The sequence below is a fragment of the Primorskyibacter sp. S87 genome, from assembly GCF_049801055.1.
GTDB lineage: Bacteria > Pseudomonadota > Alphaproteobacteria > Rhodobacterales > Rhodobacteraceae > JBNAGF01.
In genome coordinates, this window is the sequence record NZ_JBNAGF010000013.1 from 55,814 (window position 1) to 112,872 (window position 57,059).

The following is a 57,059-nucleotide window of genomic DNA, read 5'->3' on the forward strand; positions in this document are numbered from 1 at the left end:
CGCATGGCGCTGCAGTATGACAAGAAGGCGAAGGGAGCCTCGAAATGAGCGACCCCATCCTCGTCACTTCCGAGGGCAACACCGGCATCATCGAACTGGCCCGCCCCGAGAAATTCAATTGCCTGTCACTTGAGGTGCATGAGCGTATTTCTGTCGCGCGTGCGGAATTCGAGGCGAACCCCGCTATTCGGGCGATCCTCATCCGGGCGCAGGGCAAGCACTTTTGCACCGGTGCCGATCTGGTGGAAGTGAAAGGTAAATTGAACGATCCCGCCGCGCTGGACCATTTCATCGCCTTTGGCATGAAAAACCTGCGTGCGCTCGAAACCTCCTCCCTCCCTGTCGTAGTCGCAGTGCAGGGGTTGTGTCTGGCCGGCGGGATCGAACTGATGCTGGCCTGCGACGTGTGCTTTGCGGCCGAAAGCGCCCAGTTTGGCGATCAGCATGCGCAATTCGGGCTGATTCCCGGTTGGGGTGGCTCGCAGCGGCTGACGCGGTTGATGGGGCAGCGCCGGGCGCTCGACCTGATGTTCTCGGCCCGCTGGCTCAAGTCGGACGAGGCCAAAGAGGCCGGCCTGGTCAACTACATCGTGCCGGATGCGGACCTGCACAAGATCTCGCTGGAATACTGCCAGAAGATCGCCACCCGCTCGCGTCCCGGCATCGCCGAGATGAAGCGGTTGGCGCGCGAAGGTGCGGACCTTGGTATCGACCAGCAGATGCGGCTTGAGCGCGATGCCGCGGTGCGTGCACTGCCCAGCGATGACGTGGCCGAGGGCCTCGACGCATTCGAGAACCGGCGCGCCCCCGAATTCAAGGCCTGAGGACGAAACATGGATTTCATTTTGAACGACGAACAACGCCAGATTTACGAGTATGGCGGCCAGCTGGCGCAGAAATACGACAATGCGTATTGGCTGGACCACGCGCGCAGGCATGAGTTCCCGCACGAGATGTTCAAGCAGATTGCCGATGACGGTTTCCTGGGCATCATGGTGCCCGAGGAATTCGGCGGCGCGGGCCTTGGTATGACTGAAATGGCCCTGTTCATGGAGGGCACCGCCAATCACGGCATTCCGCTTTTGATGATGGTGGTCGGGCCGACCATGTCGCTGGCCCATATCGCCAGCCACGGGAGCGAGTTCCACAAGAAAGAACTGCTGCCGGCCGCCTGCCGCGGTGATATCCAGTTCTGTTTCGCGATCACCGAACCGGGGGCCGGGTCGAACACGATGAAGGCCACTACGCTGGCCAAGCGTCGAGGCAACCGGTTCAGCCTGTCGGGCGAAAAGACCTTCATCACCGGGGCCGAAGTGGCCGACTACTGCCTCGTGGTGGCGCGGACCAAACCGCATACCGAGGTCAGCCGCAAGACCGACGGCTTTACCCTGTTCGCCGTGGATCTGAAGAAAAAAGGCGTCCACAAGCAGCGGGTGAAGATCTCGATCCCCCTGCCCGAGGAGCAGTGGACACTGTTCTTCGACGATGTGGATCTCGGCCCCGAGGATGTGGTCGGCGAGGTGGACGAAGGGTTCTCGATCCTGTTCGACAGCCTCAACCCCGAGCGTATTATCCTGGCCGCCTTGTGCTGCGGCATCGGCCGGTTCGCCCTGAACAAGGGCGTGGCCTATGCCTCCGAGCGCAATGTGTTCGGCCAACCCATCGGTGCGCACCAGGGCGTGCAGCATCCGATGGCCAAGGCGCATACGGCAGTCGAAATGGCCAGTCTGATGACCCGGCGCGCGGCATGGGAGTTCGACAACAAGCTGCCTGCCGGTGCGTCGTCGAACATGGCGAAATATGCCGCCGCCGAAGCCGGGATCGAAGCGGTCGACGCGGCGCTTCAGGCGCATGGTGGATCGGGCTTTACCGAAGATACGGGACTTTACGAAATGTACCCGCTGGTCCGCCTGCTGCGCACAGCGCCGGTGAACCGCGAACTGTGCCTGAGCTTTATCGGCGAAAAGGTCATGGGCCTGCCACGATCCTATTGATCGCCACGGCTAGGAACGGAGAACGACATGCAATTTGGAATGCGCTTCCGGCGGGAAGATGCCGCCGACAAGGTAAATGATCGCTTCTGGCACGCGATCGAGGGCACGCCGCTCGACGAGGTGCGCCGTATTCAGGAAGAGCGACTGCGCGATCAGATGGCCTATCTCAAGGCAAACTCGACTTTCTATCAGGAGAAGTTCGCGAAAGCCGGTGTGGAATTCGACGATATCCGCACCATCGAAGACCTGCAGAAACTGCCCTATACCTACAAGACCGAGATCCGCGAAAGCCTGGCCGCCGATCCGCCGTTCGGCAAACACCGCGCCGCGCCCATGTACGAGATCATCCAAATGCAGGCATCGTCGGGCACGACCGGCAGCCCCTCATATGTGGCCCTGACCGAATCCGACGCCGAAATGTGGCACGAGATGACGGCACGCTGTTTCTTTGCCAATGGCGTGCGGCCGGGCGACATGGTGCTGCACGCGTTTTCGCTCGCCAAGGGCTTTGTCGGCGGCATCCCCGTGATGCAGGGATTGCAGTACATGGGCACGATCGATGTCCCGGTGGGCGCCGATGGCGGTGCGGAACGGCTGCTGCGCGCCTGCGCCGACACCCGCACGCGTTGCGTGGTCGGCGCCCCGAACTTTGTGCTGCACCTGGCCGAAAAGGCTCCCGAGGTACTTGGCTGCAAGGCCAGCGAACTGGGTATCGAGCGCGTGATCGTCGGCGGCGAACCCGGCGGCGGCATTCCCGCAATTCGGGCAAAGATCGAAAAGGCCTGGGGTGCGAAATGCACCGAGATGCTGGGCGGCACCGATCTGGGCGTGACATACTGGGCCGAGTGCGACGCCCAGTCGGGTATGCACATGGTCAACATGGATTATGTCCTGACCGAGCTGCTCGACCCGGAGAGCGGCAGGATCATTCCCTGGAAAAAAGGCGCAGAAGGCGAGATGGTCTATACCGCGCTCGGCCGCCAGGCGAGCCCGCTCGTGCGGTTCCGGTCAGGCGATTATATCGAAGTGATCGATACCGAATGCTCCTGCGGCCGCACCGGACCGAAGATCCGCTGCACCGGCCGCACCGACGACATGCTGATCGTGCGCGGGGCCAATGTCTTCCCGTCGGCGATCAACAGCATCGTTACCGAAATGGTGCCGGACACCAACGGCGTCATGCGCATCGTGGCCGATTTCGAGGGCCATACCACGCAGGGCGCGCTGACGGTGATTGTCGAACGGGGCCCCGATCGCGATCCGGCCGATGACGTCACCCTCAAAAAGAAAATTGAGCAGCGGCTTCGCGACTCCTTGGTCTTCAAGGCCGACGTTCACCTGGTTGCGGCCGACACTTTCGAAAAACCTGGCGCCGCTAAGGTCGCCTTCGTTCTCAGGAAATATCCAGACCTGCCATGACTAGAATGAAATCCCTTCTCGACAGCGGGTCGGACGACTTCCGCGCCAACGACGTGTCTTACCGCGAAAAGGTCGATGAACTACATGCCCTCCGGCTCTTACAGCGCGTCGGCGGCCCCGAAATGGCGCGCAAACGTCATGTGGACAAAGGCAAAATCCTGCCGCGCGAACGGATCGAACGGCTGATCGACCCGGGCACACCATTTCTGGAACTCGGCGAGTTGGCCGGACTGAATATGCACAAGGGAGTTCCACCCGGCGCCGGCATCATTACCGGTATTGGCGTGATCGAAGGCCGTCAGTGCATGATCATCGCCAATGATGCCACCGTAAAGGGCGGCACCTATTTCGGGATCACCTGCCGCAAACACGTCCGGGCACAGAAAATTGCCTGGAAAAACCGCCTGCCCGTCATCACCCTCGTGGACTCCGGCGGTGCCTTCCTGCCCGACCAGGCCAACCTTTTCCCCGACGAAGGCCAGTTCGGCTCCATCTTTCACCAACAGATCGGCATGTCTGGCGATGGTGTGCCGCAAATCGCCGTGGTCATGGGGCCCTGCACCGCGGGTGGTGCCTATATCCCCGCGCTCTGTGACGAAGTGGTGATCGTGCGCGGTCAGGGCTTTATGTATCTGGGCGGACCGGAATTGACCTTTGCCGCAACCGGCGAAAAGGTCGAAGCCGAAGAACTGGGTGGCGGCAAGATGCATTCGTCCGTTTCCGGTGTGACCGACCATTTGGCCGAAGATGACGCCCACGCTCTGGCCATCACGCGCGAAATTGTCAGCCATCTTGGCGAAAAACCCCAACCCCGCAAGACGCCCGAAACGCCCCGTGCGCCCGCCTACCCGGTCGAAGAGATTTATGGGCTCATCAGCCGCGACCCCAAGGTGCCGACCGACAACCGCGAAATCGTGGCTCGGTTGGTCGATGAGAGCGATTTTCACGAATTCAAGCCGCTTTATGGCGACACGATCATGACCGGCTGGGGGCGCATCCACGGCCACGAGGTCGGGATCATCGCCAATACAGGCGTGCTTTTCGTCGAAGCCGCGCTGAAGGCGACGCATTTCATCAATCTCTGCGTCCAGCGTGATATTCCGCTGCTGTTCCTGGCCGATGTGAACGGCTTCATGGTGGGCCGCGAGGTCGAGCAGATGGGCATTGCCAAGGCTGGCGCCAAGATGATCACGGCCATGTCTTCGGCCCGGGTGCCGAAATTCACAATCATCACCGGTGGCTCTTACGGGGCCGGATACCTGGCGATGCTGGGCCGCCCGTTCCAGCCGGACGCAATGTTCGCCTGGCCGACGGGACGGTCGGCAATCATGGGGCCGGAACAGGCCGCCAGCGTGCTGGCTCAGGTCCGCGCGCAGATCAACGAACGCGAAGGCAAAAGCTGGACCCCCGAGGAGGAGGAAGCCTTCAAGGCACCGATCCGCAAGGAATACGAAGATTTTCAGGGAGCCTATAATTTTGCTTCCAATCTTTGGATCGACAGCGTGATCGAGCCCTGTGAGACCCGTGACGTCATGGCGCTGATGCTGGATGTGACATCGCGCAGACCCAAGGTCGATACCAACTTCGGCGTGTTCAGGATGTGAGGAGCGAACCGTGAAAATCAAAACGCTTCTGATCGCCAACCGCGGCGAAATTGCCTGCCGGATCGCGCGCACCGCGCGGGCCAGCGGTATCACCCCTGTCGGCGTGCATTCGCAGGCCGATGCCAATGCCCTGCATGTCCGCGAGATCGGCAAATCTGTCTGTATCGGTGCCGGGCCTGCATCCGAGAGCTATCTGAAAATCGACGCGGTGATTGCCGCTGCGCAATCAGTGGGCGCGGATGCGATCCATCCCGGTTATGGCTTTCTGGCCGAAAACCCCGATTTTGCTCGTTCGGTCGAAGCCGCCGGCATGATCTTCATGGGGCCGACGCCGGAAACGCTTGAACGTTTCGGCGACAAGGCCAGCGCCAAAGAGGCCGCCGTGGCGGCCAGCGTCCCGGTGATTTCGGGCGCCGAAGGTGCGCGGTCCGATCCCGAGCAGATTGCCGAGGAGGTGCGCCAAATGGGCCTGCCGGTGCTGCTCAAGGCGGTCGGCGGCGGTGGTGGGCGCGGACAACGGCTCGTCACTGACGAGACCACGCTGGTCGAGGACATCGAAGGCGCGCTGCGCGAAGCAAAATCCACCTTCGGCTCCGAAGGGCTGCTGTTGGAGCGTTTCCTGCCCGAGGCGCGCCATGTTGAAGTGCAGATCGCAGGTGACGGCAAGGGCCATGTGGTGCATCTGTTCGAACGCGATTGCACGCTTCAGCGCCGCCACCAGAAGGTCATCGAGGAAGCCCCGGCCTGGGGTCTGCCCCGAACGCTTCTGGACGACATCGCACGCGACGCGGTGCGCTTGGGCGAAACGCTGGACTATCGCGGGCTGGGCACGGTCGAATTTCTGGTCGCGGGTGGCGAGTATTTCTTCCTTGAGGTGAACCCGCGCATTCAGGTGGAACATCCCGTCACCGAAGCGATCACCGGGCTGGACCTTGTCGCGCTTCACCTGCGGATTGCCGAAGGCGCGGGCCTTGGACTGGTGCAGGACGATCTGACGATCAACGGCCACGCGGTCGAGGCGCGGCTTTACGCCGAAGATCCGGCGATGCAATTCGCCCCGTCGACGGGCACGCTCTCCACGCTCAGCCTGCCATCGGGCCTGCGCATCGACAGCGGCGTCGAAGAAGGCGATGCCGTCACGCCCTACTACGACCCGATGATCGCCAAGCTGATCGTGCACGCGCCCGACCGGGAAACCGCATTGGCACGTCTGGCCACGGCGCTTGATCATGTCGCGGTCGAAGGTGTCGAGACCAATCGCGCCTTTCTAACGGCGCTGGCGCGAAACCATGAATTCGAACGGATGCAGGTGCATACCCGCTGGATCGACGGCAGGCTGGATGAGCTGACACAGGCACCCGGCCTGACCCGCCCAGATCTGTGGAAGGCGACCGCTGCCATTCTCTTCGTGACCCAGTCGCGCAGCGACACAGACGCCAATCCCTGGACCAACCGTGATGCCTTTACCGGCTGGCGGCTTGGACTGGGCGGCGATGCGATTGAAGCGGGGCAGCGCGTGACGCTTACCGATTCTGACGAGGTATCCGAAGAACTGCGCGTCAGTCCAGTCAAACCGGGTGCCAAGTACACCATCCATTCGGAGAAAGGCGAGGCGCTGATACTGTCGGCACGTGAACTGACCCCGGGCCGTTGGCGTGTCGGCGAAGGCGACACCGTCCATCTGATCGACGCGCGCCTGCACGCGGGCGTGATCGAACTGGATACGCCCGAAGGCCGCCTGGTCTTTCGGCCCGCCGCGCCCCTTGCCTTTGCCGGCGGCGATGCCGCGGCGGATCGCGCCGTGACCTCTCCGCTGACCGGCATGATTGTCGAAATCAAGGTCTCCGATGGTCAGAGCGTGGCCGAAGGCGACGTGGTCGCGGTCATGGAATCCATGAAACTCGAAATCTCGATCCGGGCGGCCGCGGCCGGGATCGCCAGCAATATATCCGTCTCGAATGGGGACATGGTCGATCGCGGCCAGGTCATCGCCGAGATCCTGCCATCCGAGGAGTGATGAAATGAGCGACTTTCCCAAATTCGTAGAATTTCGTGAAGAAGGCCCGCGTGAGGGTTTTCAGATCGAAAAGAAGATTTACCCGATCGAAGAGCGGATCGAACTGATCGACATGCTCAGCGAAACCGGCTTGAAACGCATTCAGGTCGGCAGCTTTGTCAGCCCGAAATACGTTCCTCAGATGGCGGACACCGGCGAGTTGTTCCAGCGTATCAAGCGCAAACCGGGCGTGAACTACACATCGCTGTGGCTGAACGACAAAGGGTTTCGCAAGGCCCTGACCGCGCATGAGGTCGATATCGACCCGCGTCTGCTGTTCTATCCTTCCGAAGCATTCGCCCAATCGAACAACAATTGTTCCTCGGCCGAGATGCGGGAAAAACAACGTGACTGGGTCCGTCTTTACAAGGAAGAGGGATATACCGTCGACGCGGCCTATGTGATGACCGCTTTCGGCTGCAACCTCGAGGGCCCCATCCCCCAAGAACGCATCTTGGACGATTTCCGCTTTATCCTTCAGCTATGCGAAGAAGAGAACATCCCCGTGCCGATCCTCGTGGTCGCCGACACCATGGGTTGGGGAAACCCCGAGGCGGTCAAACGGATGATCGGCGCCCTGCGCGAATTGGCGCCCGAGGCGCGCATCGGTATGCACATCCATGACACACGTGGGCTGGGGATCGCCAACGTTTATGCGGCCCTGTCGATGGGCGTGGACATGTTCGAAAGCTCCGTCGCCGGTCTTGGCGGCTGTCCTTTCGCGGGCCACGGCCACGCGCGCGCCGCAGGAAATGTCTGCACCGAGGATGCAGTGTTCCTGTGTCACGAGCTCGGCATCGAAACCGGCATTGATCTGGACAAGCTGATCGCAGCGGCGGTCAAAGCAGAAGAGATCATCGGTGTGCCGCTCATGGGCCGGGTCATGCACACCGGCGGGTTGGACAAATACCGCAAGTCACTCTGAGGGAGCAAGAAGATGACAAAAGCACTTGACGGAAAGGTCGTTCTGGTCACCGGGGCCGGCGGTGGGATCGGGCGTGATATCGCCTTGATGGCAGCTACCGAAGGCGCCGCCGTGGTGGTCAATGATCTGGGCGCATCCCTGAAAGGCACCGGTCAGACAGAAACTGCGGCGCAGAAAGTCGTCGAAGAGATCAGGGCCGCTGGGGGCGATGCCATTGCCGATGGCGGCTCTGTCACCGATCCCGATGCCGCGCGCGCGATGATCGAAGCCGGGGTCAAGGAATTCGGTCGCATCGACGCGGTGGTAAACAACGCCGGCATTCTGCGCGACGGTTACTTCCACAAGATGACCTATGAGGATTTCGACGCGGTGGTGAAGGTCCATCTTTATGGTGCCTTCAATACCAGCCGCGCGGCCGCCGACTATTTCCGCGAACAGGAAAGCGGCGCGCTCGTGCACATGACCTCGACCTCGGGGCTGATCGGCAATTTTGCCCAGGCGAACTACTCTGCCGCGAAGCTGGGCATCGCGGCCTTCTCAAAATCTGTTGCGCTTGATCTCAAGCGCTGGAACGTGCGGTCAAACTGCATCGCGCCCTTCGCCTGGAGCCGGATGATCTCGTCGATCAAGACAGACACCCCGGAACAGGTGGCACGGGTCGAAAAGATCAAGGAGATGACACCGGCCAAGGTTGCACCGATGGCCTGTTTCCTGATGAGCGACCGCGCGGCTGACGTGTCAGGACAGATCTTTGCGGTTCGCAAGAACGAGATCTTCCTGTTCAACCAGCCCCGCCCGGTGCGGTCGGTTCATTCCGGTGATGGCTGGACCGCCGATGAAATCGCCGATCGCGCCATTCCCGCGCTCAAATCGCAGTTCACGCCGCTCGAAGTTTCGGCGGATGTCTTTTCATGGGATCCGGTCTAATGGGAAAACGCAAAGAAAAAATCAGCTCCAGCATTGCCTGGAGCACCCCTGACAAGATCAGCGTGCGTGGCCTCGACCTGCCCAACGAGATCCTGGGCCACATGAACCTCGGCGATCTGGCGTTCCTGCAACTGACGGGCCGCAAGGCCACACCCGAGGAAAGCCGGGTGTTCAACGCCATCGTCATTACCCTGGTCGAACATGGTATCACGCCCTCGGCCCTGGCGGCGCGGATGACCTATATGGGGGCGCCGGAATCGCTTCAGGCGGCTGTGGCGGCTGGCTTGTGTGGGCTGGGCACCGTCTTTGTCGGTTCTATGGAAGGTGCCTCGAAAATGCTTTACGAGGCACTGCCACAGGACAAGTTGGGCACCGGTGTCGATCTGGATGCGCTGGCCGTCGAGACGGTAGAAAAATTCCGCGCCCGCAAGATGATCGTGCCGGGGCTCGGACATCCGGTGCACAAACCGGTCGATCCGCGCACCCCGCGCCTGTTCCAGATCGCTGCCGAGAACGGCAAGTCCGGTGAATACATCGAGTTGATCCAGAAAATTCAGGCCGTTGCCGAAGAAAAATCGGGTAAGATGCTGCCGATTAACGCCACTGGTGCGATCGGAGCGATCTGCTGTGAATTCGGCTTTCCCTGGAAGATCGTGCGGGGCTTTGGCGTCATGGCGCGCGCCATCGGCCTGGTCGGTCATATCCTCGAAGAGAGCGAAAACCCGATCTCCTATGAATTGTGGCAGCGCGCCGAAGAGGAAATCCTCGAAACCTCCGGCCCGGGAGCGGCTTGAACGATGCAGACGTCAGCCCCAGACACTCACACCGATCTGCGCGATGCCTTGCGCGCACTTTGCGCGCAGTTTCCGCCAGAGTATCATCGCAAGTTCGGCGAAGACGAAACCTACCCCGAGGAATTCGTCGATGCGCTGACCCGCGAGGGCTGGCTTGCCGCGATGATCCCAGAGGAATACGGTGGCTCGGGTCTGGGGTTGACCGAAGCCTCGATCATCATGGAGGAGGTGAACCGCTGCGGCGGAAACGCGGGCCATTGCCACGGGCAGATGTATAACATGGGCACGCTGCTGCGGCATGGTTCGGATGAGCAAAAGCAGACATACCTGCCCGGTATTGCCAGCGGCGCGTTGCGCCTGCAATCCATGGCCGTGACCGAACCGACAACCGGGACCGACACCACCAAACTGAAGACCATCGCAGTCAAGAAGGGTGACCGGTATGAGATCAATGGCCAGAAGGTCTGGATCAGCCGTATCCAGCATTCTGACCTGATGATCTTGCTGGCCCGCACTACGCCGCTGAGCGAGGTCAAGAAAAAGTCGCAGGGCCTGTCGATCTTTATGGTCGATCTGAAAGAGGCAATCGGCAACGGGATGGAGGTCCGCCCCATCGCCAACATGCCCGGCCACGAAACCAATGAAGTGTTTTTCGACAACCTGGAAATCCCCGCCGAGAACCTGATCGGCACCGAGGGGCGCGGGTTTTACCATATTCTTGACGGGCTGAACGCCGAACGGACCCTGATTGCGGCGGAATGCATCGGTGATGGATACTGGTTCGTTGACAAGGCCCGCGCCTATGCCGGCGACCGCGTGGTCTTTGACCGTCCCATCGGCCAGAACCAAGGTGTGCAATTCCCTATCGCCAGGTCCTATGTGAACATCGAGGCCGCCAATCTGATGCGCTTTGAAGCCTGCAGGCGGTTCGATGCCGGACTGGATTGTGGTGCACAGGCGAACATGGCCAAGCTGCTGGCTTCGGAAGCCAGCTGGGAAGCGGCCAATGCCTGCATCCAGACCCACGGCGGCTTCGGTTTCGCACGGGAGTACGATGTTGAGCGCAAGTTTCGCGAGGCGCGCCTCTATCAGGTCGCCCCGATCTCGACCAACCTGATCCTCTCCTATGTCGGCGAACATATCCTCGGCATGCCCCGATCCTTCTGAGGCCAGAAACATGGGTGAGATCGACCTTGACGCGCTGGCGCCCTGGCTGGGACGCACCGAGACCAAGGAAGATGTTCTGACGCAGGGGCTGATCGACAAATTCCGCGCCACGCTCGGTCCGCATCTTTGGGACGAAGCCGGCGATGTCCCGCTGGGGGTTCATTGGTGCCTTGCCCTTGATACCGTGCCAGCTGCCGCCCTGTCAGAAGACGGCCACGCCGCGAGGGGTGGATTTCTGCCCCCTGTTCTGCTGCCCGCCCGCATGTGGGCTGGCGGCGATGTTACGCATATCGCGCCGCTGAAAATCGGCGAAACCATCACCCGACGCTCTTCGATCAGGAATATTGTGGCCAAGCAGGGCCGTAGTGGACCATTGGTCTTTGTGACCGTCGAACATGAGTATCTGAGTGGCAACCGGCTTTGTATCCGGGAGCAGCAAACGATCGTTTATCGTGAGATTTCCACCCCCCGCACGGGCGAGAGCGCAGCTGACGCGGGTGACCCCAACACGCTTAGATCGACGCTGACACCGGATCCTGTTCTTCTGTTTCGCTATTCGGCGCTGACGTTCAATGCCCATCGCATTCACTATGATTACGTCTACGCCACCGAAACCGAAGCCTATTCCGGACTTGTTGTGCATGGCCCATTGCAGGCCACGCTGCTTCTGAATCTGGCGGCGGGTGCGTTGAAAACATCGCCCCACCGGTTTTCGTTCCGTGGCCTCGCGCCACTCACCCTGCCCTGCGAATTGCAACTGCACAATGAAGGGACCGGCACCTCCGGGACAGTCTGGTGTCAGGATCAAAAAGGTCTTCGAAGCTTTTCCGCAGAGTACGCGGCCGTCTGATCGGTCTTCTTCGGTAGCGAATTCAGTTGTTGACCAATTTTTCTAACATCTGTTAGGCTTCGCGGAGAGACTTGGTAAATAAACCAGGCAAACCTCTGAATTTAGAGGTGGGAGGAGGAACAATGCGAGGAAAACTCGTAACCAACGAAAAACCGTGCGGTCAGGCTATGCGCGCCTCCATGAGGTGTGGGGCAAAAGCACGGGCCGCAACATGACCACGAATAACGGGCACGTATCCTCACCGCTTGCGGTGCGTGGTGCAACTTTGAAATTTGGCGGTGTGACCGCGCTCGACGATGTGAGCATTTCTGTGGCCGACGATGAATTGCTTGCAATTATCGGACCGAACGGAGCCGGAAAAACATCACTTCTAAACGTGACTGCGGGCTTCTACCGTCCGCAGAAGGGCCGTGTCGAATTGTCCGGGCAGGACGTGACCGGCCTGCGTGTTGACCAGATCGCCCGGCGCGGTCTGGCGCGGACGTTTCAGGGCACCCATCTTTTTGCCGGGCAGACGGTGGTGGAAAACATTATGATCGGCCGCCACATGCTGATGAAATCGAATGTAGTCCAGGCTTTTTTCCAGTTCGGTCCCGTGATGCGCGAGGAATCGGAACATCGTGAAGCCGCAGAGGAGATCATCGATTTTCTCGAGATCGAGGCAATCCGCAACCGGCCCGTGGGCACGTTGGGGTATGGGTTGCGCAAGCGTGTCGATCTGGGCCGTGCATTGGCGCAGGAACCGTCGATCCTGCTGATGGATGAACCGATGGCCGGCATGAACTCGGAGGAAAAAGAAGACCTGGCGCGCTTCATTCTCGATGTGCGCGAGGCGCGCAAGATTCCGGTAGTTCTGGTGGAGCACGACATGGGCGTCGTGATGGACCTTGCCGACCGGATCGTGGTGCTGGATTTCGGGCGGGTCATCGCTGAAGGCACCCCGGAAGAAATCCAGAAGGACCCGGCTGTCATAAAGGCATATCTGGGGTAGCGGCATGGTCAAACAACGGACAGCAATGGTCTTTTCGGACCCAGCAGTGACACATAGCGAAACCCTGCCGCAGGTTTTGCTCGCGCGAGCGACATCCACACCGACCAACCTCGCCGAACGGCACAAGCGCCTGGGCATCTGGCGTGAATTCACCTGGGCCGATGTTCTTGACAGGGTTCGCGCCCTGGCTCTCGGGTTGGAGAACCTGGGCTTGTCGGCTGGCGAATCCGTCATGATGATTGGCGAAAACGAACCCGAACATTTCTGGGCTGAATACGCCGTCCAGTCGTTAGGCGGCAAAGTCCTGTCTGTCTATCCGGATCAAAACGCTGAAGAGATTCTGTATCTGGCCGAAGACTCGCAAACGCGGATTTTTCTGGCACAGGATCAGGAGCAGGTCGATAAATGCATCGAGATTGCGGGCAAGTACTCGGGCGCCCTGGCGGTCGTTTACTGGGACGATTCCGGTCTGTGGGGCTATGATCATCCCCTGTTGCATTCGTTTGAAAGTGTGAGCGCGGCCGGGCGTCAGATCCACGCCAAGGAACCCGCCAGATTTGAAGAACACGTAAAACGTGGACGGGCGGACGATACCGCCTTGCTGTCCTATACCTCGGGTACCACGGGAAAACCCAAGGGCGTTGTCATCAGCCATCGCTACCTGTTCGACAATTGCTCGCGGGTGATGGGGGCAATCGAAATCGCGCCGGGCACCGAATACCTGACCTACATTTCGCCGGCCTGGGTCACGGAACAGATTTTCGGCCTGTCGATCGGTTTGATCGCGCCCATGGTCGTCAACTTCCCCGAAGGCCCTGAAGACGTACTGACCAACATTCGCGAACTGGCGGTCGACGCACTGGTGTTCAGCCCGCGCCAGTGGGAAAATCTCGCCTCCATCGTTCAGGCCCGGATGCTGGGGGCGGGTAAAATCCGCAATGCGATGTACAACTGGGGTATGAAGGTCGGCCACGACGTTTATGTGGAGCGGCTGGAGGGGCGTAGCCCCAGCCTTGCCGCACGCCTGCAGCTTCCCTTTGCCGAAGCTCTGGTGCTGCATCACCTGCGCGACAATCTTGGCCTTGGTAAGGCCAAAAACGCAATGAGCGGCGGCGCCCTGATGGCACCTGACGTCTTTCGTATGTTCCACGCGATGGGGGTTAAGCTGCGCAACGTGTATGGCGCGACCGAAATCGGCCTTCTGACCGCGCATGTCGGCGAAAGCTATCAGCTGGAAACCAGCGGCAGCTGGATGCAAAGCAACACGAACTACGGCGAACCGCTGGAATACAGGGTCTCGGACGAAGGGGAGCTTCAGGTGCGTGGCGGATCGGGCTTCGGTGGCTATCACGGCAAGCCCGAAAAGACCGCAGAGGAATTGACCGAAGACGGTTGGTACAAGACCGGTGACGCGGTGTCGATGACCGACGACGGCGAGCTTTTGTTCTTTGACCGTGTCAAGGATATGCGCCGCCTGGCAAATGGGCACAGCTATCCGCCGCAATTCATCGAAACGCGGTTGCGGTATAGCCCCTTCATCAAGGATCTCATGACCTTGGGCGACGAAACCCGGAGCTTCGTCAGCGCGCTTATCAATATCGATATGGAAGTTCTCGGGCGTTGGGCGGAAGAGAACAAGATCAGCTTTTCGACCTACACCGATCTCTCGCAGAAACCCGAAGTTCTGGACCTTATCAAAGGCGAAGTGGCGCGCATCAATGCGCTCCTGCCCGAAGGCTCGCGCGTGGCACGTTTTGCGAATTTTCCCAAGGAACTCGACCCGGATGAAGGCGAGTTGACCCGCAGCCGAAAGCTTCGCCGGGCCTTTCTGGAGGAACGGTATGCCAAGCTCGTCGAGGCGATCTATGCTGGCGATGACGAGACAGATCTCGAAATCGCTGTGACCTATCAGGACGGCCGTCAAGGCGTTCTCAAGACCACGGTTCGCGTGTCGGATGTTGAAAACGCATCGAAGGCTGCCAAGCGGCAGTCCAAATCTTAAAGGAGGTCGGCGACAATGGTCTATTTCATCAATGACATCATTACCGGGGCTTTGATCGGCCTTCTGTATTCGCTGGTGGCCATGGGCTTTGTTGTGATTTACCGCGCCAGCAAGGTGTTCAACTTCGCGCAGGGCGAGCTTGTGATCATCGGCGGGTTCATCGTCTGGTTCACAACGATGCAAGCGGGGCTTAGCCTTTGGTTGTCGATACCCCTTTCGCTGGTTCTGGCCGGGCTGGTCGGGTACGCAATCGAACGGATTTTCCTGACAAAGCTGATCGGTGAATCGGTTTTCTCGATGGTCATGGTCACCGTCGGCCTTTTGATCCTGCTGCGCGGTTTGGTGCTGCTTGTGTTCGGTCCCGCGGTAAGACCCTTCCCGATCATTTTTCCGCTGAAACCCTTGTTCCTCGGCGATATGTTGATCCCGATGAACCTCCTGATAGGTGGGATCATCACCATTGTCGCGGCCGTCGGCCTGTCGTGGTTCTTCAACCGGACCCGGTCCGGCCTCCGTATGACCGCTGTGGCGGAGGACCACGTCGTAGCTTCCTCGATGGGCATTTCGGTGAAAGGCTCGATTGCCGTTGCCTGGGTTCTCGGGGCAATCCTGTCCACAATTGGTGCGATGATCTTTCTCAGCGGCAAATCGCTGACCTTCCTGGCCTCGGATATCGGGTTCGCGGCCCTGCCGGTGGCGCTCTTTGCCGGGCTGGAATCCATCGGCGGGCTTATCCTGGCAGGAATAATCATCGGCATCGCGCAGAGCTTGACCACCAACTACCTTGATCCGTTGATCGGTGGCTCGCTCGGCAGTGTCGTTCCATATATCATAATGCTTGCCATTCTGCTGATCCGGCCGACCGGCCTGTTCGGCTGGCGCACAATCGAACGGGTGTAATCCATGGATCCTTCTGGCGTATTCCCGACAAGCTATCGCAGTGACAGACGTTTGATCCGAACGCGCTGGCAGTTTCTGGCCCTCGTCGTATTCATGGCTCTACTGCTGTTGGCGCCTTACCTGGTGAGCAGCCGTATCATCGCTATCCTGAATATGATGATGATCAGCGCCGTCATCGCCGTCGGGCTTCAGATCTGCACCGGCTATGCGGGCCAGATCAACCTGGGTCAGGCGGCGTTCATGGGGGTCGGCGCCTATACGGCCTCGATACTGGCCTCGAAGACCGGCCTTACGTTTCTGCTGACCATTCCTCTGGCCGGGCTCTCGGCTGCGCTGTTCGGCTTTCTCTTTGGCTTGACCGCGGCGCGGATCAAGGGGTTCTATCTGGCACTGACCACGATTGCAGCTCAGTTCCTGTTCCACTTTGCCGTATTGAACCTGCCGTCAACCTGGCTGGGTGGATCGAACGGTATCACCGTGCCCCCGGCCGAGCTTTTCGGGCAGCGATTTGTCAGCGAATCTTCGCAGTTCTATCTGAATTTCGCCGTGACCGCGATCATGGTGGCGGGCGCGTTCGGGATCGTTCGGTCACGCTTCGGCCGTGCCTTCGTGGCGGTCAGGGATGATGACGTGGCCGCGGGTATAATGGGGATCAATGTCGCGGCCACAAAGGCAAATGCCTTCCTGATCGGCGCTTTCTATGCGGGCGTCGGCGGGGCGCTTTGGGCCTATCTGATCCGCTTCGTGGGGGTAGACCAGTTCACCCTGTTTCACTCGATCTTCTTCGTCGCGATGATCATCGTCGGCGGGATGGGTTCAATCGTGGGGGCCCTGATCGGCGTCTTCATTATCCGCATCATCCAGGAAATTATCGCGACGGTCGGCCCCAATATCGCCGACTCGGTATCATTCCTTGGCGGTGACATCGTGTTCGCTGGCATGAATGTCGTTCTTGGCGGCGTGATCGCATTGTTTATGATCCTCGAACCCAAGGGGCTGATGCACCGCTGGAACATCCTGAAGTCGTCATACCGTATCTGGCCGTTTCCTTACTGAGAAATAGAGCGGCTCTAAACCTGGGAGGAAGAATATGACTTACCAATCGAATCGAGGTCTTCGCGGCTTACTGGCAGCGGCTGCCTTGGCGGCCGCGGCGACCATGCCTTTGAAGGCGCAGGCCGAAGAGACCTATAATCTGGCCCTGCTGTCGGACTTTTCCGGCCCTTATGCTGACATCATGCCCATCCTGGCAGGCGGACGCGAAGCTGTGTTCACCTGGTGGAATGAAACCCGCGGCAAGGAACTTGGCGTCACGCTGAACTACAAAAACTACGAAACCCGCTATGACGCGGCACAGGTGGCAAGTCTCTGGCCCGGGATCAAATCGGAACTGGACCCGATTGCGGTTGTCGGCCTCGGCGGGCCTGACGTCGCGGCCCTTTCCGAACGCCTGCCGGAAGACAAAATCCCGATGTTCATGGCCACAGCGGCCTACGGTTTTGCCTGGCAACCGGATGCCTGGATTTTCAACCCACGTCCGACCTATTCGCACGAAAGTGTCGGCTTTCTAAACTGGATGCGTGAACAGCGCGGAGGAGACGAACCGCTCAAGGTTGCGATCCTCGCCTCCGAAGCATCGCCTGCCTATGTCGACATGGCAAAGGGCCTTGAACTCTATGCCGAAGAGCACCCCGAGGAGATCGACCTCGTCGAGGTCATCTATACCGAAGTTCAACCCACCGATCTGACGGGGCAAATGCGCCGCGTTGTACGAGCCGGGGCCGAGGCGCTGGTAATCCAAACGAACACCTCTATCGTGGTTGCCGCGAAACGTGGGCTGCAGGCCAACGGGGCGAACATCCCGATCATGATGAGTTCGCATAACGGGCTTCCAGCCTCGGGTGGCGCGCTTGGCGGGCTTGAGCAAATGGAGGGGGACTTTGAAGCCTACGGCATGGCGATTGCGGCCGATGAGGACACTCCCGCGCGACAATTCTACGAGACATTGGTTGCCGATTACGGACTCGAAGCACCTTGGAACGTCGTGACCGCAATGGGCGTATCTCAGGGTCTCTATACCGTGACCGTGATCGATCACGCGATCGAGGCGAACGGCGCCGAGGGCCTGACCGGAGAGATGGTACGTGAGGCGCTTTTTGCCAAACCGATCACCACCGAAGAAACCCATGGGTTCCTGCCGACCTTGTCCTTTACGCCAGAAGCACCGTTCCCATTGGAAGGCCTCAAAGTGAATGTGGGCACCGTCAAAGATGGGAAAATCACCATCGCGGCAACGGGTGTCGACGTTCCGCAAGTTGAGAAATGGTGAATTAATCCGGGCGCCGCAGTCGCGGCGCCCGTTCTGATCCTTAGCCCCGGGCAATATGACCATGCTGGAACTCAACAACGTAGAGGTGACATATTCCGACGTCATCCTGGCGCTCAAAGGCGTGTCCATGACAGTCCGTGCGGGACAATGTGTTGCTCTGCTCGGTGGCAATGGCGCAGGAAAAAGCACGACGCTTAAAGCCATCTCGGGAACGCTCAAATCCGAGGATGGAACCGTTTCGGCGGGGTCCATCGTTCTGGACGGAACTCCCATTCAGAACATGGAAGCCTCGGAAGTCGTGAAGAACGGTCTCATCCATGTGATGGAAGGGCGGCGCGTTTTGCGGCATCTGACGTCAGAGCAAAACCTGATCGTCGGCGGGCACATGGTGCCCAACTCCGCCGAGCTGAAAAAGCGCTTGGACCATGTTTACACCTTGATGCCCCGGCTTGCGGACCTGCGCAACCGCACCTCTGGCTTCATGTCTGGTGGCGAACAACAACTGCTGCTGATCGGCCGGGCCATGATGGCCAGCCCCAAGATCATCGCGATCGACGAACCGTCGTTGGGATTGGCCCCGATGATGATCCGGGATGTTTATGAAGTGCTCAAGCAGCTCAAGTCAGAAGGCACGACCTTCTTCCTGGTCGAACAAAACAGCGCCGCGGCGCTATCGATCGCCGACTATGCCTATGTGATGGAGAACGGCCGGATCGTGATGGACGGCCCTGCCGACAAGCTCGCTGACAACGAGGACATCAAGGAATTCTATCTCGGCGTCACCGCATCGGGCGAGCGCAAAAGCTATCGAGATATCAAACACTATCGCCGCCGGAAGAGATGGCTGGGCTGAGGAGAAGGAATTCATGAGCACCATCCTGGATATCAAGGGCCGCACCGCGCTGGTGACCGGCGCCGGACAGGGCGTGGGCCGGCAGGTCGCGCTTTATCTGGCGGAACATGGCGCAGGCGCTGTTGTGATCAATGATTTTCACGCCGATCGGGCGGAAAGCGTTGCCGCAGAAGTTGAAGCAGCTGGCGCCAAGGCATTGCCAATCGCCTTTGACGTCTCGAACTTCGAGGCGGTCGGCGCAGCTTTCGCCGAGGCGCAATCCGCGTTCGGCGGCGTGGATATCCTGGTCAACAACGCCGGGAACGCGGGGCCGACCTCGCGGCTCGATGATCTGGTGCCCTTCTGGGACTCAGACCCATCGGAATGGAAGCGCTGGATGGCGACCAATTTCGACGGCGTGTTGAACTGCACCCGTCACGCAATGCCCCTGATGGTCAAGGGCGGCTATGGGCGCATCGTGACAGTCATCTCCGACGCGGGCCGCGTGGGCGAGCCGCATCTGGCGGTCTACTCCGGCGCCAAGGCCGGCGCGGCCGGCTTCATGCGGGCAATTGCAAAAGCCGGTGGTCGGTTCGGGATCACCGCGAATTGCGTCGCCTTGGGGGGCACAAGAACTCCGGCTGTCGCCGACCTGATCCCGGATGCAGAGACCGAGAAGCGGGCATTGTCGCAATACGTGATCCGCCGTCTGGGCGAGCCGGAAGACCCCGCCGGAATGATCCTGTTCCTCTGCTCGGATGCTGCCAGCTGGATCACCGGTCAAACTTATCCGGTGAATGGCGGGTATTCTTTTGCCTGCTAGAGCCGCCATCGGACGGCTGCCGCCTCTAGTTGGAGCTGTCCGAAAAAACGCTGTCATTATCTGCCCCGAGCTCGGGGGGCAGATCCGGTATCGCGGTTTCGAAACCATCGAATTTCAACGGCTGGACAATAAAAGTCTCGGCCTTGCCGCCGTCATGCGTAATCTTGCGCAGCAGCTGGCGCGCACGCACATGGGGGTCGTCCAACGTTTCGACCAGGGAATTGACCGGACCCCATGGCACCCCCGCCTTATCCAGAAGGTCGCCCCATTCGGCGCGCGTCTTGTTGACCAAAATCGCCGCGATTTCTTCGCGCAGCGCGGCCTTGCGGGCGACACGGTCGCGGCCTGTCAACGGCGCAAGATCCGCCCTGTTGATCACATCGCAGAACGGTTTCCAGAACCAGTCCTCATGCGCGATGGACAAGGTCAAGAGCTTGCCGTCTTTGCAGGTGAACACGCCATAGCCCGGCTCGGCGATAAATTCGCCCAGCGGTGTTCCATTGGCGGCGGGAACGAGGAATGCGGTCAACATCGAAACCACCGCATCCGACATGGACACGTCCACGTAACGCCCCTGCCCTGTGCGCTGGCTCGACACCACCGCCGACAGGATTGCGATCGCCGCGAACAACGCCGCGCCAACATCCGCAAGGGGGATCGGCGGCACAGGGCCGGGCTGCTTTGCATCGGCCTGATCGGCCAGCAAACCGCCAACCCCTTCATAGCTCAGGTCATGGCCAGCCCTGTCACGATAGGGGCCGTCCTGCCCGTAACCCGAAATCGATACATAAACCAGCCGCGAGTTGACACTACGCATGTCCTCGAAACCGGCACCCAAGGCCGCAAGCTTGCCAGGGCGGAACCCTTCGACGATGACATCCGATTCCTTGGCCAGTTCGCGAAACCGTGCCAGCCCCTCGGCCGATTTCAGATCCAACGCAACGCTGCGCTTGCCTCGGTTCAGTGCCCGGAACAAGGGCGGAAATTGCCGGGCCGGATCGCCGACACCCGGTCGTTCGATCATGATCACCTCGGCTCCCATGTCGGACAACAGCATTGTGGCATAGGGACCGGGAAACTGTTCGGCAAGGCTGAGAATTTTCAGGCCGGCCAGGGGTGCAGTGCTCATATCAATCTCCAGCTCTTTTGTTTTCCACGTGCGGGTCCGCCCGAGTGCAGCGCAAATCGCCGCAAAAGACAAGGCGAAAAACCAATAATATGTATAATTATCAGGAGCTTAGCATGAGTGAAGCAAAGCAGACGCTATTCGTTGAGCGGGTCGCAAAAACTGAATGGATTACCTTCCAGCGCACCGAACAGCTCAACGCAATGTCAACGCAGATGCTGCGCGAGATGGCGGCAGCACTGGAATCGGCGCTGGCCGACGATGGGGTGCGTACAATTGTCCTGACCGGCTCTGGCCGGGCATTCTGCGCCGGTGCCGATCTGAAAGAAGTTGCTGGCGCCAAACATGCACCAGGCGAGCCGGATCTTCTGGATCTTGTCGATCACACGTTTGGGCTGATGCGACATGGCCCGAAACCGGTGATCGCCGCAGTGAACGGGCTGGCGATGGCGGGCGGTTTGGAAATGGTGATGGCCTGCGATCTGGTCTTTGCCGCCGAAAGCGCGCAACTGGGCGACGCACATTCCAACTTTGGCGTCTTTCCCGGGGCCGGCGGTGCGGCGATCCTGCCGCGTAGGATTGGCCTGAACCGCGCGAAATACCTGCTGTTCTCGGGCGAGAACGTTTCGGCACGGGACATGATGGACTGGGGACTGGTGAACAAGGTCATCGCGGACGAAGACCTGCGACAAGCGGTGCAGGCCTTTACCGACAGGCTGGCAGAAAAAAGCCCGGCGGTCTTACGCCGCATGAAGACGGTTGCCAATCGGTCGCTGGACGTGGACGAAACCGCCGCGCTTTCCGAAGAGATGCTGAACCTGCGCGCGCACATGCGATCCTGGGACATGCACGAGGGTCTGTCGGCGTTCAATGAAAAACGAAAACCGCAGTTTCGCGGATACTAGGTCAGGAGGACAAACGATGCAGGACATTTACATCGTTGGCATCGGGATGACGCCGTTCGGAAAGTTCCGGGACAAAACCATCAAGGACATGACCGGCGAGGCCGTCGCCGCCGCGCTTTCCGATGCCCGAGTGACGGCAGATCGTATCGACGGCGCATTCTTCTCGAACGCGGTGCAGGGCCACATGGAGGGCCAGCACATGATCCGCGGCGAAATCGCGCTGCGTGAAATGGGCATTCAGGGCATTCCGGTGGTGAATGTCGAAAACGCCTGCGCCAGCGCCTCGACCGGGTTCAAACTGGCAGTCGATTTCCTCAAGGCCGGCAATGGCGACTGCTGTCTCGCCGTGGGCGCCGAAAAGATGTATTCTGACGACCGTGCGTTGATGTTTTCGGCCTTCGACAGCGGCTGGGACGTCAGCAACAGCGAAGAGGTCGCGCAACGGCTGGCCGATCTGGGTGCAGGGGTCGAGGAACCCGAAGGATCGAAATCGCCCAAGCCCTACAGCGTGTTCATGGATGTCTACGCAGGCTTCGCCCGGCTGCACATGAAGACCTTTGGCACAACTCAGGAACAGTTCGCCGCCGTCGCCGCCAAGAACCATGCGCATTCCGTGCATAATCCACTGGCGCAATACCGAGAAGCCATGAGCGTCGATCGGGTATTGGCCGCGCCGCCGATCACCTATCCGCTGACCCTGCCGATGTGCGCCCCGATCTCGGACGGGGCCGCTGCGGCCGTTTTATGCACCGGCGAGGGGATAAAACGTCTGGGCCTAGATCCCGCGCGCGCGATCAAGGTCAAGGCCGCGATCCTGCGCTCGGGCACCGATCGTCCGCCGGAAGATTACAAGAACCACCTGACCCGGCTTGCCGCGCTTGAGGCCTATGAACAGGCCGGGATCGGCCCCGAGGATATATCGGTGGCCGAAGTGCATGACGCCACGGCCGTGGGCGAAGTGATCCAGATCGAGAACCTCGGATTTGTCGAATTCGGCGAGGGCGGTCCCGCCAGTCTGCGCGGCGAGACAAAGATCGGTGGACGCATTCCGGTGAACCCCTCGGGCGGGTTGGAATCCAAGGGCCACCCGGTCGGTGCCACAGGGATAGGGCAGGTTTTCGAACTGGTCACGCAACTGCGCGGCGAAGCTGGCGCGCGTCAGGTCGAAGGGGCAAAGAACGCCATCGCCGAAAACGGCGGGGGGTTGCACGGGGTAGAAGAAGCGGCCGCCTGCGTCACCATTCTGGGCCGTTGAAACAAGGAGACGAACCATGGAAAACGTGATCGCCGCCGCTCAGGCAATCTATACAGATGAGCAACGCATGTTGCTGGAAAACTTCCGCAAGATGGCCGAGGCAGAGTTCGCGCCGCTGGCCGAGAAATACGAGAACCTCGGCCACCCCCCCGATGCGAAAACCCTGAAGTCCCTGTTCGCCAAGGTCGAGGAATTCGGGCTGATCAGCGGCCTGATCCCCGAAGAGGACGGCGGTGCCGGAATCGACCGCATGACCTATGGCATCCTATACGAGGAACTGGCCCGGATATGGGCCGATCTGGCAATCGCGGTGCTGATTCAGGGTCATGCCGTGTTCGCGGTCAACCTCTTGGGAAATGTGGCGCAGAAAGAGGCCTATCTGAAGCCGCTCCTGCGCAGCGAACGGATCTGTGCCACCTGTATTTCCGAACCAGAGGTCGGTTCGAACGTACGCGAGGTCAAGACACGTGCGGACCGCGAGGGCGATAAGATTTTCGTCACTGGCCAGAAGCTCTGGATTTCCAATGGGGCCCAGTCGGATTTCGCCATCGTTGTCTGCAATCTGGACGACGGTATTTCCATGGTCATCGTCGACCGCGATACCGGCAACTACGAGAGCCGCGAATTGCGCAAGCTGGGGCTTATCGGTGCATCGACCTGCGAATTGTTTTTCGACCGTGCCGAAACCAGCGCTGACCATGTTCTGGGTAATGCAGGCGGCGGCCTGTTCCAGACATTGAAACTGTTTGAGAGCGCTCGCGTGTTTGTCGGCCTGACGAGCATTGGCATAGCGCAGGCGGCGTTGGAATGTGCCGTCAAATATGCGCAGGATCGCCAACAACATGGTAAGCCGATCGGCGGGCACCAGTTGATTCAAGGCTACTTGGCCGACATGGCCACGCACCTGGATGCCGCGCGCCTGTTGTGCCAGCGCGGGCTGCAACTTCTGGACCTGGGCGTGCGCTGTGACACCCAGACCTCGATGGCGAAATGGTATGCAACCGAAATGGCCGTCGAAATCGCCGGCAAAGCGGTGCAGATCCACGGCGGCAACGGCATCACCAAAGAGTTCCCCGTTGAACGGCACTTCCGCAATGCAAAGGTCATGCCGATTCCCGATGGCACCACCGAAATCCAAAAACTGGTCATCGGGCGCAACCTGACCGGGCTTAACGCGTTCTGAAATCGTGACTCTAAGAATTGCGGCCGGGGATTCCCGGTCGCCTTATCGTAGGCCCCCGGTCCGGGGGGGCGGCCAACGGATCATGCCCCAACCGGCGCTGCGGGACGCGTTTGATCAATGCCTGTCCCGCGTCAGTGGCAAAAAACTCACGGTTCAGGTCGGTTTCGATATAACCGGGGCAGATGGCATTCACCCGGATGCCATGCCGCGCCCATTCAAGCGCCAGAGACCGGGTCAGTTGAATCAGCCCTTCCTTGGACGCGGCATAGGCGGACACATGGCTGGCCACCCGTGTGCCCAGAATCGAGGCGACATTGACGATACAGCCCCCGCGTCCGGCATCAATCATCGCTTTGGCGGCGATACGTGGGTAGTGTCCCGGGAGATGGTGTAGGAACTGGCGTCCACCTGCTTCTTCATAGCTGGTGCTGCTCGTTCACTGCGCGGCGATCATCGTCGCCGCGCCGGTATCGTTGCACACGGCCGTCAGCTTTTCCACCGGCATGTAGCGGCGGGAGACGGCCCATTCATCGTTTTGCTCCAGCATGAGCGCGCCGACCAGCCGGATGACGGCTTCGCGGTTGGGAAAGATGCCGACGACATTGGTCCGCCGCTTGATCTCCTTGTTGACGCGTTCCAGTGGGTTTGTGCTGTGCAGCTTCGAGCGCAGGCTCTCGTCGAAGGCCATGTAAGCCAGCACGTCATGCTCCGCCTCATCCATCAGCTCGGCAACATCGCGGAACCGGTCCCGCAGGCTGTCGGCGACCTCACGCCAGCGGGCATGGGCCTGGTCGCGGTCCTTCTCGGCGAAAACGGTCTTTACCACCGCGCTGACCACCGGCTTGTGGGTCTTGCCCACGCGGGCCAGGAGGTTGCGCTGGAAATGCACGCGGCAGCGCTGCCAGCCGGCACTGAGCACCTTGCGTGCGGCAGCTTTCAGGCCCTCATGTGCGTCGCTGATCACCAACTGCACGCCCCGCAGGCCGCGCCGAGTAAGAGACCGCAGGAAGTCGGCCCAGAACGTCTCGGCTTCCGAGGGCATGACGGTAATCCCCAAGATCTCGCGCCGCCCGTCTGTATTGACCGCCACAGCCACTATCACCGCCATCGAGACGATCCGCCCGCCCTCACGCAGCTTCACATAAGTGGCGTCGAGCCAGAGGAAGGGCCAATCGCCTTCGAGAGGCCGGTTCAGGAACGCCTGCACCCGCTCGTCGATCTCCTCGCAGAGCCGCGAGACCTGGCTCTTGGAGGTGCCCGTCAGCCCCATGGCGCGCACCAAGTCATCGACAGCGCGCGTGGAAACACCATGGATGTAGGCCTCCTGGATCACTGCCATCAGCGCCTTCTCCGCCGTCCGCCGTGGCTCCAGGAAGGTCGGAAAATAGCTGCCCTTGCGCAGCTTCGGGATGTTCAGGCCGATGGTCCCCGCCCGGGTATCCCATTGCCGCGGCCGGTAGCCGTTCCGCTGGTTCTCCCGGTGCGGGCTGCGCTCGCCATGGCCCGCACCGCAAACGGTGGCCACCTCGATATCCATCAGCCGCTGCGCGGCATCCTGGATCAGCTCGCGCAAGAAATCCGCGTCATCGCTCTTGGCGATCATGCCCGGAAGGTCGATCATGTTCTCGGTCATCGTGCTCTCCTTCGTTGTCGTCGGTCTTCGAACAACCTCAGACTACGAAGAAGCGCGATGGCCGCCAGCCCGGCCGCGCGCTGCGCTACGCCAAGGGCTTCGCGCGCGGCCTCTTACACCACCCCACGGGGCACTACCGATACGGTGCGACATGAAATGCGCCCTTGAGATTTGTGTCTATGATCGCGTCGATTTCGGCCGGCCCGTGTTCCAATGCGGGAAGAGATGCCGTCGTTCCGGCATTGTTGATGACAGTGTCAAAGACCCGTCCCTTCAGCGCGGCTTCCACCGACTCCGGGTCCGCCACGTCCATCTCTATCACATCGGCCTGCCCCCCTTCCGCCGCTATCTTTGCGGAAAGCTCAGACAAGCGGGCGACGCGGCGGGCGGCCAATGTGACGTCGACATCCTGCCCCGCCAGCAGTTCGGCGAAATGCTCGCCCAATCCCGAAGATCTGGCGGACGACTATCAATTCATCCCGGGCCAGTACGTCACGCTGCGCCGTGCCGGTGATATCGATGGTGTGCGGCGATGCTATTCGGTCAGCTCCGGCCGAGACGATGGCGAGTTGCGCGTTCTGGTCAAGCTGCTGGAAGGCGGAGCGTTTTCCTCTTTCGTTCATAGCGAACTGCCACCGGGCACCGAACTTGATGTCATGACGCCCGAAGGCACATTCGGATCAAAGATACGACAAGGCGGACCACGCACCTATCTCGCCCTGGCCCCGGGCAGTGGAACTACTCCAATCATTTCGATCATCCGCTCGGTGCTTGCCACCGAGGCCGGGGCCAACTTCATCCTTTTTTACGGCAGTCGAACGCTAAGTTCCATCATCTTCCGCGACGAATTGAACGATCTCAAGGATACCTATCCCGGACGGTTCTCTCTTTTTCATACACTGACGCGCGAAGGCACCGATTCCCCACTATTCTCGGGCCGGCTTGATGCGGAAAAGCTGCGCAAGTTCTCCGGTGCCCTGTTCGCTCCGGCAGAAATAGAAGATGCTTTTCTTTGCGGCCCCGCCGAGATGATTCAGGAACTCAAGACCGCGCTCCGCGACCTCGGCGTTGAAGAGAACCGTTTTCATGACGAGCTGTTCGCTCCCGCCGATGCTGACAATACCGCCACCGTCACGCTTGCGCCGCTTACGGCGGAAGCCGCCACTGGAGAAGGAGTTCAGGTCACGGCGATCCTTGATGGCACCGCCCGCAGCTTTGTGATGACACCTGATCAGGAAAGCGTGGTCTCCGCCGCCGCAGCAGGTATCGAACTACCCTATTGCTGCAAGGGCGCAATGTGTTCCACCTGCCGCGCCAAAGTTATCGAAGGCGAGGCAGAGATGACGCTGAACTATGCTTTGGAGCCTCGGTAGTTGAAGGAGAACTTTGTCCTGACCTGCCAGGCCCGTCCGAAAACCAAAAAACTGACAGTCGATTTCGACCACGTTTGACCTGTGCCGCTTTCCGCGACACCCCACGGGCGCGCGGGGCCGGGATCCCCAAGACCTTCGCCAAGTTGAAAGTCTTGGGTCCACGAAAACCCGCGTGCCAGTGTCGGCTAAAAGGTCGGATTCAGGCAAAGCGCACAGAACCCGATCTCAGCGGTCTTTTTGGTTGACGATCAGTTCTGCATTTTCGGGTAGTTCCGAAACAATGTTCACCTCGTCAGCACGAATTCGTGCATGCAGTTTGAAGGTATCAGCGGCGGCTGCTTCTGCGGCGGAAGCGTCGGCACCGTCTTCCAGCACAAGCGAGAGGCGGATCATGTCGCGATCGTTCTCGCGCGTTACCACGGCCTGCGCGGCCTTTGCGCCCGGCGTGCCGATGACAACTTCTTCAACCACGCGCGGATAAACGAAAATCTCGCGCACTTTGACCGCTGCCCCGACCCGTCCCTGCAATGCTGAAATCCGGCTGACGGTGCCATCCGCGTTGCTTTCCAGGGCAAAGGCGCTGTCGCCGGTGCCGAACCGGATCATCGGCCAGGTGGAATCGCGCGCGGTCACGACAACCTCGCCAGGATCGCCATGAGCGACCTGTTCGCCGCTGACCGGATCGCAGATCTGCACCACGCGGTCGGGATGAACCAGGTAGCCTTCGCCGCCATCCTCATAGGCGACAAGGCCCAGATCGGCGGTGGCATAGGCGGCCCAGGTGGACACGCCGTATTCGGCCTCGATCCGGCGGCGCTTGGCCATCCAGTCGCCCATCTCACCGCCGAGGAAGGCTGTCTTCACCTTCCATGCGTCGCGGCCATAGGTTTCGATCACCTTGTCCGCCAGCGTCAGGAAAAACGCGGTCGAAGCGCAGATCGAAGTCACGCCGGTTTCGGCGATGATCTGTGCCTGAAGCTCCGTATTGCCGACGCCTCCGGGGATCACCGTGGCGCCTGCGGCCTGTGCCGCTTCGTCGAACAAAAGCCCCGCGGGCACCAGATGATACATCCAGGTGTTCAGGATGATATCCCCCGGCCCCACGCCTGCCGCCTTGAACAGCCGGTCAAGGCCGTGGCCGCCACCGTCCGAAAGGGCCGGTTCGAAAATCGGGCCGGGGGACACGTAGATCCGCCCGACATCCTTCAGATCCGAGGCCAGGAACCCGCCAAAGGGCGGGTTCTCGCGCTGGATCTTCAGAAGCTCTTCTTTTTTCATCACTGGAAGACGCGAGAGGTCCGCCACCGATGTGACAGCTGCCGGATCGAATCCGGCAGCCGTAAATCGCGATTTCAGGCCAGGAGCTTTTTCGGCCGCAGCGGCATAGGCTTGAGCTATATCTTTGTAGATATCATCAGACATTTCCATGCCTCCTCGTCCAATCTGGTGTTAAAGCGGGCAGTCCTTACGGAAGTTCGGCGCGCGCTTCTCGCGGTGCGACAACACACCTTCCTTGACGTCCTCGCTCATGAAGCCAAGCATCTCCAGCGCGGTCGACGCATCAAAGATCGGCCCGGCCTGGCGCAGCCAGTTGTTCAGCGAATACTTGGTCCAGCGAATCGCGCTTTGCGAGCCGTTGGCCAGTTCGACGGCTGTATCCAGCGCGATCTGCTGCAGCTCGTCATCCTCGACGCACATTGATACCAGACCGATACGCTCGGCCTCTTCGCCCGACACCGGCTTGCAGGTCATCAGATAGTATTTCGCCTTGGCCATCGAGGTCAGCAGCGGCCAGATAATCGCCGCGACGTCACCGGCGGCAACACCAAGGCGGGGATGACCATCGACAATCTTGGCCTTCTTTCCGGCGATCGAGATGTCGGCCAGGATGGCAACCACAAGGCCTGCGCCGGCCGCAGGGCCATTGATCGCGGAAATGATCGGCTTGTTGCAGTTGATGATGTTATAGACGAGATCCTTGGCTTCTTTCCACGTCTTCATGATCTCGTGCGAATTGCCAATCATGTTTTCGATCAGGCTGAAATCACCCCCGGCGGAAAATGCCTTGCCCGCACCGGTCACGATGACCGAATTGATGTCTGGGTCACGGTCGATATCGATCCACATGTCCGTCATCTGGGTGTGGGTTTCGGCATCGACCGAGTTGAATGTCTCGGGCCGGTCGAACGTGATGCGCAGGACGCGATCCGCCGGGTAGTCAAATTTCAGTTTATCGTATTTTGCATAACGATCCGACATGGTTCTATTTCCTCCGTGGGGTATTGATTCAGCCAGGCAGTCCCAGGACGGCCTTGGACAGGATGTTTCTTTGGATTTCGTTCGATCCACCGTAGATCGTGGTAGGTCTGGCCTTGTAGAAACTCGCCAGAACATCGACACTTACGTTGCCGACCTGAAGCGGCCCGATGGAGCCGCCATCGGGACCGGCTGCTTCGATCATCAGCTCGGTGATGCGCTGGAAGCATTCAGTCACCCAAATCTTCAGCATGGACACATCCGCACCGAGCGTCTCGCCACGTTTGAGCTGATCTGCAAAACGGGCATAAAGCGCGGCATGATCTTCCACATCCAGTGCCGCCTGGGCAAAGCGGTCACGGAACACCGGATCGTCAAACGCGCCACGGCCACGGGCAAAACTTTCAAGCTGTCCCAGAGCGTTCTGGGCCAGACTTGGCGAACCGATGAAAATGCGTTCGAAGCTCAAGAGAGCCTTGGCCATCGTCCAACCCTTGTTCAGCTCGCCCACGAGGTTCTCGCGGGGCGTCCGTGCATTGTCAAAGAAGACCTCGCAAAACTCGGTCTCGCCCGACAGGGTCGTGATGGTGCGCACCTCGACTCCGGGTTGATCCATCGGAGCGAGCAGGAAACTGATGCCCTGCTGTTTCTTCGGCGCATCGGGATCGGTGCGCACCAGCATGAAAATATGCGTGGCGTCATGCGCCATCGTGGTCCAGATCTTCTGTCCGTTGATGACAAAGTCGTCGCCGTCAATCTCTGCGCGTGTGCGCAGGTTCGCCAGATCGGACCCGGCGCCGGGTTCCGAATAGCCCTGACACCAGATATCTTCGCAACTCAGGATACGCGGCAGCCAGTAATCTTTTTGTTCCTGGGTGCCGAATTTGATGATCAGCGGCCCGACCATCTGCACGCCCATGTCGCGGCCGCGATTGACGCCCCAGCGCTGCTGCTCTTCGTAAAAGATCAGCAACTTGGCGGCGTTCAGCCCCATACCGCCGAATTCAGCGGGCCAGGCTGGCGCGACCCAGCCCTTGGCGTGAAGCTTGCGGTGCCAATGTTCGATCTCGGCGAACTTCGGTCGGTGCGGCAGGTGACGCAGCTCCTCGGGATATTCCGCCTCGAAGAACTGGCGCACTTCTTTGCGGAACTCTGCATCGGTCATAGCGTTCCAGTCGGTCATTGTGCTGCCCCCTCTGCTTCGCGTGCCTCGAACCATATCCGCCTGTGATAGGCATCGTCGCCCAACCAGGCCGACAGCACCAGCGCCCGGTTCAGGTAGAGCCCGATATCGAACTCATCCGTGTACCCGACGGCCCCGTGCAGCTGGATGGCGTCGCGGGTGATTTTCTTGGCGGCCGTGACGGCGCGCGCTTTGGCGCGGCTGGCAATCGGGGCCCGAACCTTCGGATCGGTTTCGCTGTCCATCTGCGCAAGCGCCTCCCGCACTCCGGCCTGCGCGACCTCGCACATCACGTTGAGGTCGACGGCACGGTGCTGGATGACCTGGAATGATCCGATCGGCTTGTCGAACTGCTCCCGCGTCTTGATGTAGTCGAGCGTGATCTCGAAGGCGCGCTCGCTCAGGCCGACAAGCTCGGCCGCGGCAAGCGCCGTTGCATCGGCGACAGCTTCGGCCAGTGCAGTGAGAACCGCACCGCTGCTGGCCAATTCCGCGGCCGGAGTTCCCGAAAACGAAAGCTCGCCCAGAGAGCTGCCATCCGCCTGCGTCCGCTTGTCGATGACAAGCCCCTGCGCGTCTGCCTCAGCCAGAACCAGAACCGGACCATCATCCTGTTCGGCCACGACAAGGAACCCGTGCGAACCGATCGCACCGACGACCCAGGCCTTGCCACCGGTCAGCTTTCCGTCCGCGTATCGGCAGGTCGCATCGGCAGGCGCCCCGTCGGGGCCGCGTTCCTGCCAGGCAACCGCCAATGAAATTTCGCCGCCGATGAGCTGTGCCATCTTCGGATGATCCGGACAAAGGCGGCGCAGAAGGCCGAGGCTCAGACCGATCGTCGACACGACCGGTTCCGGGGCAATCACACGGCCGACTTCCTCGGCGATGACACCCCCGGCGGCTAGGCCCATGCCAAGCCCGCCCTGATCTTCGGGCACCGCCACGCCGAAAACACCGGCCTCGGCCAGTTCCCGGACCATCTCCGGATCGAAACCGCCCCCGGCATCACGGAGTTGTCGGGCTCTGTCACTTCCGCCCGCCCGTTCAAACAACGTGCGCACGCTCTCGCGCAACAGGCGAAGGTCTTCTTGTTCGCTGGAAAGGATATCAGTTTGTGTCATTTTGTTTTCGCTGGATCATCACGGGGGTGTCGGTCGAAAAAACGACCTCGCCCTCGGGGTTTTTGGCGCTGAGCGTATAGTGCAAAACACCTCTGTCGGGCTTGCTTTTTGACGGTGTGACCGAGTTGACCGTCAGTTCGACATCAAGGGGTTCGTTCGGGTGCACAGGCCGCAGCCAGCGCAAATTGTCAAAGCCCATGCCGCCGATATTGGCAACATCGACCATCATCTCGGTCATGACCGGCTTGAACACCTCAAGCATGGTCTGAAAGCCCGAGGCGATCAGGCTGCCATGTATGGCGGTTGCATAGTCTTCATCGGTGTGCAGCCGCTGCGGATCCCATTCCTTGGCAAAGGCCTTTATTGAATCCGCGCTCATCGGAGCGCTGCGAAAGCGATAGACTTGGCCCGGCGAGAAGTCTTCCAGATACCTCAAGAGGCACCCTCCTTTGCGAAACCGTCATCGTATCCGCTCGCATCCTTGGATATCCGGATGCGGTTGAATTCTTCCAGCTTCGGATAGGTTTCCTTGAACGCCACCAGGAACTCACCCATCGGCGCGTCGAAATAGAGACCACGGTCGTTCACATATTCCATGTGCCGGTGATTCTGTTCGTCGAACTCATGAAAGAGCGCGTCGTGATAGCCGTCGAAGACCAGGGGTTTGACCCCGAATCTTTCACACAGTTCCATGTTGAATGCAGGTGTCACCTTGTAGGCCTCATTCCCCAACCACAGCTGAACATAGCCGTGGTAGATAAAGAGATCGGTCCCCATCAACTCCTGCAACTTGGGTGTATTCAGGTGGTTGCGCACATCCGCGAACCCCAGAGCGGCGGGGATACCCACAGCACGCAAACAAGCCGCCAGAAGAATTGCCTTGGGAACGCAAAACGCCGCTTCCGCCCCAGCGATACGGCTGGCACGGTAAGAGTCCTCATCCAGCGCAAAACAATAGGGATCATAGCGAATATCGTCGCGCACCGCTTCGAACAGGCGGATCGCCTTGTCGCGATTGGTTGCGCCCACAGGGAGATCACGCAAAGCCGATGTCACGAAACCCTGCACTTCCAAGCTATCGCTTTCCACAAAGCGCGATGGCATGACATAACGCTCAGCTTCAGTCGGCAGGTCATCGTCAGACTTGTCCATTGGCCCCTCCTTTTTTCTAACAAATGTTAGATTACCGATTCAAAACCTGCCCGTCAACGGGATTTACTCTGTCTTTGGTTGGTCCAAGCCATAACGCGTATTGTCTTCGCCCAGAGTGGCTGCAACTCCGACCGAATTTCCGGAAGAACGGAACTCCGGCGCAATTGGCAGCGGCAAAGCAGGCGCGTCCCGGCCGGAGATTTTTACTGTCCGCCCGAACACGTCACGCGCTTTGAAATGCGGGTCGCGCGCCGCCTCGGCGGGCGTTTTCACGACCGAACAGCAGCAATCTGCCGCTGCCAGCAAAGGCTCCCAATGGGTCGAGGGGTGTTCCCTCAGACGACGTGCAACCTCTGCGGCGCAGGCATTGGGATCGGACCAGTCATCGCGAAGGGCCACCGGCAAACCAATAACATCGCAGAACGACTGCCAGAACTTTTCTTCCAACGCGCCGACGGCGATCTGACGCCCGTCCGCAGCCGAATAAAGCCGATATCGGGCCAGGCCACCCGTCAGACGGCTGCCACCGCTTTCGATGTTCTGCCCGGCAATCACACCTTCGGCATGGGCCCAATAGGCAAAGGCGAACGCCCCCTCGGCCATTGCGATATCCAGATGCGTTCCCTGCCCGCTTGCCTGCCGCGCAATCAGGGCCAGCAGGATATTCATCACCGCAGGATAGGTTCCGCCTCCGATATCGGCGACCAGCCCGAACGGGGCCGTTGGCTGGTCATCCGGTCCACGACTGAGCGACAGGATACCCGCATCACCGACGTAGTTGAGGTCGTGGCCGGCGGCGCTGGCCTTTGGTCCGGTCTGGCCATAGCCGGTGATCGAACAATAGATGAGACCGGGATTGATCTTGCGCACCGCTTCATAACCAAGCCCCAACCGGTCCATCACGCCGGGACGGAACTGCTCGACCAGAACATCGGCCCTCTCGATCAAGGGGCGCAGACGTTCCACTGCGCCCCTTGACTTGAGGTCGATGGCCACCGATCGCTTGCCGTGGTTCAACACGGCAAATCCGATGCTCTCTCCGTCGATCTTGGGCTCGGTTTGGCGCGCGTCCTCGCCGACTCCGGGACGCTCGAACTTGATCACTTCGGCGCCGACCTCGGACAACATGAGCGTCGCCATCGGACCGGGAAGAAGTGTGCTGAAATCCAGCACCAGGATATCCTTGAGCGGTTGAGCCATCTTCACTGCCTCAGGCGAAGCGCGCCGCGCCGTTGTTCAGAACAACCACGTCGCGTGCCGGAATAGATGCTCGAAACCGGGCCTCGCCGTCCTCTTCCCAGATTTCGAACCGCACGGTTTCGCCGGGATAGACCGGCGCCGAGAACCGAACATCCAGACCGACAAGCCGGGCAGAATCATAGTCCAGCAACGTCTTGAGAATCGCCCGGGCCGCCAGCCCATAGGTCGCCAGACCATGCAGGATCGGGCGGTCGAACCCGACAGAACGGGCAACATCCGGGTCAGCATGAAGCGGATTGAAATCACCGCTGAGACGATAAATAAGGGCTTGGCGCGGCAGGGTATTGATATCACATACATGATCAGGCGCCCGATCAGGCAGCACTGCGGGTGCCGGACCCGCCTGGTTTTCACCGCCGAACCCCCCATCACCGCGACAGAAAGCCGACATCGCCACGCGCGCCAGTTTTTCGCCGCTGTCCGCGTCGATAATATCGCGGCTTTGGTAAATGACGGCTCCCTTGCCCTCGCCCTTGTCGGCGATAAAGTCGATCTTGCTGCGGCCGACAATTCGGCCATGTGTCGGCAGCGGCTTGTAGATGTCGAGCCACTGTTCTCCGTGCAGCACTTTCTGCCAGTTCACGCCGGTTTTCGGATTGCGCAGCCAGAAGCCCGGATACCCCAGGGTAACGGCCATAGAGGGAACCGCCTTCAGACCGTCCTCATAGACAAAGGCCAGTTCTTTCTTGTCTGTCGGATCTTCGCCGAACCCCAGCCCGAGTGCGTAAAGGATGGTATCCCGCTCGGTCAGAGTCTGCTTGATCTCTTCGAAATCCCAATTCGAAAGTGCTTCGAAATCCAGTGGCATGATCTTTCCTCCCTTGATCGCCGTCAGAGCGTGTTTCGTGACCCCAGTATTGCCGTGACCTGGCTGGACAGCACACCGCCATTGCCATGCGCCAGCGCCAGATCAATATCCTTCAACTGAATGCCCGGCGCGTCGCCACGGATCTGACGGGCAGCCTCGATCACTGTGAAGATGCCGTACATCCCGGGGTGCACGCAGGACAGGCCGCCGCCATTCGTGTTCACCGGCAACACGCCGCCAGGCGCGATGCGTCCGCCCTCGACAAAGGCCCCTCCCTCGCCCTTCGCGCAGAACCCAAGATCTTCGAGAAACAAAATCGTGTTGATGGTGAAGGCATCATAGAGCTCGACCGCCTGGATATCCGCAGGGGTCACTCCGGCCGCCGCAAAGGCGCGCGCGCCCGAGTCGCGGGCCGCGGTCACGGTGAAATCCTTCATCTGGGAAATCTGCCGGTGCGAGCTTGCCGCAGCACTGCCCAGCACATAGGCAGGTGCCTTCGGGAAATCCCGGGCGCGGTCCGCGCGGACCATTACGATCGCGCCGCCACCGTCGGTGACAAGACAACAGTCGCGCACGGTCAATGGATCGCCCACCATGCGCGAACCCAACACGTCCTCGCGGGTCAGCGGGCCGCGCTCGAACGCTTCGGGGTTGCGCTGCGCCCAGGCCCGCGCGGCAACGGCCACGTCGGCCAGCTGTTCGCGGGTGGTACCATATTCATGCATGTGCCGCGCCGCCGCCATCGCATAGGCCGAGATCGGATAGCGCGGATTATACGGCGCCTCGTAGGCCGGCGGACGTGAAGCGGTCACCAGTCTGCCCGACGCGGTGCGCTGGTTGGAGCCATAAACAATCAGCGCGACATCACACAGACCGGCGTCCAGCGCCATGGTCGCGGACGTCAGGTAGTTTACGAAGGACGAACCGCCCGACATCGTGCCATCAATGAAACGGGGCTGGATGCCCAGATACTCCGCCGCCATAAGCGCCGGCATGCTGTCTTCCATCATGGTGCAAAACAGCCCGTCGACGTCGGACAGTTTCAGCCCGGCATCGCCAAGCGCCGCAAGCGCAGATTGCGCCATGACATCATAGGCCGTCAGGCCATGGGCTTCTCCGAGACCGGCATGACCGGTTCCCACGATGGCGGATTTCCCCCGAAGTTCAGTGGTCATGGCCTATCCCTCCGACGGTTTGAAAAGCACGGCCGGAACACCCTCGGCCTCGCCCACGAATGCGGTTACAGGCATGTCGATGACGACCTCACCCGGGGCAATGCCCTCGACCCGGCTCATCATCCGGACACCCTCGTCCAGCTCGACGACGCATACGTTGTAGTCGCCGCCCCGTTCGGGCTTTCGGCGCACGACTGTTGTGGTGTGGACCCGTCCCTTGCCGCCGGCCTGCTTCCACGAAATCGCGGTGCCATGACAATGTGGACACAGGACTCGCGGGAAAAAGTGATAGGCCCCGCAGTCGTCGCACTTGGGCAGCAGGATCTCTCCCTCTGCCAGCGCGCGTTGGAAAAGCTGGTCTGGTCCTTTGGCATCCTGCATTGGCGTTCTCCTTCAAGCGACCCAGTCTTTGTTTAAGCGTATTGATAATCTTTCTAACAATTGTTAGATTTAGTCAACCTTTCAGGATCAATTGAGAGAAACTCATGTCAGGTTCAGACTTAGCCCCCCTTTCCGGCAAACTCGTCGTTGCGTTGGAACAGGCAGTCGCCGCGCCTTTTTGCTCCTCGCGGCTGGCCGACGCCGGCGCGCGCGTGATCAAGATCGAACGCAAGGGCGCAGGCGATTTCGCCCGCGCCTACGATACCGCCGCCAACGGTGAAAGCGCCTATTTCACATGGCTGAACCGAGGCAAAGAATCGGTCGCCTTGGACATTAAAGCCGACGAAGACCGTGAAATCCTGCTCAGGATGCTGGAAAACGCAGATGTGTTTATTCAGAACCTGCTGCCGGGCGCGCTGGCCAAGCTGGGGCTCGATTCCGCGAGTCTGCGAGAGAGCTTCCCGCGTCTAGTGACCTGCGACATCACCGGATATGGCGAAGACGGCCCGATGCGCAACGCCAAGGCCTATGACCTTCTGGTGCAATGCGAGAGCGGTCTGGCATCAGTGACCGGTACACCCGACGGACCAGGACGGGTGGGCGTGTCGGTCTGCGATATCGCCACCGGTATGACAGCCCATGCTGGAATCTGCGAAGCACTTGTCGGGCGTGATCGCACCGGCAAGGGCAGCGGCGTTTCCGTGGCAATGTTTGATGTGATGGCCGACTGGATGTCGGTTCCACTGCTGTATCACGATTACCTTGGCAAGCCGACACCTCGTGTCGGACTGAACCACACGGTCATTTGCCCGTACGGGGCCTATGAATGCAAGGACGGTCAGCTTGTCGTCATTACCGTGCAACACAACGGCGAATGGCAACGGTTCTGTGAACACATACTGGGCGATGCGGCTTTGGCAACCGACCCCCGGTTCCATGACAACACGTCGCGAATTGAAAACAAACCCGCGCTCGAAGTTCTCATCAAGGCCGTGTTCGCCTCGCATGACCGCGCCGAGATGCTGAAGCGGCTTGACGCTGCGGGCATTGCCTCGGGCGCGGTGAACGACGTGGCGACCCTGTCCGGTCACCCCCAGCTCGACCGGTCCGTAATTCGCACGCCTTCCGGTGAAATCAACGTCCCGACCCCCCCGATCCGGCGCAGCCTCGGCGAAACGGCACTGGGCCCCTGCCCGGCCTTCGATGCGCAAGGCAAGGCCCTTCGCGCCGAGTTCGGCCGTCGTTCATAAAAAACGGTAGGCAACTAAGTGGACAATCAAATGACCGATGAGAACAATCCGGCGATCCTTCAAGACGTGAAGATCGTCGATCTGACTTCTGTAGTTTTCGGACCTTTGGCGACGCAGATGCTGGGCGATCTGGGGGCCGATGTGATCAAGGTGGAAGGCCCCGAGGGCGATCTTCTTCGCCAGGTCCAGCCATCGCGCAACAAGCTGATGGGTGCCGCTTTTCTGGGGGCCAACCGTAACAAGCGCAGTGTCGTACTCGACCTCAAAACACAAACCGGTCTCGATCAGTTGCGCAAACTGCTCATCGATGCCGATGTGATGATTTCGAGCATCCGGCCTGCGGCGCTTGCCAGATTGTCTTTGGAACCCGAAACCCTGCGCCAGGAAAACCCGAACCTGATCACGGTATCCGCCACCGGTTTCGGACAGGACGGGCCCTATGCCGCCAAGCCAGCATTCGACGATTCCGTCCAGTCGGTGTCGGGATTGGCCAGCCTGGCAACCTTGCGCGACCCCGAGGCACCGCCCGCTTATGCCCCGACAATTCTGGCCGACAAGCTTGGCGGGGTCACCGCCGCCTATGCCGTGATGGGCGCCCTGTTCCACCGCGAGCGTACGGGACAGGCCCAGCATGTCGAAGTTCCGATGTTTGAGACGCTGGCCGCCTTCCTGCTGGCCGAACATATGGATGGCGCCACCTTCGAGGAGGCTCCGCAGGATTTCGGCTATGCCCGCATGCTGGTTCCGCACCGGCGTCCGGTTCAGACCGCAGATGGCTACATCACAATTCTGCCTTACACCAACGTACAATGGGCGCGGTTTTTCAAGACGGTTGGGCGCAATGACATGATCGACCATGTCTGGGTCACGGACATGGACGCCCGTAGCCGCAACATCGGCGCAGTATACGATATGGTGGCGCACATTGCGCTGACCCGGACCACAGATGAGTGGCTTGACCTCATGGAGCAGGCCGACATACCCGCCATGCCAGTGCGCAACCTGTCAGATTTACCGAACGATCCCCATCTTGCCGCAACCGGGTTCTTTCAACGGATTGATCACCCGACCGAAGGTGCGATCTGGACGACACGCCCGCCGGTTCGCTTTTCGGCGACCCCTGCGCGACATGATCATCGCCCGGCCCCGCGACTTGGGGAACACAGCGACGAAATTCTGGGGCCGGGCAGGGAGTAGCCCCACCCGGCACCGGACGGATCAAACATCCATCGAGCGTGCGATCAGTTCCTTCATGATCTCGTTGGTGCCGCCATAGATCATCTGGACCCTGCTGTCGGCATAAAGTCGCGCGATGGGGTATTCCATCATGAAACCGTAACCGCCGTGCAGTTGCAGGCATTCATGCATGACCTCGTTCTGCGTCTGGCTGCCCCACCATTTCGCCATCGAAGCCGTGGCCGCATCAAGTTCGCCCGCTTCAAGACGCGCGAGCCCGTCATTTACGAAGGAGCGTAGCAATTCGGCCTTGGTTTTGCATTCCGCCAGTTTGAAGCGTGTATTCTGGAAGTCCATGATCCGGCTTCCAAATGCCTTGCGGTCCTGAACATATTTCACCGTTTCATCGATCGCAAAATCAATAAAACCGAGCGCGGTAATGCCGATCATCAGCCGCTCCCAAGGCAGCTGCTTCATCAGCTGGTAGAACCCCTGCCCCTCTTCCGGACCAAGCAGGTTCGCCGTGGGCACGCGCACATCCTCGAAGAACAGCTCAGCAGTATCCGAACCTTTCATACCCAGTTTCTTCAGGTTCCGTCCCCGGCGAAAGCCCTCGGCGCCCTCGGTTTCCAGAACGATCAACGAAACGCCCTTGGCGCCGGCGTTGCGATCGGTCTTTGCCACGATAACAACGAGATCCGCCGTGTGCCCGTTTGTGATAAAGATCTTCGAACCGTTGATCTTGTAGTGGTTGCCATCCTTTTCCGCATAGGTTTGTACGTTCTGGAGGTCAGAGCCCGTTCCAGGCTCGGTCATGGCAATCGCCGCAACGCTGTCGCCGCTGACCAGTTTCGGCAACCACTTTTTCTTCTGTTCCTCACTGCCATATGCGTTGAGATAATGGATTACGATGGACTGAATCCCATAGCCCCAACCCGTATCACCGGTGCGCCCCTGCTCGTAGACGGTAATCGCGTCGAACCCGATGCCGCCACCGAACCCACCATATTCTTCGGCAATCGAGCCACCCATGACACCCTGCTGACCGACTGTTTTCCAGAAGTCGCGGTCAACAATTCCCTGCTCCGCCCATTTTTCAATCTTCGGAGCCATCTCTGCATCGAAAAGCCTGCGTGTACTATCGGCGAACATCTTGTGTTCATCCACTGCCCAACTCGGGGAGTTCTTGATCAGAGACATGTTTTATTCCTATCGGTTCATGCTTGCATTGAAGAAATCTAACAAGTGTTTTATTTCCTGGCAATGAACCCGAGGCGTTCTGACGGGGCGTCACAAGGCTTCGGACCGTGCGCATCCGGATTTATCTAATCACGCGCCGCCCATTCGGCTCGTACAAAAAAGGCCCGCCAAAACAGGCGGGCCTTTTTGTAATTTTTTCGCAATGACTTACAGCCTGTCGGTCAGTTCGGGCACGGCGTCGAACAGGTCGGCAACCAGACCGTAATCGGCAACCTGGAAGATCGGGGCTTCTTCGTCCTTGTTGATCGCAACGATGATCTTGCTGTCCTTCATGCCGGCCAGGTGTTGGATCGCACCCGAGATGCCAACAGCGATATACAGGTCAGGCGCGACCACCTTGCCGGTCTGGCCAACCTGCCAGTCGTTCGGTGCAAAGCCCGAGTCGACGGCGGCGCGGGATGCGCCAACGGCGGCGCCCAGCTTGTCGGCCAGTTTCTCGATCAGGGCAAAGTTCTCTTCGGAGCCGACGCCGCGCCCACCGGACACGACCACACCGGCCGAGGTCAGTTCGGGACGATCCGATGCGGCGACCTTGTCTTCGACCCATTCCGACAGGCCGGGGTTGTCCCCGGCACCGATGCTTTCGACCGAGGCAGACCCGCCTTCGCCAGCGGCATCAAAGGTCGAGGTGCGGAAGGTGATGACCTTTTTCGCATCCGACGATTTGACGGTTTGAATCGCGTTCCCGGCATAGATCGGGCGCTCGAACGTTTTGCCATCGACAACGCCGGACACGTCCGACAGGACCATCACGTCCAGCAGCGCGGCAACGCGCGGCATGACGTTCTTGGCGTCCGTGGTGGCCGGGGCGACGATATGTTCATAATCACCGGCCAGCGATGCGATCAGCGCGGCGGTCGGTTCGGCCAGGCGGTGACCCAGCGATGCGTCTTCGGCGACCAGAACCTTGGTCACACCGTCGATCTTGGCGGCGGCGTCGCCTGCGGCAGCAGCAGAGGCGCCCGCGCACAGAACGGTCACATCGCCTAGGGCCTTGGCCGCGGTCACGGCCTTGGCGGTTGCGTCGATTGCCAGTTCACCATCGGTCACTTCTGCGAGAAGAAGAACAGCCATTATACAGCCCCCGCTTCTTTGAGTTTTGCGACCAGCTCGTCCACCGAGCCGACCATGATACCGGCCGCGCGTGCCACGGGCTCGGAGGTTTTGACGATTTCCAGACGCGGCGTGACATCAACGCCGTAATCATCGGCGGTCTTCTCATCCAGCGGCTTTTTCTTGGCCTTCATAATGTTGGGCAGCGACGCATAGCGCGGCTCGTTCAGGCGCAGGTCCACGGTGACGATCGCGGGCATCTTGACCTTGATGGTCTGCAGGCCGCCGTCAACTTCGCGGGTCACGACGGCACTGTCACCGTCGATGTCCAGTTCCGAGGCAAAGGTACCCTGCGACCAGCCCAGCAGGGCTGACAGCATCTGGCCGGTGGCATTCATGTCGTTGTCGATCGCCTGCTTGCCGCAGAGAATCAGACCAGGCTGTTCCTCTTCCACGACCTTGGCAAGGATTTTGGCCACTGCCAGCGGCTCGATATCATGGTGCACGTCATCCGCTGCAACGACCAGGATGGCGCGGTCGGCACCCATGGCCAGTGCGGTGCGCAGGGTTTCCTGCGCCTGTTTGACGCCGATGGATACCGCGACCACCTCTTCGGCCTTGCCGGCCTCTTTCAGGCGTATCGCCTCTTCGACGGCGATTTCGTCGAAAGGGTTCATCGACATCTTAACGTTGGCCAGATCGACACCGCTTCCGTCCGCTTTGACACGAACCTTCACGTTGTAGTCGATCACGCGTTTCACAGGCACGAGTACCTTCATTGGCGTGGTCTCCTTGAGTTTTGCGATAAGGTTTCAACCGAGCTAACGGTCTTTGAATTCTGGAGTTCTTTTTTCCGAAAACGCTTTCATGGCCTCGGGAAAGTCATGCGCGCACAGCAAAACGCTTTGGGCATCGCGCTCGATATCCAGCGCCTCGAGATAGCTGCACTCGGCTGCGGCGCGCATCACACGCTTGGCGGTCTGAACGCCAAACATCGGGTGCGTTGCAATCTCGCGGGCAATTTCCAGCGCCCGTACCTCGACCTGGTTGGCCGGCACGCATTCTTCGACAACGCGCAGGTCCCTGGCGGTGCGCCCGTCGATTTCACGGCCCGTGAGCACAAGCATCCGGGCAACGCCCGCACCGGCGCGCTGGTGAAGCAGCCAGCTTGATCCCGTGTCGGGACAACCGCCGACGCGTGCAAATACTTCGCACAGCCGGGCATCTTCGGCGGCAACGACAATGTCCGCCGACAAGGCCAGGCTGAGGCCCGCGCCAAAAGCCACGCCGCATACCGCGGAAATCAGAGGTTTGCGAAACAGATAGGCCGCGCGTCCGCCATCGTGAACCAGGTCCACCATTTCCGACGTCGCCCGCGCGCCTTTGGCGATCTCGGACTGAAACCCGACAAGATCGCCGCCGCTGCTGAAATGATTGCCACCGGTCATAACAACGACACGGATCGTAGCGTCCCGTTCGGCTTCGCGCAGAAGCGCCACCAGTTCTTCGACGAACCCGATGCTGTAAGGGTTGCGTTTTGTCGGCTGAAGAAAACGCAGGATTCCGACAGGGCCTTCCCTGTCCAGGCGAATAAGCTCAGTCATTCAAGTCTCCATCAGGTCCCGGTCCAGACGGGTGCTCGCTTTTCAGCAAAGGCCTTTGGGCCTTCAATCGCGTCGTTGCTGGCGTAAACCACCTCGTGAAGGCGCTTGCCCTCTTTCAGGCCACCCGCACAGCCCAGGTCCATGGTCGCGCGAACGCCGCCTTTCGCGGCAACAACCGACAGCGGGGCCGCGCTGGCAATGCGTTTGGCAAGGTCAAATGCCCTTGCGCGGACAGCATCGGGAGTGTCTTCGATATAGTTGGTGAACCCGTATTCGTGCAGGCGCTCGATCGGCATCAAGTCGCCGGTCAGAACGATTTCCATAAGGATGGGCTGCGGTAGCATGGACAGTGCCGGCGATGCCCAGGGCGATCCACGACCGATCTTTACTTCGGTGATACCGACCTTGGTCCCCTTGAGACCGACCCGCAGATCGCAATTCAAGGTCAGCATCATGCCGCCCGCCATCAGCGACCCTGTCATCGCCGCGATGATCGGTTTCTTGCAGGCGCGCATGGTCTCGTGAAACGGGTCGCGCATCTTGGTCAGAATATCGACACCCTCGTCGCGTGCGATTTGTGTGGCTTCCTTCAGATCCAGTCCGGCGCTGAAAACGCCGCAATCGGCAGAAGTCAGAATGGCCACACGAACGCTGTCATCCGCCTCGATCTTCTCCCAAGCGTCGGTCAGCCCGTTCGTCGCCGCCACGGAAAGCGCGTTTTTACGTTCGGGCCGGTTGATACAGACGGTCGCAATTCCGTCTTCGATCTTCACGTCAATGGGGCTCATGATACCTGCTTCGCTTTCTCGGGACAATCTAACTGCGGAAAGCTTCCCCGCGACATGTCTGCCGCGGGGAAGCTCTGTCTTATTCGACGGTGAACGTCGCGGAGCTGTGCTTGATGACATCCCAAACAACGTCAAGATAGTCGGCGCTCCAGTCGGTCAGCGGAACCCAGGTTTCGCCATTCCACTGCTCGACCCGGGTCTTGCCGCCACCACCGTGGTCTTTGTCGGTCACTGTAACCGGGGCCATGATGCCGTTTCCATCGAAGTTCTCGATCGATTCATAGGCATTCTTCATGCTTTCCGGTGTGATCGGCCAACCGTTTTCAGTAATTGCGATCCGCGCGGCTTCGAAACCGGCCGAGTAGATCGCCATGCCCGTGTTGTAGTACACGTCGCGCACCAGGCTCTCGGGACCGCTGCCCTTGCCATTGGCATAGTAGGTGTCCAGCATCGTCTTGACGATCGGAACTTCCTGGCCACCGGCCACGTTGGTCCCGCGCAGGATGCCTTTCGCCTCTTGTGCGCCGATATTGGCGATATCGACTTCGTTCAGCCAGTTCACCGACAGATAGCGGTCGATCGGGAAACGGTTGCGGCGCATTTCCTTCGAGGCGACCACATGCCCGCCCGCCAGCAGCCAGCTGATCACGTAGTCAGGCTTGTCGCGGCGGATTTTGCTCCATGCGCCGGCCTGATCCGACCCGGGAAGGGGTACGGGATACAGCTCCAACTCGAACCCTTCCTTTTCGGAAAGCGTTTTCAGGATCTCGATCGGTTCCTGGCCAAAGGGATAATCCAGATAGATGAACCCGATCTTCGCCTTGCTCAAGTCACCGCCCATCTGACCCTTGATGAAGGCAACGTCATTTGCCGCCTGCTGCCAGTACGTCGGACCGACCGGGAAAACCCATTCGAACACTTCGCCGTCCACCGCGTCACCGCGGCCAACGAAAGACTGCATCAGTACGTTACCGTCCTTCATGGCACGCGGCAAAACCGCGTTCGTGACCGGCGTGGACAGAAAGTTGAACAGGAACACGCCTTCGCGCTTGAGCTGCTCGTAGCATTCCACACCGCGCTGCGGTTCGTTGCCGTGATCGCGAATGATGACTTCAACCGGATGACCTTCGATACCGCCATTTTCGTTGGTGTACATCGCCAGGTCCTGCGCGGCCTGGGCCACCTGCGGTGAAATGAACGTGTAGGATTTACTAAGGTCGAAGCAGAGTCCGAAGCGGATAGGCTCCTTGTCCTGCGCTGAGGCAACAGTCGCGCTTGCTGCCAGTGCAGTAGCAACGGCCACTGCCTTAATGTGCTGTTTGACTTTCATGTTATCTATCTCCCGTTGGTTTAGTGTAGGGCGGTGATACCGTTCCGTAAGCGCCACTGCCGCCCCGCGTAGCGTCACACTTCCTGCAATCAGTCATTCACTGCTCGTATTTCGCGGAACTCTCTTTAACCACACCCCACACAACGTCCGTGTACTCAGAGATCCAGTCGGTTTGCGGCACCCAAGTCTCTCCGTCCCACATTTCGATACGGGTCTTGCCCCCGCCGCCATGATCTTCGGCCGTCACCGTAATGGGGGCCATCAGCCCGTTCGCGTCATAGCCCTCAAGCGACTCCAGTCCGGCCTTGTAGGATGTCGGAGTGATCGGCAGCCCCTCGGCTTCCGCCGCCTTGCGCGCGGCTTCGAACATGATCGAATACATGGCCAGCCCGGTGTTGTAGAAAACGTCCTGCGTCTTCTCGATCGGGCCGGATCCCTCGCCCTTGTCATAAAGCTCGGCCATGATTTCCTGATACAGGGCAATATCCTGACCGCCCACGACATTGGTCCCGCGCTTGATACCTTTGGCGGCCTCTTTACCGATGTTGGCGATATCGACTTCGTTCAGCCAGTTGACCGAGATGTATTTGTCCATCGGAATGCGATTGCGCTTCATCTCTTTCGAGGCAACCACATGGGCACCGCCCAGCATCCAGACGATCACATGATCGGGCTTGTCGCGGCGCACCTTGGACCACACGCCGGCCTGGTCGCTGCCAGGCAGTGGCACGGGGTACAGTTCAAGCTCGAAACCCTCTTTCTCGGACAGGGTTTCCAGGATCTCGATCGGCTCCTGCCCGAAGGGATAATCGAAGTAAACAAACCCGACCTTCACATCTGACAGATCGCCGTCATGCAATTGCTTGATGTAGGCGACATCGTTGGCGGCCTGTCCCCAATAGGTCGGCCCGATCGGATAGACCCAATCGAAGACGGTGCCATCAACGGCATCGCCGCGCCCGACAAGAGACTGCATCAGGATACGCCCGTCTTCCATGGCCCGCGGCAGGATAGCCAGAGACACCGGAGTGGACAGGGTATCGAAAACAAAGACGCCCTCGCGGCTGAGTTTCGAGTAGCACTCGATTCCGCGCTGCGGTTCGTTCCCGTGGTCACGCACGATGACTTCGACCGGTTCCCCACCGATGCCGCCCTTCATGTTGATGAGCTTGGCAAGGTCCATCGCGGCCTGCGAAACCTGCGGCGTGGCAAAGGTATAGGCTTTGCTGAGATCGTAGCAGATGCCGATCTTGAATGGCTCGGCCAGCGCCTGGGTGCCAAACATTGCTCCGCCGAACATTGATAATACGGCCAACGCTTTGGTAAGTTTCTTCATTTGTTCCTCCCTGAACAGCTTCTGATTAGTACCTCAACTCAACCAACGTTTGCGTCGGCTGTAGTGCTTGACGTTGTGAAAATCGGTCTCTCCGCCGCCTAGATAGAACTCCTGAATGTCGGAGTTAGATTTGAGCGCCTCGGCGGTGCCGTGCATAACAACGCGGCCGTTTTCGATAAGGTACCCTTGCGAAACGATTTCCAGAGCCGCCAAGGCGTTCTGTTCCACCAGCAGGACGGACAGGCCCTCATCCTTATTGATCTTTTGCAGGATGCCGAAGATTTCCTCGACCAGGAACGGAGCAAGCCCGAGACTTGGTTCATCAAGCATCAACAGCTTCGGCTGGGTCACGAGGGCCCGCCCAATGGCAAGCATCTGTTGCTCACCACCCGACAAATAGCCTGCTTGCGAATTTTTGCGTTCGGCAAGCCGCGGAAAATATCCGTAGATCTTTTCCTTTTCCGCATTCAGCGTTGATCGGGACATTCCGCGTGGCGCGGCGGCGGTCAGGTTCTCGTCGGGGGTCAGGTGTTCGAAGACCCGCCGCCCTTCGATGACATGACAGATGCCCATCTCGACGCGTTTTTGCGCGAGCGCTTCGGTAATGTCCGTTCCCTGGAACGTTATCTCACCTCGGCTGATGCGTCCGCGCTCGGCTTTCAAAAGACCGCTGATCGCTTTCAACGTGGTGCTTTTTCCCGCTCCGTTAGAACCCAAAAGTGCGATCATCTCGCCCTTTGGAACCTGAACCGAAACACCTTTGATCGCCAGCATTACATTGTCGTACAGCACCTCGACACTGTTCATGGACAGAATGTTCTGGGCTTCAACTTTTTCTTGCATCGGCATTCCCCTATTTCTTGAACTGATCGAAGGGCCAGACCATCAGATAGTCTCTGATGTTGCCGTAGAGTTTTCCCAAACCGAGTGGTTCGATCAGAAGGATAATGACGATCAGTGCGCCATAGACTGCGTTCGGGATGTGAGCGAGTGTTTCAACATCGATCTGCATGCCAAGCCCGTCACTCAACGTGACGACGAGACCGTTCACGATACCCGGAACAAGAAGGATCAGGGCAACACCGAAATAGGAACCGATAATGCTGCCAAGGCCGCCAACAATCACCATCGCAAGAACCTGGATCGAAACGGCAACCGAGAATTGCTCGGGTGCGGCGAGAAAGAAAAAGGTGGCAACAAGCAACGCACCGCTGACGCCTGCGATGAACGAAGAAGTCGCGAATGCGAGGATTTTGTAGTAGAAACTGTTCACACCCAGGATCGCGGCCGCAAAGTCTTTTTCCCGGACAGCGACCAAGGCGCGACCGAGTCCAGTCCGCTTGAGATTAAGCATGAAGATCGTCACCAACACACACCAGCCGAAGGCGACATAGTAGAAGCCAGTATCAGTGGTAATCTCTTGCCCGAGCAGCGCCAATGTCGGTGACTGGAGCGACGCGTGTGAGCCCCCCGAGATCGCCGGAGAGTGGGTCAGAACCCAGTCCATCACGAATTGCATAGCGAGAGTAGTGAGAGCGAGATAGAGGCCCTTGACCCGCAAAGCGGCAAAAGCGAACAGGCTGCCGATCACGGATGACGTCAATCCGCCGATGATAAGGGCGAATTCCCACGGCACCCCGAAACGCGCGGCATGGATCGACGAATACGCTCCAACGGCCATGACTGCAGCATAACCCAAGTGAAGTTGGCCTGCCCAACCTGTCACCAGATTCAATCCAAGCGCGGCGGCCGTCCAGATCAGCCAAGGAAGCATGTAGCTGTTCAGATAAAGCGACGGGATGATGAATGGCGCGGCAAGGCCAATCAAGAAGATGAATGCTGTCAGATTCCGGTCAGCAGGCACCTTGAAGATTCGGCTGTCCGAAACGTAGTTGGCGTGATGGACGCCAGAAAGTCTGTAAAACATGCCTTACACCCTTTCGATGTCGTGACGACCGAACAGCCCGTGCGGACGGATCATGACGGTAAGAATGAGCACGGCAGCGACGATAAGCTCACGGCTTCCGCCTCCGACAAGCGGATCGAGGAAATCAGCGCCAACGTTTTCGACGACGCCCAGGATGATGCCTGCGATCACGGCGCCAAGGATACTGTCGAGACCACCGAGAACGGCAACCGTCAGACCTTTGAGAAGCAACAGCGACAGCGCCTGATCGACACCCTGAATCTCGCCCCAGATAACGCCAGCGGCGACGGCAACAACGGATGCCAATGCCCAGGACAACCCAACGCCGCGCTCAACCGCGATACCGACCGACCACGAAGCCATGTAATCATCCGCGATCGCCCGCAACTTGATCCCGGTCCGGGTTCGGAAAAACAGCATGAATGCGACAAACAAGGCGAGCGCAACACCGGCACCAACCAGATGGATGCGGCTGATGAAGATGTCGCCCAGGAACAGCGGATCATAGCTGACGCCCAGTTCCATCGAACGCGACGTCCCGCCCCAGATCGCAAGCGTTGTACCCCGCAGGAAAATGTCGAGGCCGAGTGTCAGCATCAAGATCATGACAACCGGCCGACCTGCGAGACGGCGCAGGGCAACACGCTCAATGCCGAACCCAAGGCCTAACATTACAACCGCAGCCAGAGGGATGGCCAGCCACAAGGGTAAACCCACGTCGCGTGCCAGCGCCAGGACCACATAGGCCCCGACCATGGTCAACCCGCCCTGCGCCAGATTGGGCACCGAAGATGCCTTGTAAATCAGCACGAGGCCGATGGCGAATAGCGAGTACAGCAGACCCGTCAAGGCTCCGTTGATCGCAAGCTCTGATAGAAAGACCCAGTCCATTTATACCTCCCTGATGGGAAGGCTTCTTTCGACCTTCCCTACTTCCCCGGTCTCGTAAGTCACCTGCGCGCTTACATGGACCTCTTTTGAACCGTCGTAGAGCGCCGCGATCACGTCAGCATAGCGTTCCTGAACGACCTTCCTCCGCAGTTTTCGGGTTCGCGTGATTTCACCATCGTCCGGGTCGAATTCTTTCGGCAGACTGACAAAGCGTTGCAGGCGCAATGGTTCGGTGACGGCCTTGTTGACCCGTTGGAAGGCCTCGCGAAGCAACGTCGCGACCTCTTCACGCTGAGAAAGATCGGCATATGACACGTAAGGTACGCCGTTCACTTCGGCCCAGTGCCCCACGGCCTCGAAATCCACGCAGACCATCGCCGTCAGTTCCTTCAGCCCGGCGCCAATCACGGCCGCATCCTTGATATACGGGCTGAATTTCAACCGGTTCTCGATGTAGTTTGGAACGTAACGTTCACCGTCGGCGGTGTGCATGACCTCGGATACACGCCCCAGAACAACCAGGTGTCCGTCGTCCTCCAGATAGCCGGCATCACCTGTATGCAGCCACCCGCCGTCAAGGGCTTCGGCGGTCGCTTCGGGTTTGTTGAAGTACCCTTTAAACACGCTGTCCGAGCGCACCAGGATCTCACCGTCTTCGGCAATGCTGACCTCGACGCCAGGCGCGGGTTTGCCAACCGTATGAAGACGGACCTCGCCCGGAGCCTGAATCGCGTTGATCGCGCTGTTCTCGGTCTGGCCGTAGAGCTGACGCAACTTGATCCCCAGGGCGCGGTAGAACACAAAGGTGTCTTCCCCGATCGCTTCACCGCCGGTGAACGCATTCTTGAGGCGGCTCATCCCGAACTGGTCCTTGATCGGACCGAAAACAATCGCCTCGCCCAGAAGCCGGCCCAATGGCTCAAGAACACCGCCGCTTTTGCCATTCAGCTTGCGCGTTTCCGCCGCGATGGCCCGATCCATGAAAAAATGGTACAGCCACTTCTTTAAAGGGGTCGAATTTTCGATACCAACCTGGATTGTCGTCAGCATCTGGTCCCAGCTTCTTGGCGCCGCCAGATAGAATGTCGGAGCGATCTCGCGCATGTCGCGCACGACCGTTTCCTGGCGCTCAGGCACATTCACGGTGAAACGCCAAAGGAGTGCCGCGGCAACGGTTATGGCGTAGTCTCCCACCCAGGCCATCGGCAAGTACGCGAGGATCTCCTCATTTTCGTCGAAGGCACCCGCCGCATGTCCATTCCGAGCAGCAGCAAGAACGTTCTTCTGACTCAGTACGATGCCCTTCGGCGCGCCCGTCGTTCCGGAGGAGTGCAGAAAAATGGCCGGATCTTCCGGCTTCGCACGACTAAGCAGTTCCTCACGCAGGCCCGGGGTTTCGTTCAGATCGTGCTGACCAACTTCGATCAGGTGATCCCAGGACAACAGTCCTTCAACCTCGTAGAAGCCAAGACCGCGCGCTTCATCATAAATGATGTGGTCGATGCCCTCGGCGCCCGCGTCCTTCAGTTCCAGGATCTTGTCAACCTGTTCCTGATCTTCGGCGATGGCCGCGACGATTTCGACTTCGCCAAGAAAGTGCCGGAGTTCTTCGAGCGTCGCGCCGGGATAGGCAGGCATTGCATAGGCACCCAGCAACGAAATAGCCAGCATTCCGCCATACAGCCGCGCCCGGTTGTCGCCCAGGATAAGCACCGCCTTGCCCGGTGTTACGCCGATTTTCTCAAGCCCGGCCGCGCAGGCCAGCACCTCTTCGGCGTATTCCGCCCATGTGGTTTCCTTCCAGATCCCACGCTCTTTTTCGCGAAGCGCGATTTCCGAACCGTGTTTCGAGGCGTTCCGCGCCAGAATTGCGCCGATCGTGTCGCCGCCCGAAGACTGTTTCTTCGTCAAATCAGTCATGCGACCCTCCGATATATGCCTCGATGACCCGCGGGTCCTTCACAACCTCCTTGGGGATGCCACTGGCGATCATTTCACCATAATTCAGGGCCAGCATCCGATCACAAATGCCGGTGATGACATCCATATGGTGTTCGATCAGCAGAACGCTGACGCCGCGTTCGGCACGGGCATCCAGAATGAAACGGGACATATACCCTTTCTCTTCCTGGTTCATGCCGGCCATCGGTTCATCGAGAATCAGCATCTGTGGCTCGGCCACCAATGCCCGCGCCAGCTCGACCCGTTTTTTCAACCCGATCGGAAGGCCATCGACCAACTCATGCCGGATGCTCTCGAGTTGTAGAAACTCGATCACCTCTTCGACGATCTTGCGGTTTTCGATTTCTTCACGCTGTGCTGCCCACCAGTAAAGCGCGGTGCGCAGAACGCCCGGTTTCATGTGGATGTGCCGCCCCAGCAGGATGTTGTCCAGAACGCTCATCCCGTTGAACAAGGCAAGATTCTGGAACGTCCGGGCGACGCCGAGCTTGGCAACCTTGTGAGGTGCCGTACCCGTGATTTCCTTTCCTGCCAACCGGACAGTCCCCACATTCGGTGGGTAGAACCCGGTAATTGCGTTCGTCAGTGTTGTCTTGCCGCTGCCGTTCGGGCCGACAAGTCCAAAGATTTCCCCCTGCCGAATGACGAGGTCCACACCGGTGACAGCGACGATGCCGCCGAACCGTCGCTCGACCCCGCTGCACTCCAGTATCGCCCCATCATCGGCTCCGATTGCTGTTTTAATCTTAGTCGTCATCTAGATATCATTGTCCCCCTAAGGTTCACGGCCAACATCAGGTAATCCGGAAGTAGTCCGGCCGCCCCGTTGGCCATGGATCCCCCCACAATTGCTGCCCACCGTCGATGTTCAGAACTTCTCCGGTTACGAATTTCCCTGAATTCGCCGCCATATAGACAACCCCTTCAGCGACATCCCATTCGTCCCCGGCGTGCCGCATCGGGTTGGAGTCCTGAAAGGTCGCAGAACCCTCCGGAGGGTAGTTCCCGAAACCGTTGCTTTCGCAGCAACCCGGCGCCACGCAGTTCACTCGGATACCGTGCGGGGCCCACTCCACCGCAACCGACTTGGACAGGTAAACTACCCCTGCCCGGGCCGCACAGGTATGCGCGATGCCGGGCATGCCGCGCCAGATATCGGCCACGATGTTGACGATGGAGCCCGATTGCTTGTTGGCAACCCAGTGGCGCGCCGTGGATTGCATCATCCACCACGTGCCGTTCAGGTTGGTGTCTATGACCGCATTCCAGCCCTTTGGACTAAACTCCAACGCTGCTTGCGGAAACTGACCCCCAGCATTGTTCACCAATACGTCAATCGCCCCGAACTCCTGGTTCGTCTTGGCGACAAAATCCTCGACCTGCTCAGGCTCCCGGATGGTCATAGGCACAGCGAAAACTTCGCCCCCGAAACTTTCAAGGAACTCCTTGGCCAAAGCCAGTTTCTCTTCGTTGCGTCCATTGATCGCCAGATTGGCCCCGAGCCTTGCGAACAAGGTCGCAATTGCCAGCCCCAATCCGCCTCCGGCCCCGGTCACCACAACGACTTTGCCGGTGAATAAACCGCTTGCGTAAACGGTTGCACGTTTTGATAGGTCCTCCCTCGAAGACCCAAACTGCGTCTTATTCATGACGCCTCCTCCCATTCCCATTAGGGGCAGCTGCCAGTAATCTAACGGGTGTTAGAAAATTGGTCAAGACAACTTTTCCCACCAGCCCCGCCCGTTATCTCCGATCAGTAAGACTTTGGAAGTCCAAGGGCTTTTTCTGCTATGAACGACAGAAGCATCTGCGGTGTCACCGGTACGATGCGGAACAGCAGAGCTTCACGTACCAGTCGCTCCACGTGATATTCCTTAGCATATCCGAATCCGCCAAACGTAATTTGCGCGGCTTCGGTCGCCTCGACCGCGGCGTCGGCGGCCAAAAGCTTGGCGGCGTTCGCCTCGACGCCGCAGGGTTCTCCCGCATCGTAGAGGGCTGCAGCGTGCATCACCATGAGATTGGCAGATTCCACTCGCGCCCAGGCTTTGGCGAGTGGATGCTGAACACCCTGATTTTGGCCGATCGGGCGGTCAAAAATCACACGTTCGTTTGCATAATGCGCCGCTCGCGCCAGTGCGTTGCGCGCAATACCGATGCATTCACCGGCCACCAGGATGCGTTCGGGATTCAACCCGTGCAAAATTTGCCTAAAGCCTTTGCCCTCCTCCCCGATCAGGTCCTCAGCCGGAATCGGCAATCCATCGATGAAGACTTCGTTCGAATCGACAGCCTTTCGACCCATCTTTTCGATCTCTCGCACGTCAACGAAATTTCGGTCGAGATCTGTATAGAACAGGCTCAGCCCTTCGGTCGGGCTGCTCACATCCTCTAGCCGCGTTGTTCTGGCCAGAAGCAACATCTTGTCCGCCACCTGCGCGGTAGAAATCCAGACTTTTTGTCCGTGCACGACATATCTGTCCCCCTGCCGCACCGCCATGGTCTTCAGCTTTGTGGTGTCTAACCCGGTCGTCGGTTCGGTTACGGCGAAACAGGCCTTTTCATCGCCTGCTATTAGAGGGCCAAGCATACGCGCGCGCTGCTCATCGGTCCCAAACTTCACCACCGGGTTGAGCCCGAAAATGTTCATGTGGATGGCCGAGGCTCCGCTTGCGCCGGCCCCCGACTCGGCAATTGCCTGCATCATTATGGTCGCCTCGGTGATCCCCAGACCCGCGCCGCCGACAGCTTCTGGCATGGCGATACCTAGCCAGCCGCCATCGGCCATTGCCCTGTGCAGATCATGGGGAAAACCACCGTTGCGATCCCGATCCAGCCAATAGTCGTCGTCGAACCCTGCGCAAATCCGCAGAATCTGGTCGCGAATCTCTTGTTGGTCGGCGGTCAATCGAAATGTCATAGCGCGCGCCCTCCCTCCAATCTTACGAGCCCAGCCTCACATAGGGCAGCGATCCGCTCATCGTTAAAACCAAGATCACGCAGAATGCTTTGGCTGTCTGCGCTAGGCGGTCGTCCCAGCCAACGAAGCTGACCGGGCGTCGCGCTGAGATGAGGGACCGGACCAATGACCTGGGTCTGTTCGCCGTCGACCGACACGATGTCCCCACGATGGCGTATCTGCTCGTTCGTCATGATCTCTTCGACGCTCAACACACGCGAGGCAACCGCATCATGGCGGGCGAATACCGCTTCCACTTCCTTAGCCGTGTGCTGCGTGACGAAATCATTGATCGCGTCAAAGACCACCGTCATGTGCCGCGACATCTCGCCCAATGTCGCGAACCGCGGGTCATCGGCGAGGGCATCGCCTCCGACCGCCCGCAACAGGCGCTGCGCGGTTTCCGCGCTCCCTGCCGAAACGCTCAGCCACACCCCATCGGACGTTCGGAACATCCCCCCCGGAGCAAAGTCCATCGGCTGGCGCAGCCCATTGCGTCGCGGCGAGAGGTTCGCGCCAGTCAATGCGGGAACAGGATAATCCATCAACCGAAGCAGGGCCTCGAATACTGCAATATCGACGACCTGACCGCGTGCTATCCCCTTTTCGCGAGCAAATAGCGCGATCATGATTCCCAAAGCGCCCATTAGCCCTGTCGTGCTGTCAGCCGCCGGAAAGCCGGGGTGCATCGGCGGCCCGTCGGGAAAACCGGTCAGATGCGCTAATCCACTCATGGCCTCCGCAGCACGCCCAAACGCTGGCAGGTCGCGCATCGGACCGTCCTGTCCGTAACCTGAAACCCGCAAGACAACCAAGTCCGGGTTCCAATCGTGCAAGACGTCTGGCCCAACACCGGCACGTTCCAGCACACCCGGTCGGAAATTCTCGATCAGCACGTCGGCATCTTCGACCAACTTTCGCAGGATGTCCCGGCCCTCGTCGGACTTCCAGTCCAGACCTAGTGTTTTCTTGTTACGGCCCAAAGTCTTCCACCAGACGCCCACCCCATCCTCTGCCTTGGGTCCAAGGTCGCGCATCATATCCGTCCGGTTGGGGGCTTCGATCTTGATGACATCTGCACCAAAATCCGAGAGTAAAGCTGCCGCAAGTGGTCCGGCAATTACGTGACCAAGTTCTATAATCTTCAGTTGATCAAGGGGTCCAGACATCTGCACTTTCGACTTTGCTAATTTTCTAATGGTTGTTCGATTCCTAGCAAAGGCGAAGTCGGATCTCAAGATTCAAAGGTAATCACCTCCCCGAAAACGTAACCGCCCGGTTGTTACCATGGATCAGTTCATTGGCGTCCAGTTCCATGGAAGCGGTTCGTTGAGCGGGTTGGTCATGTGATTGTGGATGCGGTCGAGGATTTCGGCCAGCCAGGCTTGCCGATCGAGGCCGTTCATCTTGGCTGTCTCGACAAGAGACATCGCCCGGGACAGCGTTTCGCCACCGCTGTCGGAGCCTGCAAAAAGCCAGTTTTTTCGCCCGATGCTGATCGGGCGCATGACGCGCTCGGCGGTGTTGTCGTCGATGCCGACGCGGCCATCTCCAAGGAAGAGCTCGAATGACGGCCAGCAGCTGAGACCATAGCGGAAGGCCTTCGCGAGATCGCCCTTGCCGGGAATGCGTAGCAGTTGGGCCTCGGTCCATGCCTTGAAGGCCTAGACCATGGAGCGGGAGTGCGCCTGGCCTGCTGCCAGCCGCAGTTCCGCTGTATTTCGTGCCCTCACGAATTATGGCCAGCCGTGCGTTCTTTCAGGCCTGCGGGACGAAGCGCTCGTCTTTGGCGGCACCGAAGTGGCTCCGACATTCGGCGGTTTTCTCGAAGGCGCGCTTGAGGCGGCGGAATATGCCTACACCGTCCTTAAGATGGGTCGAGGGCGCTCAGAGAAGCGCTTATAACTGCATCTGCGTTCAGGCTGTCGCTGGGGAACCTGAAGTAGCGTTTTCTTTTTTGGGCGGCTTGATCCGGAAGAACAGTGCATAAAATACCGGAACCGCGACCAGCGTCAGGATCGAGGCGAACGCGAGGCCACCCATGATCGTCGCGGCCATCGATGCGAAGAAGGCGTCTGGTAAGAGCGGAATCATACCGAAAATCGTTGTGCCCGCAGCCAGCACGACGGGCCTCAAACGGCTGACCGAGCCATCGATCACCGCCTGATAGTCCTCGACACCTTCGGCGCGTTGCTGATCGATTTCTTCCACCAGCACAATGGCATTCTTCATCAGCATCCCGGAAAGGGACAAGAAGCCGAGAAGCGCCGTGAACGTGAACGGTAGCCCAGTGAACAGCAGACCGAGAACCATCTGTGAACCGGCATGCAAAATTGACCCTGTAGAGGGGTGATCGGCGTCCAAAAATGACCCCCTTACAATGATGTGGATGATGCCCCCGAGGTCATCGGGGAGCGCAGTGTGGGATGTTGGTCGTGGAGACGATAGCGAAGATCCGGCGGGCGTATTTTCAGGACAAGAAGTCGATCAAGCAGATCTGCCGTGAGCTGCGGGTATCTCGGAACACGGTGCGCAAGGTGATCCGGTCGGGTGCGACGGAGCTCACCTATGAGCGAACCATTCAGCCGCAGCCGAAGATCGGGCCCTGGAAAGACATGCTGGACGAGATGCTGGCGGTGAATGCGCGGAAGCCCAAGCGCGAGCGACTGACCCGCATTCGGATCTTGGAAGAACTTCGGGCCCGAGGTTATGATGGCGGCTATGATGCCGTCCGGCGATACGCGGCCTCCTGGTCCAAGGAGGAAGAGGTGGCATCTGCCGCGGCCTATGTGCCGCTAAGCTTCGATCCGGGGGAAGCCTACCAGTTTGACTGGAGCCACGAGATCGTGGTGATCGACGGCGTGACAATCACCGTGAAGGTCGCCCACGTTCGCCTCTGCCACAGCCGGATTCTGTTCGTGCGGGCCTACCCGCGCGAGACGCAGGAGATGGTGTTTGACGCGCACGACAAGGCCTTTGCCTTCTTCGGTGGAGCCTGCGCGCGGGGCATCTACGACAACATGAAGACGGCGGTGGATACGATCTTCGTCGGCCGAGACCGCGCCTACAATCGCCGGTTCCAGCAGATGTGCGGGCACT

Annotated in this window: 55 protein-coding genes and 2 pseudogenes (2 of these 57 running past the window's edge); 26 read left to right on the top strand and 31 right to left on the bottom strand. The window is 59.6% G+C overall.

Annotation, left to right across the window (positions count from 1 at the left end; translation table 11 throughout):
- From ACP15U_RS18545 to ACP15U_RS18630, 18 genes are all read left to right on the top strand, one after another.
- Window positions 1–48, top strand: partial view of an acyl-CoA dehydrogenase family protein gene (locus ACP15U_RS18545; RefSeq protein WP_028288573.1) — the final stretch only. It extends 1,134 nt beyond the left edge of the window; only the last 48 of its 1,182 coding nucleotides appear in the window; its start codon lies off the left edge, out of view; the stop codon is at window positions 46–48.
- Window positions 45–824 carry an enoyl-CoA hydratase/isomerase family protein gene (locus ACP15U_RS18550; protein ID WP_028288574.1) on the top strand — a complete coding sequence of 260 codons (780 nt, stop codon included), beginning with the start codon at window positions 45–47 and terminating at the stop codon, window positions 822–824. Before ACP15U_RS18545 ends, ACP15U_RS18550 begins: the two co-directional genes overlap by 4 nt.
- Window positions 825–833: 9 nt before the next feature.
- A complete protein-coding gene (locus tag ACP15U_RS18555) occupies window positions 834–1,994 on the top strand; it encodes an acyl-CoA dehydrogenase family protein (RefSeq protein ID WP_028288575.1) in 1,161 nt (386 codons plus the stop codon).
- Window positions 1,995–2,021: 27 nt separating this feature from the next.
- Window positions 2,022–3,413, top strand: a complete 1,392-nt coding sequence (locus ACP15U_RS18560) for a phenylacetate--CoA ligase family protein (RefSeq protein WP_028288576.1) — start codon at window positions 2,022–2,024, stop codon at window positions 3,411–3,413.
- On the top strand, window positions 3,410–5,017 hold the full coding sequence (locus tag ACP15U_RS18565; RefSeq protein WP_028288577.1) for an acyl-CoA carboxylase subunit beta: 1,608 nt from the start codon (window positions 3,410–3,412) through the stop codon (window positions 5,015–5,017). Before ACP15U_RS18560 ends, ACP15U_RS18565 begins: the two co-directional genes overlap by 4 nt.
- Before the next feature lie 10 nt (window positions 5,018–5,027).
- Window positions 5,028–7,034: an acetyl/propionyl/methylcrotonyl-CoA carboxylase subunit alpha gene (locus ACP15U_RS18570; RefSeq protein WP_142494836.1), complete on the top strand. Its 2,007-nt coding sequence runs from the start codon at window positions 5,028–5,030 to the stop codon at window positions 7,032–7,034.
- A gap of 4 nt (window positions 7,035–7,038) precedes the next feature.
- Entirely contained in the window at window positions 7,039–7,998 is a 960-nt protein-coding gene (locus ACP15U_RS18575) for a hydroxymethylglutaryl-CoA lyase (RefSeq protein WP_028288579.1), read from the top strand.
- A gap of 12 nt (window positions 7,999–8,010) precedes the next feature.
- Entirely contained in the window at window positions 8,011–8,925 is a 915-nt protein-coding gene (locus tag ACP15U_RS18580; protein ID WP_028288580.1) for an SDR family NAD(P)-dependent oxidoreductase, read from the top strand.
- Window positions 8,925–9,719, top strand: a complete 795-nt coding sequence (locus ACP15U_RS18585) for a citryl-CoA lyase (protein WP_100160969.1) — start codon at window positions 8,925–8,927, stop codon at window positions 9,717–9,719. Before ACP15U_RS18580 ends, ACP15U_RS18585 begins: the two co-directional genes overlap by 1 nt.
- Window positions 9,720–9,722: 3 nt before the next feature.
- Window positions 9,723–10,886, top strand: coding sequence for an acyl-CoA dehydrogenase family protein (locus ACP15U_RS18590; protein ID WP_028288582.1), 1,164 nt, complete (start codon window positions 9,723–9,725; stop codon window positions 10,884–10,886).
- Between the two features lie 10 nt (window positions 10,887–10,896).
- Window positions 10,897–11,736, top strand: coding sequence for an FAS1-like dehydratase domain-containing protein (locus tag ACP15U_RS18595; RefSeq protein WP_028288583.1), 840 nt, complete (start codon window positions 10,897–10,899; stop codon window positions 11,734–11,736).
- Window positions 11,737–11,947: 211 nt separating this feature from the next.
- Window positions 11,948–12,727, top strand: coding sequence for an ABC transporter ATP-binding protein (locus ACP15U_RS18600; protein ID WP_028288584.1), 780 nt, complete (start codon window positions 11,948–11,950; stop codon window positions 12,725–12,727).
- Between the two features lie 46 nt (window positions 12,728–12,773).
- Window positions 12,774–14,729 carry an AMP-binding protein gene (locus ACP15U_RS18605; protein ID WP_233145719.1) on the top strand — a complete coding sequence of 652 codons (1,956 nt, stop codon included), beginning with the start codon at window positions 12,774–12,776 and terminating at the stop codon, window positions 14,727–14,729.
- Window positions 14,730–14,744: 15 nt separating this feature from the next.
- The gene (locus ACP15U_RS18610; RefSeq protein ID WP_028288586.1) at window positions 14,745–15,629 is read left to right on the top strand and encodes a branched-chain amino acid ABC transporter permease; all 885 of its coding nucleotides are present in this window, start codon (window positions 14,745–14,747) and stop codon (window positions 15,627–15,629) included.
- A 3-nt stretch (window positions 15,630–15,632) separates the two neighbouring features.
- The gene (locus tag ACP15U_RS18615; RefSeq protein ID WP_028288587.1) at window positions 15,633–16,685 is read left to right on the top strand and encodes a branched-chain amino acid ABC transporter permease; all 1,053 of its coding nucleotides are present in this window, start codon (window positions 15,633–15,635) and stop codon (window positions 16,683–16,685) included.
- A gap of 34 nt (window positions 16,686–16,719) precedes the next feature.
- Window positions 16,720–17,958 (top strand): ABC transporter substrate-binding protein, encoded by a 1,239-nt coding sequence (locus tag ACP15U_RS18620; RefSeq protein WP_051630972.1) that lies wholly within the window; start codon window positions 16,720–16,722, stop codon window positions 17,956–17,958.
- A gap of 61 nt (window positions 17,959–18,019) precedes the next feature.
- Window positions 18,020–18,811, top strand: coding sequence for an ABC transporter ATP-binding protein (locus ACP15U_RS18625; protein ID WP_028288589.1), 792 nt, complete (start codon window positions 18,020–18,022; stop codon window positions 18,809–18,811).
- Window positions 18,812–18,824: 13 nt separating this feature from the next.
- Window positions 18,825–19,613, top strand: a complete 789-nt coding sequence (locus ACP15U_RS18630; protein WP_028288590.1) for an SDR family NAD(P)-dependent oxidoreductase — start codon at window positions 18,825–18,827, stop codon at window positions 19,611–19,613.
- Window positions 19,614–19,638: 25 nt separating this feature from the next.
- Here the strand turns inward: ACP15U_RS18630 and ACP15U_RS18635 are convergent, their stop codons facing one another.
- Window positions 19,639–20,742 (bottom strand): CaiB/BaiF CoA transferase family protein, encoded by a 1,104-nt coding sequence (locus ACP15U_RS18635; protein ID WP_036540260.1) that lies wholly within the window; start codon window positions 20,740–20,742, stop codon window positions 19,639–19,641.
- A 113-nt stretch (window positions 20,743–20,855) separates the two neighbouring features.
- Here ACP15U_RS18635 and ACP15U_RS18640 point away from each other — a divergent pair, with 113 nt between their 5' ends.
- From ACP15U_RS18640 to ACP15U_RS18650, 3 genes are read left to right on the top strand one after another with little or no spacing between them, the layout of a single operon-like run.
- Window positions 20,856–21,644 carry an enoyl-CoA hydratase/isomerase family protein gene (locus ACP15U_RS18640; RefSeq protein ID WP_028288592.1) on the top strand — a complete coding sequence of 263 codons (789 nt, stop codon included), beginning with the start codon at window positions 20,856–20,858 and terminating at the stop codon, window positions 21,642–21,644.
- 16 nt (window positions 21,645–21,660) lie between these two features.
- Window positions 21,661–22,899, top strand: coding sequence for a thiolase family protein (locus ACP15U_RS18645; RefSeq protein ID WP_027264384.1), 1,239 nt, complete (start codon window positions 21,661–21,663; stop codon window positions 22,897–22,899).
- A 16-nt stretch (window positions 22,900–22,915) separates the two neighbouring features.
- The gene (locus ACP15U_RS18650; protein WP_142494837.1) at window positions 22,916–24,082 is read left to right on the top strand and encodes an acyl-CoA dehydrogenase family protein; all 1,167 of its coding nucleotides are present in this window, start codon (window positions 22,916–22,918) and stop codon (window positions 24,080–24,082) included.
- Window positions 24,083–24,092: 10 nt separating this feature from the next.
- Here the strand turns inward: ACP15U_RS18650 and ACP15U_RS18655 are convergent, their stop codons facing one another.
- The 3 genes from ACP15U_RS18655 to ACP15U_RS18665 form a co-directional block, all read right to left on the bottom strand.
- A complete protein-coding gene (locus tag ACP15U_RS18655; RefSeq protein ID WP_268987217.1) occupies window positions 24,093–24,446 on the bottom strand; it encodes an SDR family NAD(P)-dependent oxidoreductase in 354 nt (117 codons plus the stop codon).
- 72 nt (window positions 24,447–24,518) lie between these two features.
- Window positions 24,519–25,715 (bottom strand): IS256 family transposase, encoded by a 1,197-nt coding sequence (locus ACP15U_RS18660; protein WP_142495134.1) that lies wholly within the window; start codon window positions 25,713–25,715, stop codon window positions 24,519–24,521.
- Between the two features lie 133 nt (window positions 25,716–25,848).
- On the bottom strand, window positions 25,849–26,160 hold the full coding sequence (locus ACP15U_RS18665) for an SDR family NAD(P)-dependent oxidoreductase (RefSeq protein ID WP_185959051.1): 312 nt from the start codon (window positions 26,158–26,160) through the stop codon (window positions 25,849–25,851).
- On the opposite strand from ACP15U_RS18665, the gene ACP15U_RS18670 reads away from it, so the two are divergent.
- Window positions 26,111–27,088 (top strand): FAD-binding oxidoreductase, encoded by a 978-nt coding sequence (locus ACP15U_RS18670; RefSeq protein ID WP_169739214.1) that lies wholly within the window; start codon window positions 26,111–26,113, stop codon window positions 27,086–27,088. The two genes, ACP15U_RS18665 and ACP15U_RS18670, sit on opposite strands and share 50 nt — an antisense overlap.
- A 225-nt stretch (window positions 27,089–27,313) precedes the next feature.
- Here the strand turns inward: ACP15U_RS18670 and ACP15U_RS18675 are convergent, their stop codons facing one another.
- The 10 genes from ACP15U_RS18675 to ACP15U_RS18720 form a co-directional block, all read right to left on the bottom strand.
- Entirely contained in the window at window positions 27,314–28,510 is a 1,197-nt protein-coding gene (locus tag ACP15U_RS18675) for a phenylacetate--CoA ligase family protein (protein WP_229669281.1), read from the bottom strand.
- Between the two features lie 27 nt (window positions 28,511–28,537).
- Window positions 28,538–29,347, bottom strand: coding sequence for an enoyl-CoA hydratase/isomerase family protein (locus ACP15U_RS18680; protein WP_028095226.1), 810 nt, complete (start codon window positions 29,345–29,347; stop codon window positions 28,538–28,540).
- A 28-nt stretch (window positions 29,348–29,375) separates the two neighbouring features.
- Window positions 29,376–30,527 (bottom strand): acyl-CoA dehydrogenase family protein, encoded by a 1,152-nt coding sequence (locus ACP15U_RS18685; protein ID WP_136340186.1) that lies wholly within the window; start codon window positions 30,525–30,527, stop codon window positions 29,376–29,378.
- The gene (locus ACP15U_RS18690) at window positions 30,524–31,648 is read right to left on the bottom strand and encodes an acyl-CoA dehydrogenase family protein (protein ID WP_142494375.1); all 1,125 of its coding nucleotides are present in this window, start codon (window positions 31,646–31,648) and stop codon (window positions 30,524–30,526) included. The genes ACP15U_RS18685 and ACP15U_RS18690 overlap by 4 nt, the downstream gene beginning before the upstream one ends.
- A complete protein-coding gene (locus tag ACP15U_RS18695; RefSeq protein WP_027264320.1) occupies window positions 31,635–32,084 on the bottom strand; it encodes a MaoC family dehydratase in 450 nt (149 codons plus the stop codon). Before ACP15U_RS18695 ends, ACP15U_RS18690 begins: the two co-directional genes overlap by 14 nt.
- Window positions 32,081–32,800, bottom strand: coding sequence for a transglutaminase-like domain-containing protein (locus ACP15U_RS18700; RefSeq protein ID WP_028284916.1), 720 nt, complete (start codon window positions 32,798–32,800; stop codon window positions 32,081–32,083). The genes ACP15U_RS18695 and ACP15U_RS18700 overlap by 4 nt, the downstream gene beginning before the upstream one ends.
- 63 nt (window positions 32,801–32,863) lie before the next feature.
- Window positions 32,864–34,000, bottom strand: coding sequence for a CaiB/BaiF CoA transferase family protein (locus ACP15U_RS18705; RefSeq protein WP_142494376.1), 1,137 nt, complete (start codon window positions 33,998–34,000; stop codon window positions 32,864–32,866).
- A gap of 10 nt (window positions 34,001–34,010) precedes the next feature.
- A complete protein-coding gene (locus ACP15U_RS18710; RefSeq protein ID WP_185959052.1) occupies window positions 34,011–34,868 on the bottom strand; it encodes a MaoC/PaaZ C-terminal domain-containing protein in 858 nt (285 codons plus the stop codon).
- A 23-nt stretch (window positions 34,869–34,891) separates the two neighbouring features.
- The gene (locus ACP15U_RS18715) at window positions 34,892–36,043 is read right to left on the bottom strand and encodes a thiolase (RefSeq protein WP_142494377.1); all 1,152 of its coding nucleotides are present in this window, start codon (window positions 36,041–36,043) and stop codon (window positions 34,892–34,894) included.
- Window positions 36,044–36,046: 3 nt separating this feature from the next.
- A complete protein-coding gene (locus ACP15U_RS18720) occupies window positions 36,047–36,424 on the bottom strand; it encodes a Zn-ribbon domain-containing OB-fold protein (RefSeq protein WP_057796766.1) in 378 nt (125 codons plus the stop codon).
- 104 nt (window positions 36,425–36,528) lie between these two features.
- On the opposite strand from ACP15U_RS18720, the gene ACP15U_RS18725 reads away from it, so the two are divergent.
- Window positions 36,529–37,674 carry a CaiB/BaiF CoA transferase family protein gene (locus ACP15U_RS18725; RefSeq protein WP_142494378.1) on the top strand — a complete coding sequence of 382 codons (1,146 nt, stop codon included), beginning with the start codon at window positions 36,529–36,531 and terminating at the stop codon, window positions 37,672–37,674.
- 30 nt (window positions 37,675–37,704) lie between these two features.
- Window positions 37,705–38,871, top strand: coding sequence for a CaiB/BaiF CoA transferase family protein (locus ACP15U_RS18730; protein WP_142494379.1), 1,167 nt, complete (start codon window positions 37,705–37,707; stop codon window positions 38,869–38,871).
- A 21-nt stretch (window positions 38,872–38,892) separates the two neighbouring features.
- Here the strand turns inward: ACP15U_RS18730 and ACP15U_RS18735 are convergent, their stop codons facing one another.
- The 16 genes and pseudogenes from ACP15U_RS18735 to ACP15U_RS18810 all read right to left on the bottom strand — a co-directional run.
- A complete protein-coding gene (locus ACP15U_RS18735) occupies window positions 38,893–40,050 on the bottom strand; it encodes an acyl-CoA dehydrogenase family protein (RefSeq protein WP_081979662.1) in 1,158 nt (385 codons plus the stop codon).
- Between the two features lie 207 nt (window positions 40,051–40,257).
- Window positions 40,258–41,184: an electron transfer flavoprotein subunit alpha/FixB family protein gene (locus ACP15U_RS18740; RefSeq protein WP_142494380.1), complete on the bottom strand. Its 927-nt coding sequence runs from the start codon at window positions 41,182–41,184 to the stop codon at window positions 40,258–40,260.
- A complete protein-coding gene (locus tag ACP15U_RS18745; protein ID WP_028284925.1) occupies window positions 41,184–41,942 on the bottom strand; it encodes an electron transfer flavoprotein subunit beta/FixA family protein in 759 nt (252 codons plus the stop codon). The genes ACP15U_RS18740 and ACP15U_RS18745 overlap by 1 nt, the downstream gene beginning before the upstream one ends.
- A 42-nt stretch (window positions 41,943–41,984) precedes the next feature.
- Entirely contained in the window at window positions 41,985–42,767 is a 783-nt protein-coding gene (locus ACP15U_RS18750) for an enoyl-CoA hydratase/isomerase family protein (RefSeq protein WP_142494381.1), read from the bottom strand.
- An 11-nt stretch (window positions 42,768–42,778) separates the two neighbouring features.
- The gene (locus tag ACP15U_RS18755) at window positions 42,779–43,555 is read right to left on the bottom strand and encodes an enoyl-CoA hydratase/isomerase family protein (protein ID WP_028284927.1); all 777 of its coding nucleotides are present in this window, start codon (window positions 43,553–43,555) and stop codon (window positions 42,779–42,781) included.
- Window positions 43,556–43,634: 79 nt separating this feature from the next.
- Window positions 43,635–44,885: an ABC transporter substrate-binding protein gene (locus tag ACP15U_RS18760; RefSeq protein ID WP_043753095.1), complete on the bottom strand. Its 1,251-nt coding sequence runs from the start codon at window positions 44,883–44,885 to the stop codon at window positions 43,635–43,637.
- A gap of 97 nt (window positions 44,886–44,982) precedes the next feature.
- Window positions 44,983–46,221, bottom strand: a complete 1,239-nt coding sequence (locus ACP15U_RS18765) for an ABC transporter substrate-binding protein (RefSeq protein ID WP_407496257.1) — start codon at window positions 46,219–46,221, stop codon at window positions 44,983–44,985.
- Between the two features lie 33 nt (window positions 46,222–46,254).
- Entirely contained in the window at window positions 46,255–47,064 is an 810-nt protein-coding gene (locus tag ACP15U_RS18770) for an ABC transporter ATP-binding protein (protein WP_043753147.1), read from the bottom strand.
- Window positions 47,065–47,074: 10 nt separating this feature from the next.
- Window positions 47,075–48,148 (bottom strand): branched-chain amino acid ABC transporter permease, encoded by a 1,074-nt coding sequence (locus ACP15U_RS18775; RefSeq protein WP_028095207.1) that lies wholly within the window; start codon window positions 48,146–48,148, stop codon window positions 47,075–47,077.
- A 3-nt stretch (window positions 48,149–48,151) separates the two neighbouring features.
- Complete coding sequence (locus tag ACP15U_RS18780; RefSeq protein WP_142494382.1) at window positions 48,152–49,039, bottom strand: branched-chain amino acid ABC transporter permease; 888 nt, start codon at window positions 49,037–49,039, stop codon at window positions 48,152–48,154.
- The gene (locus ACP15U_RS18785) at window positions 49,040–50,959 is read right to left on the bottom strand and encodes an AMP-dependent synthetase/ligase (protein WP_204114532.1); all 1,920 of its coding nucleotides are present in this window, start codon (window positions 50,957–50,959) and stop codon (window positions 49,040–49,042) included. It abuts the gene before it with no gap.
- Window positions 50,952–51,758, bottom strand: a complete 807-nt coding sequence (locus tag ACP15U_RS18790; protein ID WP_036538081.1) for an ABC transporter ATP-binding protein — start codon at window positions 51,756–51,758, stop codon at window positions 50,952–50,954. The genes ACP15U_RS18785 and ACP15U_RS18790 overlap by 8 nt, the downstream gene beginning before the upstream one ends.
- A gap of 37 nt (window positions 51,759–51,795) precedes the next feature.
- The gene (locus ACP15U_RS18795) at window positions 51,796–52,650 is read right to left on the bottom strand and encodes an SDR family oxidoreductase (RefSeq protein ID WP_028284935.1); all 855 of its coding nucleotides are present in this window, start codon (window positions 52,648–52,650) and stop codon (window positions 51,796–51,798) included.
- A gap of 104 nt (window positions 52,651–52,754) precedes the next feature.
- Complete coding sequence (locus ACP15U_RS18800) at window positions 52,755–53,921, bottom strand: acyl-CoA dehydrogenase family protein (RefSeq protein WP_185959053.1); 1,167 nt, start codon at window positions 53,919–53,921, stop codon at window positions 52,755–52,757.
- Complete coding sequence (locus tag ACP15U_RS18805) at window positions 53,918–55,129, bottom strand: CaiB/BaiF CoA transferase family protein (RefSeq protein WP_142494384.1); 1,212 nt, start codon at window positions 55,127–55,129, stop codon at window positions 53,918–53,920. Before ACP15U_RS18805 ends, ACP15U_RS18800 begins: the two co-directional genes overlap by 4 nt.
- A 123-nt stretch (window positions 55,130–55,252) precedes the next feature.
- Window positions 55,253–55,675 (bottom strand): annotated as a pseudogene (locus ACP15U_RS18810) (IS66 family transposase); the annotation flags it as partial.
- Here ACP15U_RS18810 and ACP15U_RS18815 point away from each other — a divergent pair.
- Window positions 55,632–55,865, top strand: coding sequence for a hypothetical protein (locus tag ACP15U_RS18815; protein WP_425046604.1), 234 nt, complete (start codon window positions 55,632–55,634; stop codon window positions 55,863–55,865). The pseudogene ACP15U_RS18810 and the gene ACP15U_RS18815 sit on opposite strands and share 44 nt — an antisense overlap.
- A gap of 12 nt (window positions 55,866–55,877) precedes the next feature.
- Here the strand turns inward: ACP15U_RS18815 and ACP15U_RS18820 are convergent.
- A pseudogene (locus tag ACP15U_RS18820) lies at window positions 55,878–56,273 on the bottom strand (efflux RND transporter permease subunit); the annotation flags it as partial.
- A gap of 113 nt (window positions 56,274–56,386) precedes the next feature.
- On the opposite strand from ACP15U_RS18820, the gene istA reads away from it, so the two are divergent.
- Window positions 56,387–57,059 carry the start of an IS21 family transposase gene (gene istA / locus ACP15U_RS18825; RefSeq protein ID WP_218394080.1) on the top strand. Its footprint extends 896 nt past the window's final position, so only the first 673 of its 1,569 coding nucleotides appear in the window; its start codon is at window positions 56,387–56,389; its stop codon lies beyond the right edge, outside the window.

Coding starts and splice junctions, on each gene's coding strand:
- ACP15U_RS18550 (WP_028288574.1), top strand. CDS start 45: ATGAGCGACCCCATCCTCGTCACTTCCGAGGGCAACACCGGCATCATC.
- ACP15U_RS18555 (WP_028288575.1), top strand. CDS start 834: ATGGATTTCATTTTGAACGACGAACAACGCCAGATTTACGAGTATGGC.
- ACP15U_RS18560 (WP_028288576.1), top strand. CDS start 2,022: ATGCAATTTGGAATGCGCTTCCGGCGGGAAGATGCCGCCGACAAGGTA.
- ACP15U_RS18565 (WP_028288577.1), top strand. CDS start 3,410: ATGACTAGAATGAAATCCCTTCTCGACAGCGGGTCGGACGACTTCCGC.
- ACP15U_RS18575 (WP_028288579.1), top strand. CDS start 7,039: ATGAGCGACTTTCCCAAATTCGTAGAATTTCGTGAAGAAGGCCCGCGT.
- ACP15U_RS18580 (WP_028288580.1), top strand. CDS start 8,011: ATGACAAAAGCACTTGACGGAAAGGTCGTTCTGGTCACCGGGGCCGGC.
- ACP15U_RS18585 (WP_100160969.1), top strand. CDS start 8,925: ATGGGAAAACGCAAAGAAAAAATCAGCTCCAGCATTGCCTGGAGCACC.
- ACP15U_RS18590 (WP_028288582.1), top strand. CDS start 9,723: ATGCAGACGTCAGCCCCAGACACTCACACCGATCTGCGCGATGCCTTG.
- ACP15U_RS18595 (WP_028288583.1), top strand. CDS start 10,897: ATGGGTGAGATCGACCTTGACGCGCTGGCGCCCTGGCTGGGACGCACC.
- ACP15U_RS18600 (WP_028288584.1), top strand. CDS start 11,948: ATGACCACGAATAACGGGCACGTATCCTCACCGCTTGCGGTGCGTGGT.
- ACP15U_RS18610 (WP_028288586.1), top strand. CDS start 14,745: ATGGTCTATTTCATCAATGACATCATTACCGGGGCTTTGATCGGCCTT.
- ACP15U_RS18615 (WP_028288587.1), top strand. CDS start 15,633: ATGGATCCTTCTGGCGTATTCCCGACAAGCTATCGCAGTGACAGACGT.
- ACP15U_RS18620 (WP_051630972.1), top strand. CDS start 16,720: ATGACTTACCAATCGAATCGAGGTCTTCGCGGCTTACTGGCAGCGGCT.
- ACP15U_RS18625 (WP_028288589.1), top strand. CDS start 18,020: ATGCTGGAACTCAACAACGTAGAGGTGACATATTCCGACGTCATCCTG.
- ACP15U_RS18630 (WP_028288590.1), top strand. CDS start 18,825: ATGAGCACCATCCTGGATATCAAGGGCCGCACCGCGCTGGTGACCGGC.
- ACP15U_RS18635 (WP_036540260.1), bottom strand. CDS start 20,742: ATGAGCACTGCACCCCTGGCCGGCCTGAAAATTCTCAGCCTTGCCGAA.
- ACP15U_RS18640 (WP_028288592.1), top strand. CDS start 20,856: ATGAGTGAAGCAAAGCAGACGCTATTCGTTGAGCGGGTCGCAAAAACT.
- ACP15U_RS18645 (WP_027264384.1), top strand. CDS start 21,661: ATGCAGGACATTTACATCGTTGGCATCGGGATGACGCCGTTCGGAAAG.
- ACP15U_RS18650 (WP_142494837.1), top strand. CDS start 22,916: ATGGAAAACGTGATCGCCGCCGCTCAGGCAATCTATACAGATGAGCAA.
- ACP15U_RS18660 (WP_142495134.1), bottom strand. CDS start 25,715: ATGACCGAGAACATGATCGACCTTCCGGGCATGATCGCCAAGAGCGAT.
- ACP15U_RS18675 (WP_229669281.1), bottom strand. CDS start 28,510: ATGTCTGATGATATCTACAAAGATATAGCTCAAGCCTATGCCGCTGCG.
- ACP15U_RS18680 (WP_028095226.1), bottom strand. CDS start 29,347: ATGTCGGATCGTTATGCAAAATACGATAAACTGAAATTTGACTACCCG.
- ACP15U_RS18685 (WP_136340186.1), bottom strand. CDS start 30,527: ATGACCGACTGGAACGCTATGACCGATGCAGAGTTCCGCAAAGAAGTG.
- ACP15U_RS18690 (WP_142494375.1), bottom strand. CDS start 31,648: ATGACACAAACTGATATCCTTTCCAGCGAACAAGAAGACCTTCGCCTG.
- ACP15U_RS18700 (WP_028284916.1), bottom strand. CDS start 32,800: ATGGACAAGTCTGACGATGACCTGCCGACTGAAGCTGAGCGTTATGTC.
- ACP15U_RS18705 (WP_142494376.1), bottom strand. CDS start 34,000: ATGGCTCAACCGCTCAAGGATATCCTGGTGCTGGATTTCAGCACACTT.
- ACP15U_RS18710 (WP_185959052.1), bottom strand. CDS start 34,868: ATGCCACTGGATTTCGAAGCACTTTCGAATTGGGATTTCGAAGAGATC.
- ACP15U_RS18715 (WP_142494377.1), bottom strand. CDS start 36,043: ATGACCACTGAACTTCGGGGGAAATCCGCCATCGTGGGAACCGGTCAT.
- ACP15U_RS18720 (WP_057796766.1), bottom strand. CDS start 36,424: ATGCAGGATGCCAAAGGACCAGACCAGCTTTTCCAACGCGCGCTGGCA.
- ACP15U_RS18725 (WP_142494378.1), top strand. CDS start 36,529: ATGTCAGGTTCAGACTTAGCCCCCCTTTCCGGCAAACTCGTCGTTGCG.
- ACP15U_RS18730 (WP_142494379.1), top strand. CDS start 37,705: ATGACCGATGAGAACAATCCGGCGATCCTTCAAGACGTGAAGATCGTC.
- ACP15U_RS18735 (WP_081979662.1), bottom strand. CDS start 40,050: ATGTCTCTGATCAAGAACTCCCCGAGTTGGGCAGTGGATGAACACAAG.
- ACP15U_RS18740 (WP_142494380.1), bottom strand. CDS start 41,184: ATGGCTGTTCTTCTTCTCGCAGAAGTGACCGATGGTGAACTGGCAATC.
- ACP15U_RS18745 (WP_028284925.1), bottom strand. CDS start 41,942: ATGAAGGTACTCGTGCCTGTGAAACGCGTGATCGACTACAACGTGAAG.
- ACP15U_RS18750 (WP_142494381.1), bottom strand. CDS start 42,767: ATGACTGAGCTTATTCGCCTGGACAGGGAAGGCCCTGTCGGAATCCTG.
- ACP15U_RS18755 (WP_028284927.1), bottom strand. CDS start 43,555: ATGAGCCCCATTGACGTGAAGATCGAAGACGGAATTGCGACCGTCTGT.
- ACP15U_RS18760 (WP_043753095.1), bottom strand. CDS start 44,885: ATGAAAGTCAAACAGCACATTAAGGCAGTGGCCGTTGCTACTGCACTG.
- ACP15U_RS18765 (WP_407496257.1), bottom strand. CDS start 46,221: ATGAAGAAACTTACCAAAGCGTTGGCCGTATTATCAATGTTCGGCGGA.
- ACP15U_RS18770 (WP_043753147.1), bottom strand. CDS start 47,064: ATGCAAGAAAAAGTTGAAGCCCAGAACATTCTGTCCATGAACAGTGTC.
- ACP15U_RS18775 (WP_028095207.1), bottom strand. CDS start 48,148: ATGTTTTACAGACTTTCTGGCGTCCATCACGCCAACTACGTTTCGGAC.
- ACP15U_RS18780 (WP_142494382.1), bottom strand. CDS start 49,039: ATGGACTGGGTCTTTCTATCAGAGCTTGCGATCAACGGAGCCTTGACG.
- ACP15U_RS18785 (WP_204114532.1), bottom strand. CDS start 50,959: ATGACTGATTTGACGAAGAAACAGTCTTCGGGCGGCGACACGATCGGC.
- ACP15U_RS18790 (WP_036538081.1), bottom strand. CDS start 51,758: ATGACGACTAAGATTAAAACAGCAATCGGAGCCGATGATGGGGCGATA.
- ACP15U_RS18795 (WP_028284935.1), bottom strand. CDS start 52,650: ATGAATAAGACGCAGTTTGGGTCTTCGAGGGAGGACCTATCAAAACGT.
- ACP15U_RS18800 (WP_185959053.1), bottom strand. CDS start 53,921: ATGACATTTCGATTGACCGCCGACCAACAAGAGATTCGCGACCAGATT.
- ACP15U_RS18805 (WP_142494384.1), bottom strand. CDS start 55,129: ATGTCTGGACCCCTTGATCAACTGAAGATTATAGAACTTGGTCACGTA.
- ACP15U_RS18815 (WP_425046604.1), top strand. CDS start 55,632: ATGGAGCGGGAGTGCGCCTGGCCTGCTGCCAGCCGCAGTTCCGCTGTA.